Annotated in this window: 50 protein-coding genes (1 of these 50 running past the window's edge); 29 read left to right on the forward strand and 21 right to left on the reverse strand. The window is 51.8% G+C overall.

The features are described from left to right. The first annotated feature begins 363 nt into the window (after positions 1–363). The 6 genes from CEK71_RS06545 to CEK71_RS24125 all read left to right on the forward strand — a co-directional run bounded on the left by CEK71_RS06545 (position 364) and on the right by CEK71_RS24125 (position 10,817). The gene (locus tag CEK71_RS06545) at positions 364–2,217 is read left to right on the forward strand and encodes an autotransporter assembly complex protein TamA (protein WP_088618633.1); all 1,854 of its coding nucleotides are present in this window, start codon (positions 364–366) and stop codon (positions 2,215–2,217) included. Continuing rightward, positions 2,217–6,191: a translocation/assembly module TamB domain-containing protein gene (locus CEK71_RS06550; RefSeq protein WP_088618634.1), complete on the forward strand. Its 3,975-nt coding sequence runs from the start codon at positions 2,217–2,219 to the stop codon at positions 6,189–6,191. The genes CEK71_RS06545 and CEK71_RS06550 overlap by 1 nt, the downstream gene beginning before the upstream one ends. Before the next feature lie 161 nt (positions 6,192–6,352). Continuing rightward, positions 6,353–6,985, forward strand: coding sequence for a class I SAM-dependent methyltransferase (locus tag CEK71_RS06555; protein ID WP_088618635.1), 633 nt, complete (start codon positions 6,353–6,355; stop codon positions 6,983–6,985). Positions 6,986–7,203: 218 nt separating this feature from the next. Then, positions 7,204–10,254, forward strand: coding sequence for an NACHT domain-containing protein (locus CEK71_RS06560; protein ID WP_088618636.1), 3,051 nt, complete (start codon positions 7,204–7,206; stop codon positions 10,252–10,254). A 123-nt stretch (positions 10,255–10,377) separates the two neighbouring features. Next, complete coding sequence (locus CEK71_RS24120; protein ID WP_408630486.1) at positions 10,378–10,548, forward strand: SUMF1/EgtB/PvdO family nonheme iron enzyme; 171 nt, start codon at positions 10,378–10,380, stop codon at positions 10,546–10,548. A 101-nt stretch (positions 10,549–10,649) separates the two neighbouring features. Beyond that, complete coding sequence (locus CEK71_RS24125; protein WP_198328490.1) at positions 10,650–10,817, forward strand: hypothetical protein; 168 nt, start codon at positions 10,650–10,652, stop codon at positions 10,815–10,817. A gap of 73 nt (positions 10,818–10,890) precedes the next feature. Here CEK71_RS24125 and CEK71_RS06565 read toward each other — a convergent pair whose 3' ends face one another. Together CEK71_RS06565 and CEK71_RS06570 are read right to left on the reverse strand one after the other, a co-directional pair. Continuing rightward, the gene (locus tag CEK71_RS06565) at positions 10,891–11,268 is read right to left on the reverse strand and encodes a formylglycine-generating enzyme family protein (RefSeq protein ID WP_088618637.1); all 378 of its coding nucleotides are present in this window, start codon (positions 11,266–11,268) and stop codon (positions 10,891–10,893) included. A 19-nt stretch (positions 11,269–11,287) separates the two neighbouring features. Continuing rightward, positions 11,288–14,242: a Tn3 family transposase gene (locus tag CEK71_RS06570; RefSeq protein WP_088618562.1), complete on the reverse strand. Its 2,955-nt coding sequence runs from the start codon at positions 14,240–14,242 to the stop codon at positions 11,288–11,290. 339 nt (positions 14,243–14,581) lie between these two features. On the opposite strand from CEK71_RS06570, the gene CEK71_RS06575 reads away from it, so the two are divergent. Beyond that, on the forward strand, positions 14,582–15,661 hold the full coding sequence (locus CEK71_RS06575; protein ID WP_088618638.1) for an alginate export family protein: 1,080 nt from the start codon (positions 14,582–14,584) through the stop codon (positions 15,659–15,661). Positions 15,662–15,729: 68 nt separating this feature from the next. On the opposite strand, the gene mtaB is transcribed toward CEK71_RS06575, so the two are convergent. After that, the gene (gene mtaB, locus CEK71_RS06580) at positions 15,730–17,019 is read right to left on the reverse strand and encodes a tRNA (N(6)-L-threonylcarbamoyladenosine(37)-C(2))-methylthiotransferase MtaB (RefSeq protein WP_088618639.1); all 1,290 of its coding nucleotides are present in this window, start codon (positions 17,017–17,019) and stop codon (positions 15,730–15,732) included. Between the two features lie 111 nt (positions 17,020–17,130). After that, a complete protein-coding gene (locus CEK71_RS06585) occupies positions 17,131–17,622 on the reverse strand; it encodes a hypothetical protein (RefSeq protein WP_088618640.1) in 492 nt (163 codons plus the stop codon). A 266-nt stretch (positions 17,623–17,888) separates the two neighbouring features. Here CEK71_RS06585 and CEK71_RS06590 point away from each other — a divergent pair, with 266 nt between their 5' ends. Beyond that, positions 17,889–18,362: a DciA family protein gene (locus tag CEK71_RS06590; protein ID WP_088618641.1), complete on the forward strand. Its 474-nt coding sequence runs from the start codon at positions 17,889–17,891 to the stop codon at positions 18,360–18,362. A gap of 54 nt (positions 18,363–18,416) precedes the next feature. Here the strand turns inward: CEK71_RS06590 and CEK71_RS06595 are convergent, their stop codons facing one another. Together CEK71_RS06595 and CEK71_RS06600 are read right to left on the reverse strand one after the other, a co-directional pair. Next, complete coding sequence (locus CEK71_RS06595; RefSeq protein ID WP_088618642.1) at positions 18,417–19,727, reverse strand: S41 family peptidase; 1,311 nt, start codon at positions 19,725–19,727, stop codon at positions 18,417–18,419. Positions 19,728–19,787: 60 nt separating this feature from the next. Next, positions 19,788–20,999, reverse strand: a complete 1,212-nt coding sequence (locus CEK71_RS06600) for a murein hydrolase activator EnvC family protein (protein ID WP_088618643.1) — start codon at positions 20,997–20,999, stop codon at positions 19,788–19,790. A gap of 421 nt (positions 21,000–21,420) precedes the next feature. Here CEK71_RS06600 and CEK71_RS06605 point away from each other — a divergent pair, with 421 nt between their 5' ends. The 7 genes from CEK71_RS06605 (at position 21,421) to CEK71_RS06635 (ending at position 27,119) form a co-directional block, all read left to right on the forward strand. Next, entirely contained in the window at positions 21,421–21,741 is a 321-nt protein-coding gene (locus CEK71_RS06605; protein WP_088618644.1) for an ArsR/SmtB family transcription factor, read from the forward strand. 30 nt (positions 21,742–21,771) lie between these two features. After that, positions 21,772–22,224 (forward strand): rhodanese-like domain-containing protein, encoded by a 453-nt coding sequence (locus tag CEK71_RS06610; protein WP_088618645.1) that lies wholly within the window; start codon positions 21,772–21,774, stop codon positions 22,222–22,224. A 42-nt stretch (positions 22,225–22,266) separates the two neighbouring features. Continuing rightward, positions 22,267–22,734, forward strand: coding sequence for a protein-export chaperone SecB (gene secB / locus CEK71_RS06615; protein ID WP_088618646.1), 468 nt, complete (start codon positions 22,267–22,269; stop codon positions 22,732–22,734). 5 nt (positions 22,735–22,739) lie between these two features. Beyond that, positions 22,740–23,753, forward strand: a complete 1,014-nt coding sequence (locus CEK71_RS06620; RefSeq protein WP_088618647.1) for an NAD(P)H-dependent glycerol-3-phosphate dehydrogenase — start codon at positions 22,740–22,742, stop codon at positions 23,751–23,753. A 61-nt stretch (positions 23,754–23,814) separates the two neighbouring features. Continuing rightward, positions 23,815–24,141, forward strand: a complete 327-nt coding sequence (locus CEK71_RS06625; RefSeq protein WP_232463778.1) for a YkgJ family cysteine cluster protein — start codon at positions 23,815–23,817, stop codon at positions 24,139–24,141. A 96-nt stretch (positions 24,142–24,237) separates the two neighbouring features. After that, positions 24,238–25,308, forward strand: a complete 1,071-nt coding sequence (locus CEK71_RS06630) for an AAA family ATPase (protein ID WP_088618649.1) — start codon at positions 24,238–24,240, stop codon at positions 25,306–25,308. Further along, positions 25,305–27,119 (forward strand): vWA domain-containing protein, encoded by a 1,815-nt coding sequence (locus CEK71_RS06635; RefSeq protein WP_088618650.1) that lies wholly within the window; start codon positions 25,305–25,307, stop codon positions 27,117–27,119. Before CEK71_RS06630 ends, CEK71_RS06635 begins: the two co-directional genes overlap by 4 nt. A gap of 11 nt (positions 27,120–27,130) precedes the next feature. On the opposite strand, the gene CEK71_RS06640 is transcribed toward CEK71_RS06635, so the two are convergent. Genes CEK71_RS06640 through CEK71_RS06660 form a run of 5 tightly spaced genes read right to left on the reverse strand, consistent with a single transcriptional unit; the run spans position 27,131 to position 34,028 of the window. After that, positions 27,131–30,394, reverse strand: coding sequence for a hybrid sensor histidine kinase/response regulator (locus CEK71_RS06640; protein ID WP_088618651.1), 3,264 nt, complete (start codon positions 30,392–30,394; stop codon positions 27,131–27,133). 54 nt (positions 30,395–30,448) lie between these two features. Continuing rightward, positions 30,449–32,242: a methyl-accepting chemotaxis protein gene (locus CEK71_RS06645; protein WP_088618652.1), complete on the reverse strand. Its 1,794-nt coding sequence runs from the start codon at positions 32,240–32,242 to the stop codon at positions 30,449–30,451. Positions 32,243–32,278: 36 nt separating this feature from the next. Beyond that, positions 32,279–32,800, reverse strand: a complete 522-nt coding sequence (locus CEK71_RS06650; protein ID WP_088618653.1) for a chemotaxis protein CheW — start codon at positions 32,798–32,800, stop codon at positions 32,279–32,281. Positions 32,801–32,808: 8 nt separating this feature from the next. Continuing rightward, complete coding sequence (locus tag CEK71_RS06655) at positions 32,809–33,183, reverse strand: response regulator (RefSeq protein WP_088618654.1); 375 nt, start codon at positions 33,181–33,183, stop codon at positions 32,809–32,811. Between the two features lie 41 nt (positions 33,184–33,224). Further along, the gene (locus CEK71_RS06660) at positions 33,225–34,028 is read right to left on the reverse strand and encodes a response regulator (protein WP_088618655.1); all 804 of its coding nucleotides are present in this window, start codon (positions 34,026–34,028) and stop codon (positions 33,225–33,227) included. Positions 34,029–35,099: 1,071 nt separating this feature from the next. Here CEK71_RS06660 and CEK71_RS06665 point away from each other — a divergent pair. Together CEK71_RS06665 and CEK71_RS06670 are read left to right on the forward strand one after the other, a co-directional pair. After that, positions 35,100–36,806 (forward strand): proline--tRNA ligase, encoded by a 1,707-nt coding sequence (locus CEK71_RS06665; protein WP_088618656.1) that lies wholly within the window; start codon positions 35,100–35,102, stop codon positions 36,804–36,806. Positions 36,807–37,131: 325 nt separating this feature from the next. Further along, the gene (locus tag CEK71_RS06670) at positions 37,132–39,042 is read left to right on the forward strand and encodes a L,D-transpeptidase family protein (RefSeq protein WP_088618657.1); all 1,911 of its coding nucleotides are present in this window, start codon (positions 37,132–37,134) and stop codon (positions 39,040–39,042) included. Between the two features lie 3 nt (positions 39,043–39,045). Here CEK71_RS06670 and CEK71_RS06675 read toward each other — a convergent pair whose 3' ends face one another. Further along, positions 39,046–39,630, reverse strand: a complete 585-nt coding sequence (locus CEK71_RS06675) for a YcbK family protein (protein ID WP_088618658.1) — start codon at positions 39,628–39,630, stop codon at positions 39,046–39,048. A 478-nt stretch (positions 39,631–40,108) separates the two neighbouring features. Between CEK71_RS06675 and CEK71_RS06685 the strand changes: the two genes are divergently transcribed. The 8 genes from CEK71_RS06685 (at position 40,109) to CEK71_RS06720 (ending at position 47,336) form a co-directional block, all read left to right on the forward strand. Further along, positions 40,109–40,738, forward strand: a complete 630-nt coding sequence (locus CEK71_RS06685) for a DVUA0089 family protein (protein ID WP_088618660.1) — start codon at positions 40,109–40,111, stop codon at positions 40,736–40,738. An 81-nt stretch (positions 40,739–40,819) separates the two neighbouring features. Further along, the gene (locus CEK71_RS23895) at positions 40,820–42,319 is read left to right on the forward strand and encodes a DNRLRE domain-containing protein (protein WP_088618661.1); all 1,500 of its coding nucleotides are present in this window, start codon (positions 40,820–40,822) and stop codon (positions 42,317–42,319) included. Between the two features lie 103 nt (positions 42,320–42,422). Continuing rightward, positions 42,423–42,956 carry a phage tail protein gene (locus CEK71_RS06695; RefSeq protein ID WP_088621527.1) on the forward strand — a complete coding sequence of 178 codons (534 nt, stop codon included), beginning with the start codon at positions 42,423–42,425 and terminating at the stop codon, positions 42,954–42,956. A gap of 221 nt (positions 42,957–43,177) precedes the next feature. Continuing rightward, the gene (locus CEK71_RS06700) at positions 43,178–43,717 is read left to right on the forward strand and encodes a phage tail protein (RefSeq protein WP_088618662.1); all 540 of its coding nucleotides are present in this window, start codon (positions 43,178–43,180) and stop codon (positions 43,715–43,717) included. Positions 43,718–43,912: 195 nt separating this feature from the next. Then, a complete protein-coding gene (locus tag CEK71_RS06705) occupies positions 43,913–44,395 on the forward strand; it encodes a GNAT family N-acetyltransferase (protein ID WP_088618663.1) in 483 nt (160 codons plus the stop codon). Between the two features lie 8 nt (positions 44,396–44,403). After that, positions 44,404–45,207 (forward strand): aspartyl/asparaginyl beta-hydroxylase domain-containing protein, encoded by an 804-nt coding sequence (locus CEK71_RS06710; RefSeq protein WP_088618664.1) that lies wholly within the window; start codon positions 44,404–44,406, stop codon positions 45,205–45,207. Continuing rightward, positions 45,204–46,187, forward strand: coding sequence for a hypothetical protein (locus CEK71_RS06715; protein WP_088618665.1), 984 nt, complete (start codon positions 45,204–45,206; stop codon positions 46,185–46,187). The genes CEK71_RS06710 and CEK71_RS06715 overlap by 4 nt, the downstream gene beginning before the upstream one ends. Positions 46,188–46,196: 9 nt before the next feature. Further along, positions 46,197–47,336, forward strand: a complete 1,140-nt coding sequence (locus CEK71_RS06720) for a glycosyltransferase (RefSeq protein WP_088618666.1) — start codon at positions 46,197–46,199, stop codon at positions 47,334–47,336. A gap of 34 nt (positions 47,337–47,370) precedes the next feature. Here the strand turns inward: CEK71_RS06720 and CEK71_RS06725 are convergent, their stop codons facing one another. From CEK71_RS06725 to ffh, 7 genes are all read right to left on the reverse strand, one after another. Continuing rightward, positions 47,371–47,577, reverse strand: coding sequence for a DUF6494 family protein (locus CEK71_RS06725; RefSeq protein WP_088618667.1), 207 nt, complete (start codon positions 47,575–47,577; stop codon positions 47,371–47,373). Positions 47,578–47,710: 133 nt separating this feature from the next. Then, a complete protein-coding gene (locus CEK71_RS06730) occupies positions 47,711–48,160 on the reverse strand; it encodes a beta/gamma crystallin domain-containing protein (protein ID WP_088618668.1) in 450 nt (149 codons plus the stop codon). Positions 48,161–48,516: 356 nt separating this feature from the next. Then, a complete protein-coding gene (rplS, locus tag CEK71_RS06735) occupies positions 48,517–48,858 on the reverse strand; it encodes a 50S ribosomal protein L19 (RefSeq protein WP_088618669.1) in 342 nt (113 codons plus the stop codon). 2 nt (positions 48,859–48,860) lie between these two features. Next, a complete protein-coding gene (trmD, locus tag CEK71_RS06740; RefSeq protein WP_088618670.1) occupies positions 48,861–49,622 on the reverse strand; it encodes a tRNA (guanosine(37)-N1)-methyltransferase TrmD in 762 nt (253 codons plus the stop codon). After that, positions 49,622–50,128: a ribosome maturation factor RimM gene (rimM, locus tag CEK71_RS06745; protein ID WP_088618671.1), complete on the reverse strand. Its 507-nt coding sequence runs from the start codon at positions 50,126–50,128 to the stop codon at positions 49,622–49,624. The genes trmD and rimM overlap by 1 nt, the downstream gene beginning before the upstream one ends. Positions 50,129–50,133: 5 nt before the next feature. Continuing rightward, complete coding sequence (rpsP, locus tag CEK71_RS06750) at positions 50,134–50,385, reverse strand: 30S ribosomal protein S16 (protein WP_088618672.1); 252 nt, start codon at positions 50,383–50,385, stop codon at positions 50,134–50,136. 120 nt (positions 50,386–50,505) lie between these two features. Then, positions 50,506–51,861: a signal recognition particle protein gene (ffh, locus tag CEK71_RS06755; RefSeq protein ID WP_088621528.1), complete on the reverse strand. Its 1,356-nt coding sequence runs from the start codon at positions 51,859–51,861 to the stop codon at positions 50,506–50,508. A gap of 172 nt (positions 51,862–52,033) precedes the next feature. Between ffh and CEK71_RS06760 the strand changes: the two genes are divergently transcribed. From CEK71_RS06760 to CEK71_RS06775, 4 genes are all read left to right on the forward strand, one after another. Then, the gene (locus CEK71_RS06760; RefSeq protein WP_088621529.1) at positions 52,034–52,828 is read left to right on the forward strand and encodes a cytochrome C assembly family protein; all 795 of its coding nucleotides are present in this window, start codon (positions 52,034–52,036) and stop codon (positions 52,826–52,828) included. Positions 52,829–52,951: 123 nt separating this feature from the next. After that, on the forward strand, positions 52,952–53,893 hold the full coding sequence (locus CEK71_RS06765) for a hypothetical protein (protein WP_088618673.1): 942 nt from the start codon (positions 52,952–52,954) through the stop codon (positions 53,891–53,893). A 129-nt stretch (positions 53,894–54,022) separates the two neighbouring features. Beyond that, on the forward strand, positions 54,023–55,141 hold the full coding sequence (locus tag CEK71_RS06770; protein WP_088618674.1) for a molybdenum ABC transporter ATP-binding protein: 1,119 nt from the start codon (positions 54,023–54,025) through the stop codon (positions 55,139–55,141). A 283-nt stretch (positions 55,142–55,424) separates the two neighbouring features. Further along, positions 55,425–56,303, forward strand: coding sequence for a DUF7663 domain-containing protein (locus tag CEK71_RS06775; protein ID WP_088618675.1), 879 nt, complete (start codon positions 55,425–55,427; stop codon positions 56,301–56,303). A 227-nt stretch (positions 56,304–56,530) separates the two neighbouring features. On the opposite strand, the gene alr is transcribed toward CEK71_RS06775, so the two are convergent. Further along, complete coding sequence (alr, locus tag CEK71_RS06780; protein WP_088618676.1) at positions 56,531–57,619, reverse strand: alanine racemase; 1,089 nt, start codon at positions 57,617–57,619, stop codon at positions 56,531–56,533. After that, positions 57,616–57,671, reverse strand: the final stretch of a protein-coding gene (gene dnaB / locus CEK71_RS06785) for a replicative DNA helicase (protein ID WP_088618677.1). The gene runs 1,735 nt beyond the window's last position; the window shows 56 of its 1,791 coding nt (coding positions 1,736–1,791); its start codon lies off the right edge, out of view — the gene reads right to left on this strand; its stop codon occupies positions 57,616–57,618. The genes alr and dnaB overlap by 4 nt, the downstream gene beginning before the upstream one ends.

The following is a 57,671-nucleotide window of genomic DNA, read 5'->3' on the forward strand; positions in this document are numbered from 1 at the left end:
GTGATCGGATAATGCTAAGGTTTTTTGATAATCCGCAAAATGGACGTGCTATTCGTTTGGCAAAAAAACGCCCCAAGCACCCGGCATACCCTGCTGCCTGTCAAGATAATGGGCTATTTACAGCGACTGGTAAAAACTTAGACAATCTAATAATTTACCTTTTATTTCAAATAATTATAATTTAATATGACCAATTTTCAACAAAGTTATCCACAGAAAATGTGGATAACTTTTCCACCCCCGCACATTCTTTGTTTCTTCTGTGGACGTATACGGCTACACTTTGGGGTAACCTTGCTAAAATAATAGGTAAACCTAGCCTAACCACCTCCCATAAACACTAAAATACCCCACAATGCCGTTATGAAACTCGTATTTGCTTTGCGGATAAACGGTTGGATTTTATGCCTGACACTGCTGGCAATAACGGCGGCTTATGCCGCCGACCCCCAGCCTTATGCCGTGACTATTGCCAAAACTGGCGATACCGAGTTAGACGGGATGCTTGCGCAAGTCTGCACCTTAATCAGCCTCAAGGAAGTCGCTCCGGTTGGCTCGTTTGCCATGGTGGCACGGGCACGGGCGGATGTGGGACGGTTTACGGCGGCCTTGCAAAGTTTGGGCTATTACCAAGGCAAAGTGCAGGTGCGCATTGCCGACCGCCCCTTAGATGACCGGGGCATTTACGACACCATTGACTACTCCCCCGCCAACCCGCCTGTACCCGTACAAATAACGGTAGAGCCAGGGGCATTGTTCCATGTCCATAATGCGGTTATTGAAGGCTCCGCCCCTAGTGAGGCTAAGCAATGGTTAGGCTTAAAGGCCAATGCCCCTGCCCGCGCGGCGGATCTCCAGCAAGCGGCGGAAAAATTAATGCTGGCCTTGCAAGATCATGGCTATGCCTTGGCAAAAGTCGAAGAGCCGATAGGGCAATTATTGCCTGACAGCCACGAGTTGGATGTAAGTTATCGCGTGGTGGCGGGTGAGCCAGTGACCTTAGGCAAGGTCAGTGTGCAGGGTTTGGCTAAGGTAAACCCGGCTTTTGTCGACCGCCGCTTAAAAATCGCCTCAGGGCAGCCGTTTAAATTGTCCGATATTGAAAAAGACCGCCAGAGCTTACAGGCAACCGGGGTTTTTTCGACGGTACGGGTGCGTTTAGGTGAGGGGCAGAACCCACAGAAACTCGATCTCCAACAGCATCTGCCGGTCACCTTTGTGGTCGGGGAAAGGTTACGCCATACTATCCATTTAGGGGCAGCATATTCCACCGATTTAGGGGGCAGCCTTAACAATTATTGGCAACATCACAACTTATTCGGTTATGGCGAACAGCTTAACCTGACCGCCGGAGTCACCCAGTTGGGCGGCAACAGTACCACCGGCGTCGGCTATAATGTCGCCGCCAATTTCATTAAGCCGGATTTTTTACAAATCGGCCAATCCTTACTGGTCAATGTGGCGAATATCCGGCAAAATTTAATCACTTATAATGAAGATGTGTTTCTTGCCGAAGTTCAGCTCAGCCGGAAATTAAGCCCTGTTTGGACAGGAACTGTTGGCATAAGCCCAGAGCAAGCGAGTATCACCCAACAGGGTGAGACCCGTGATTACACCCTAGCCAGCTTGCCGCTAAGCCTCAAATATGACAGCACCAACAATCTGCTAGACCCCACGCACGGCAATCTGGCGACAGCGGCGCTGACACCGATTGAATCCCTACAGGGGTCAGAACTGCATACTTTTGTGATTATGCAATTGTCGGCGGCCAGCTATCTGGATTTTCACACCGAAGGCCGGAGTGTCTTGGCCGTGCGTGGCTTGCTGGGTAATATTGCAGGGGCAGGGCGCTTTGACCTGCCGCCGGATAAACGCTTTTATGCCGGAGGCAGCGCGACGGTGCGCGGCTACCGTTACCAATCCATAGGACCGCAATTTAGCGACGGTAACCCCCAAGGCGGTAAGGGGATCGCCACCGCCACGGTAGAGTTCCGCCAACGTCTGTTTGAACATTATGGCGTAGTGGCATTTACCGATGCCGGACAAGTTAGCCCTGATACCTTGCTAGCCTCGGGCGATTGGCGAATGGGGGCGGGGTTGGGCCTACGCTATTACACCAGCTTCGGGCCTTTGCGTTTGGATGTGGCGTTACCGCTCAACCCACAATCCAATAGCGGTTCTTTTGAGCTTTATTTAGGTCTTGGGCAGGCGTTCTGATGCGTAAATATGTGTTTTGGCTCTTAGGTTTAATTTTCGGCTTGCCTTTGGCGGCCATCGTCTTGGTACTGGTTGCCGCCAATACCTCAACAGGGCGGACATTTATCACCGATTCGGCCCATACCCTGACCCAACAACGCTTAACCCTGTCTGAACTGACGGGGCATTTTCCCGAACAAGTACGGGTCGGGCGGGTTATTTGGCAAGATAGCCAAGGTGTACTGACCATTGAGCAATTACAAATCGCTTGGCAACCTTGGCAATTATTCACAGGGCTGGCCGACATCCGGCAAGTCGAGGTGGCGCATTTTAGCTTTGTCGCCAACCCAAATGCCCCACCTCAGCCCCCAAGCCCACCATTTGATTTTGCTTCGCTCAACTTACCGCTAACCGTTAAGCTTGGGCAGCTACATATTGGACAAATTGACCTGACGGCCATGAGCGGGCAAACCCTCGGTTTGACGCTGGATGGCCAAGCGCAGCTTCGTTCCTTGCAACAAGGTGATTTACACTTGTCGGTCAAAGACACCCAACACCAAGGTAGCTATACCGTAACCAGCCATATTGACGCTAACCGCCTATCTGTGCAGGCTAGCGTACAAGAACCCGCGCAAGGGCTGTTATCACAATTGCTCAACTGGCAAGATGCCAAGCCCTTAGTGTTGGAAGCCAGCGTTGACGGCCCCTTAGACCAATTGACTACCCGGCTTGACCTTGACTGGGATTTGCTGAAAGCCAAAATGGCAGGCACATTCAACGCTAAAAACCAGCAAATCGACTGGCAAATCAACGCCCAATCCCCCGCCATGCAAGCCCATGCCGACTTGGCTTGGCAGCAATTGGCCATCAATGGCAAACTGCAAGGCGCACTGACCCAACCGACGCTGGATGGCCATATCGACATCCAAACCTTACGCGTTGCCAAAACGGTTATCAGACAACTGCACCTATTGGCACAAGGTGACAGCGGCCAACTGCACCTGAGCGGATCCTTAGCGGGACTAACCTTAGCCGAAGGCCAGCAAGACGTATTACAAGCCCAGCCCATCAACCTACAGGCGGCGCTGCGCATGGATCAAGCGGCGCATCCCCTGACGCTGGCGCTCCAGCATCCGCTGTTTAGCGTCACAGGCACTGCCGCCACCAATCCCCAGCCCAATGCCACCATGCAGGTTAACTTACCGCATTTGCAAGCTTTGGCGGCATTGGCTGGGGTAGATATGGCAGGTACGGCCAGCGCCACCCTACAGGCACGGCAACAGGGTGACAAAGCAGAAATCAACGTAGACGGGCAAGTGGCTATGACGGGTGGCCCGGCAGCGTTAGTCAATCTGCTCGGTAAACAAGCCGATTTTGGCATTACCTTGCTCGCCAGCGCCACCGAACAAAGCTTATCGCGCTGCCAAGTGCAGGGCAAAGCCATTACCTTACAAGCCAGCGGCAGCTTAAAAGAGCAATTGAGCCAATTAGATTGGCAACTGGACATTAATGATTTGGGAGCAGTTATCGCCAAAGCGCAAGGTAAGCTAAACGCAAAAGGCCAGCTTAGCGGCCCACTAACGGACATGAGCACCGTTGCCGAGGTAAACGGCGAATTCGGCATGGGGGCTTGGCCGCGCAAACCGATAACCGCACAACTCAAAGCCGACCATCTGCCGCAGCAGGCCAGCGGCCAATTCACTGCCCACACGGTGTGGCTAGGTGCGCCGCTGGATTTGGCGGCAGAAGTCAAAGCCTTACCGAACCAAACCCGGCAGATCAGCATCAACCGTGCCGATTGGAAAAGCCTCCATAGCCAAGGCCTGTTTGTGTTGCCTCCCGCCAGCTCATGGCCAACCGGAACACTGGACATCAGCATCAAACGCTTAGATGATTTGCGCGGCATTGTGGACGTGCCGATAACTGGCGCAGTAACGGCGAACCTAAAAACCAGTCCCGCCAATAGCGCCGAGATCAACGTTATCTTACGCAGCCTCGGTGTCGCAGCAACTACCCGCATCGACCAAGGCAAGCTGGCGCTAACCGTACAAAACGCATTGGCTAAGCCGCGCTTGCAGGGGCAATTGGCCCTACAGGGCTTAACTGCCGGAACTCTGGCGGGTACTGCGCAAATGGATGTGGACGGCACTCTGGAACACCTGGCCATACAAGCCAGCAGCCATTTCGATAAGCCGCTGGATACTCCCGTGGACATCAACAGTACCGGCTTTTATTCGGCCAGCACCCAAGCCTTGGAACTGGCGACCTTAACGGCGCAGTGGCAAAAACAAGAGTTACGCTTATTAGCCCCAGCCAGTATTAGCTTGGGCAAAACCCTTAGCGTCGCGCATTTACAGGCAGGTTGGGGCGAAGCCCGGTTGCTGGCCGACGGGCAGCTTAGCCCGGCTTTAGCACTTAACGCGCAAGTGCGGCAACTGAATCTTGATAGCGTCAAATTGCTCATTCCCAGCCTGCCGATAAGCGGTAAAGTTTCGGCGGAAGCGCAATTACAAGGCAATCTATCCCAACCGACCGGAACACTGACCCTGAATGCCGAACAACTACGCCTTGTTGGCGGTAACGCCAACGCGCTTCCCCCTGCCCACCTGAACACCACGGTTACTCTTGATGGCTTGCTCGCCCACCTACAGGCCCAGCTTAAAGCCGGAGACAATGCCAATCTGCAAATCACCGGCACTGCCCCGCTTAAACCGGATGGACTTTTGGACTTAAAAGTGAAAGGCTTACTGGAGCTAAAGCTATTCGATGCCTTACTCAGCACCAACGGGCGACGGAGCCGTGGCCAAATTAGCCTTGATGGCGGTTTGGCAGGGACATTAGCGCAACCACTGGTGACAGGCACCGCAACCTTAAACAAAGTGGAAGCGCGTGATTACGCCATCGGCGCGAACATCACCGCCATTAACGGCATCATCAGGGCAAAAGACCAGCAATTACTGATAGAAAAACTGGTAGGTACTGCCGGAGAAGGTACGGTTACCATCACTGGCAGTATTGACATATTGAAGGCGGGAATTCCGGTCAACCTAAAAATCACCGCTAACAAAGCCAAACCCTTGGCAAGTGACCGCTTGGCGGTTGACTTAAACGCTGACCTGACCTTGCGCGGCTCGGCGACGGAACATTTGCTGCTCTTAGGGGCGATTCAAATCAACCGCGCCGATATCCGCATTCCCGAACACTTACCCGCCAATCTCGCCGTGCTTAAGCTAAAAACCCCCGGCCAACGCGAAGTGCCCGAAGCCAGCACAGCACCAATGGATCTCAATTTAGTGATTACCGCCATTGACGAAATTTTTGTCCGAGGACGGGGGGTTGAGGCCGAACTGGCAGGTACAGTACAAGTACACGGTACTGCCAACGCACCCGAACCCGCCGGAGGCTTTAGCTTACGGCGCGGCCAATATAATTTAGCCGGCAAGACTCTGACGTTCTCACAAGGCCGGGTCAGTTTTGACGGCGGCAAACTGACCGACCCCTCTCTCAATTTTATTGTCACTAACACTAAAAATAGCTTTACCACCACCCTGACTATCGGCGGTACAGCCAGTAATCCGAAAATAACCTTAAGCAGCGTCCCCGAACTGCCGCAAGATGAAATTCTGGCCCGTCTGCTGTTTGGCCAAAGCGCCAGTAGTTTGAGCGTGCTGGAAATGGTACAAATTGGCTCTGCGGTAGCCTCCTTATCAGGTGCCACCTCAAGCATGGGCGACCCCTTGGATAAGATCCGCAGTAGCCTAGGCCTAGATAGGCTCTCGGTCGGCGGCCAAAACACTTCCCTGGAAGCCGGACGCTACGTTGTCCCCGGCGTTTACCTCGGCACCCGGCAAGGGTTAACGGGTACGCCACAAGCCACCATCCAAATTGACCTGACCAAGCACATCAAACTGGAAGCCGCCGTAGGGGCGACCAGCAGCACCAGCAAAAACGCCAACCCTAACAGCTTAGGGATTATTTATGAGTTTGATTATTAAAGCCGTTCGGCTTTGGCCGTACGGCCCAAATAATCGGAGTGCAATGGTCTTTAGCCATTGCACGATGGCCTAACTGGGTGTGCCAACATGTAGCCCCTATCGCTTGCCCAACACCGGACGCTTATAAGTCATTCTATCCCCACCAACCCTACCGCTAAGCCATGACCGCCATTGTTACCGACCACCCCCTGAAAACCCTCACCGGGCAGACCATCAACCATTACGAAACCAATGCCCAAGCCTTTTGGGAAGGCACCAAAGACCATGATGTCTCACAAAACCTCGCCGCGTTTTTAGGGGCTTGTAAAACGGGCAGCAGCTTGGATATTCTCGACCTGGGTTGCGGGCCGGGGCGGGATGTGCGCTATTTCCAATCTATCGGCCACCGCCCCGTCGGCTTAGACGGCAGCGCCGCTTTTTGCCAAATGGCCGCACAACTGACCGGTTGCCCGATATGGCAACAAGATTTTCTCGACCTGGACTTGCCCGCCCAAGCCTTCGACGGCATCTACGCCAACGCCTCGTTATTCCACGTCCCACGGCAACGCCTACCGGATGTACTCGCCACCCTGCACCAAGCCCTAAGGCCGGACGGGGTATTGTTTACCTCCAACCCGCGCGGCCACGGCGAACAAGTACACGGACAACGCTACGGGCATTATATGGAACTGGCGGACAGCGCGGCATTTCTCAACGCAGCACGTTTTGGCATCGTAGAACACTACTACCGTCCCCAAGGCCTACCCTGCAACCAACAGCCGTGGCTAGTGATTGTCAGTAGGCGTTTGGGGTGAAGGGCTACCCGTGCAATGGCTAAAGACTATTTCACTCCGCTCAAAGCGGCCTATCAGGCCATCGTGCAAAGGTCTTTAGCCTTTGCACGATGGCTTTACCCCCCCGTGCGGGCAAGATGCCCGCGCTCCATCATAGCAACTGCGCCTGTTTTGCAACAATGGATTACTTTTGTCATAATAACGGCTGACAATACCCCGACAACCGCCAAGGATGACCTATGTCCGCCCAACCCATGCCGCTTGACTACAAGATTTATCATATCTTCCTCGCCTCCCCAGGGGATATGAATGACGAACGCCAAATGGTAAGGGACTTCTTCCAAGACTATAACCGCACCACTGCCAACCGCCAAGGGCTTGAGTTTAAGGTGATAGGCTGGGAATACTACAGCCATGCAGGTGTCGGCAGGGCGCAAGCGTTGATTACCGAACAAACCCTAGCCCAGTATCAAAGCTCCTTAGTCTTACTGGTTGGCCTATTAGGCCAACGCTTCGGCACACCCACAGGCGATTACGAATCCGGTACAGAAGAAGAGTTTCAAACCGCCATGCAGTTTCGGGCAGAGCAGGGCGGTTGGCCGGAAATAAAATGGTTTTTTCGCCAAGAGTGGAGCAAACAAGGGTCACCGAATAACCCCCAGCAATTGATGGTAGCCAGCAATCAATGGCAAAAAGTCCTCGATTTTAAAAGCCAACTACAAACCCAAGAGCCGTTATTCTTAACCGTAGACTTTGCCAGCACAGACGATTTTAAAGACATTTTCAGTCATGACCTGCAACTCTGGCTACACGACCCCGCCCGCCCGTGGCACAAACAAAAAAACCTCCCCACCCCAGTTCCAGACCCCACACTCACCACCCAAAACACCCCTTACTTGGCGGTTTGGCTTAAGCTGGTGCGGGATGAATGCGCCCAATTGCCCTTGCCTATTCTGGACGGGCGTATGGGCATGGCCTCGGCCTCGCCGATTGAATTGCCGGATATTTTTGTGCCGTTAAAAGCCATTCCCCCCAGCAAAACATGGCAAGAAACTACGGCGGAGACTATCGCTTTAGCCAGAACAATGATGCAGGATAGGCAACAAGACCCCCAGCCTATTTTGGACTTGTTGCAAGACCAACGCTTGGCGGTGGTGATTGGCGACCCAGGGTCGGGTAAGTCCGCGTTAATTAACCAACTCACTTGCCTATTGCTCACCGACAACCTCACACACTTCCTGCCCGATTCTTTACAAGGCCGCATCCCCCTGCGCATTATCCTGCGCCGGGTACAAATCCCCGCCCAACTTGACGCAACTGCCCAAGGCCAAGCCGCTTGGCTTTGGGAAAGCGTCAAAGAAGACATCCGCGCAGCGTTAAGCAACAGCCAACAAGCAGAAGCGGTATTAGCCACGTTACAGCACCAACTGATGCAGCCTCCAGGCGGCTTAATCCTCTTGGACGGTTTGGATGAAGTCCCCGCCGCCGACCAACGCCAGGGGCATTTATTACAGGCTATCCGCGCCTTAGTGTCGTCATTGCCGGAACATAGCCGTTTTATCATCACCGCCCGCCCTTATGCCTATACCGACCCCTGCTGGCGGCTGAAAGGGTTTAGCGAATTTTTCCTGACCCCCTTTGATAAAGAACAAAGGGCGCAGTTTATTAAGGGTTGGTATAACACCGCGCGTAGCCGTTTTGCGTTACGCGAAACCGAACTTCAGCAACGGGTAGAGGATTTGCTGGATAAGGTCGAACACCAGCCGCATTTACAAGAGCTGGCCGAGCGGCCTTTATTGTTGACCCTGATTGCCATTTTACACGCCAGCGGTGGCCGCTTACCCGAAGACAGGGTCAAACTCTACGAAAAAAGCGTCGATTTATTGCTCTACCGTTGGCGGCAAGAGACGTTTCGGGATAGCGACGGGCAACAATTACGCTTGGATGAAAAAGTCCTGCTGGCTTGCCTGCAAACCCTTGCCTATAACGCCCATAAGGCACAACAACAGCAACAGGCCGATAATCGGCACACGGCAGATATTAGCACGGCGGCGATCTATACGGCTTTTGACCCTATCCTCGATAAACTGGGCCGCCATGACCTGATGGCCTTTTTACAACAGCATACCGGTATTTTAATCGCCCGCGAACAACGGCAGTTTGCCTTTCCGCACCGCTCTTTTCAGGAATACTTGGCGATGGGCTGGCTGACCTCGCAAACCGAAGACCTGCTTAGCCCCGCCGTCTGTGCCGATCCTTTATGGTGGCGGGAAGTGTTTATGCAGGCGGTGATTATGCAACAAAACCAACCCGGTTTTGCCGTCAGTTATATTAAAGAAGTGTTGGAATGCGGAAAAAACCAAGTAGGGGTCGCCCGCCAACGCCTGTACGTCTTGGCGGGTTTGGCGTTAATGGAACTTAACATCAGCAAAACCGATACCTTAACCGAAACCGTGCGGCAAGAGCTGGTCAAGCTGTTGGCGGATGCCCAAGCCTTAAATATCAGCGAACGTGCGGAAGCGGGGCGGGTGTTATCGGGCTTAGGCGACCCGCGTCCGGGGGTAGGCCTTAACACCCAAGGTTGGCCGGATATAGATTGGGTGAAGGTGCCTGGAGGGGTGGTGGTTTTGGAAGATAAGGCAGGTACTGTTCACGTCACACCGTTCTGTCTGGCCCGTTATCCGGTCACCAACGCCCAGTTCCAAGCGTTTCTTGACGATGCGGACGGCTACACCAACCCGCATTGGTGGATAGGACTGGATGCCACACCCGAAACGCCTGAGCCACCACACTGGACAGAAGCCAACCACCCTCGCAACAATGTGTCTTTGTTTGAGGTCATGGCCTTTTGCGCCTGGCTGTCGGCGCGGTTAGGCTACGCCATCACCTTGCCGACCGAAGCCCAGTGGCAACAGGCGGCCTGTAGCACCCAAGCAGGCTTTGCGTACCCTTGGGGCAAAGAGTACCTGACAGGCTTTGCTAATATTAACGAGACTTGGGATAATGTCGGCCCGCATAATTTGGGGCGGACGAGTGCCGTAGGCATATACCCGCAAGGCCATTCTCGGCAAGGCATCAGCGATTTAAGCGGTAATGTTTGGGAATGGTGCCTGAACAGTTATAAAGACCCCGGCAACACGGCATTATCAGGGACGTTTTCCCGCGTGTTGCGCGGCGGCTCTTGGTACGGCAGTCAAGACGACGCGCGTGCCTCGGACCGCAACTACGGCTCGCCCGACTGCCGCGACATTACTGTCGGCTTTCGGGTGTGCCGTGCGTCCCCCATCTGAACGCTGTCCTCTGAACCCTCCGCCGCGTTAGCGGCGGGCGATTTTTTTCTTGATACCCCTCCTATCTCAGCGCATAATAAACTAGCTGGTTTACCAGTGGGGTTACCCGTAACGTTTTCCCGCGTGTTGCGCGGCGGCTCTTGGAACAACAATCAAGACAACGCGCGTGCCTCGTACCGCAACAACAACACGCCCGACAACCGCAACAATACTGTCGGCTTTCGGGTGTGCCGTGCGTCCCACATCAGTCCCCCAGTTCTTCATCTATCGGACGCTTACAAAAACTCCGGCTGATCATCCATGAATCCAGCACCCAAGTGTTACCTGTCACTTGCGGTGTGCCTTGGTTGGGCTTCGTGATTTACCCAAACCACCGGAAGCTAAAAGCCCGAAAGGTGCAAACAGCTACCCGACGGTTAAACGGACGTATGGATGCTTGGCGGCGTGGCGACATAAGCTTTACCGAATTGGATGCCAGCGTTAAAGCTTGGGTTAATCATGCCCGTTATGCGGATACTTTGGGCTTACGCACACAGCTTTTCGATAAATTGTCACAACGTTAATGCCCAGTTTAATTTGCCACTCGACAAAAAAATCGCCCGCCGCTAACGCGGCGGAGGGTTCAGTGGACAGCGTTCAGATGGGGGACGCACAGCACACCCGAAAGCCGACAGGCCCGTAGCGGAGGCCGGGCCCGCGGCTGAGGCGGTACGAGGCACGCGCGTGGCCTTGAAAGCGGTACCAAGAGCCGCCGCGCAACACGCGGGAAAACGTCCCCGATAATGCCGTGTTGCCGGGGTCTTGATAACTGTTCAGGCACCATTCCCAAACATTGCCGCTCAAATCGCTGATGCCCTGCCGGGAGTTGCCTTGCGGGTATATGCCCACGGCACTCGTCCGTTGTAAATAATGCGGGCCGACATCGCCCATAATTTCATCAATATTTGCAAAACCTGTCAGGTACTCTTTGCCCCAAGGGCGGGTACAGCCGACATACATGTAAAAATAGGACATAGCGGCCAAACCCAGTTGATTATATCGGCAATGTCGGGTCTATAGGCTCCGGAATGGCATTTGAATCGATAACGTAATCGCCAAAACGCTTGATATGGCTTGTGACGTAAGGACTTAAAGTTGCCACATCCTCCCGGTTTATCGGAAAACCCTCTTCTTTGAGCATCCGTAATATCCGCGTCTGATCGACCACGTTTTGGAAGATGACGGCATTGGCCACCAGATCATTATACTTGATGACTTTTTCCTGCTCTTCGGGATCGTTGTCGGCGATGACGCCATCACCACCGAAAAACAGCCACTTGGAAAATCCGTTGTACGCTTCCACCTTATTTGTGGTCGCCGTAATCTGTTCGCGTAATTCCATGTCGGAGATGTAATCCAAAAGGAAGAGGGTACGGGCCACCCTGCCTAATTCCCTGAAAGCCTGATATAGCCGGTTTTTACGGCTATAGTTGCTCAACTTGCGTAATAAGATCGAGGATGAAACCTTTCCGGCCTTGATCGACAGGACTACCCGCAGCAAATCTTTCCAATGTGTTTCGATCAACTCCCAGTCGATGGCATCCTTGAACAGTATATCGATATGTTTGTAGGTAATGTCTTTGCCGGGCCGGAAAAACACCAGATCATGCCAATTGCGGATGCGCGGCATTAGTTTTATGCCCAACAAATAAGACAAGGCAAACACGGGCGTCGACTGGCCTTGGGTGTCGGCATGAACGGTATCAGGCTGTATGTCTGATGTGTTTTGCAGCAAGCCTTCAATGATGTAGATCGCTTCCCATACCCCGCAAGGTATAAAATGGCTGAACAGCGCCACATAGGTGTCGGCAATATGGTGATAGGCAATGCCGCCATAACCGCCGTAGCGGATATGGTATTCCGCCAGTAGGTTTTGGACGTATATCTCTAATTTCGTGCCGTCTGCGGCAACTGATTTTCCGGTGCCCCACAGTTTTGGCAATTCAAACGTATGGTAATGGTTGATAATGTCCTTAATCGCTGCATTTAATTTATGGGTATTGGCATGTCGGCGGTTGATGAAAGACAGCATGTGCGGCGTGACCGTGCCGCGTAGATGACGCGAGGCTTGTGCCGGCCCCAGATTGCAGCCATAGGTGAATGCGGTGAGGATATACCGCTCCCCAGGGTTTTCGATCTTGGGGTCAGAACCTGATAGCGGCCCAAAATGACGGTTCCATCCTGTCCAATGGGCGACATTGCAAAGCACGTCGATTACGTTACGTTCATCCATCCGTTGCAGTAAAGCCGCTTCGAGCGCACGGGCCGAGGCTTTCGATTCGTGGGGTTCGCTCCGTTTCAGAATCGGCAGGCCGCTTTCAGTGAGCCCCAGCGCTTTATTGTTCGGAAACCCTGCGTCGACTTCTGCGGCTTTCTGGGCCAACACTTCACGCAAGTTGGTTACAAATGCCTGCGCGTTATTTGCAAAGCCTAATTGCAGGCAGTAATCCCCCACCAAGGGTTCGCATTCCTCCCAACCCAAAAGTTGTTCACGATAATCGGCGTAAGATTCCGAACCCCGGATAGCCACATCCCCCGATTTTATTTCCGCAGCCAATGCGGAAAAGACGCACACTTCGAAGTGTTGGCGGTTAATTCGTTCGCCATTCTCGGTTTTCACTTGTACAGTGCGTTTCCAGCGCCCGTTAGTGAAAGAAAAGTCCACCGTGTCATCAATCAAGACGCATTTTCGGTGCTCGTGTTTCATCAAGACATCCAATGCCTGCATCAGGGACGTGTCTTCAGTTGTCGAAGTCATGGCCAACAACCGCAACATACGGAATAATGCGGGCCGATGGCTACGGTAAAAACGCCACAACAGCGGGAAATAGTTATCACCGCTAAAAGCGGTGATGGCCGCGCAATCGTCATGCAAGGCGGCGGCTCCGCCGTGTTCCGTCAGCAAAGTGCGTATGGTGCGCCCGGCCTCCTCATCTTCAGGCTGCGTTTCCAGCACGTTAATGACATCGGACAGCGTTGCAACCAGATGCTCGGTTTTCTGACGGAATTTGATGCGTAACCGTTCCAGTTCATCTTTACCTCGCCGATGGATTTGGCTGATACGCTTGATGAACATGTTGGCAAGATCGTCACGGGTCTGGATGCGGGCACGGTGGATCATGCTGAGGATGAGCACATACCGCTTTGGCGGCGAAAACTGCTTTATCTCAGCAGCGTCCAAGGCCTTAGCTTCTGCGGCAAAATGCTTGATCTTGGCATAAGGGATACCCTGCAAGTGCTGGTCGCTTCCTACCGTATCGGAAAGCTTGACAATATGATCCAGCAAATCCTGTAAATGCCCCAGAGACGGGCATTTAGGCAATTGCTTGATGGTAAAGAACAGGGACTTTTTTTGGGGGTTAGTTCCGACTTCCAGCAATGCATCGAGGCCTTCACGCTCAGACGGCGATAAGCGTTTCAATACCGTTTCGAATATGCGGCTATTGGCCAGGGTACGAATTCGCCGTGAATGCCGGTCAAGCGTACTGAAGGCAGGCAGCTCGATACGCTGCCGCACCAGCTCTTCAATGGCAACGTTGATCAGGTCGGCCGGGTTATCCATCACTTCGGCAGCGGTAGCCATGGCTTCGCTGGCCACCCGCAATCCGTCATCATTCCAGGCCGCTACACCTAAATGTTGCCGGATAGCCTGATGATGCCGATACAGTGTTTTTAAGTCGGAATAAACCGGTGATACTTCGCTACTGATACCGCTGGCAGCACGGATATGCTGCACGATGTCCGAAGGTATAACCGCCACGTCCGGAAAATAACCAAGCCGCTGAAAGGCCTTAAGCAGCAATAGGATACAAAAACGTGTCGGTTCTTTGCGTGACAGGGTATTGGCAAAATGCAGCTCATCCTCTTTTGGGGTGTAGAGCGCATCCAACTCATTGGCTAGCGGATTTCGCTTGAAGCGTGGGTAAGCGGTGCGTTCGATGGATGCCATACTGGAAAGGTCAGCTGAGTATAGGACTTTATTGTCTTCTTACAGTGGTTATCGTCGGTGAAACTCGGCGGTAGCCAGTAAAGATAATCGATTTCATTTTTCAGAGAGTGCAGAAAGTACACTTTTTACACTCACTGCTTACCCGGTCTTCCCAATTGCCGTTCCCTTGATTTTTGGTGCGAAAACCTTTGCCAAAATCATAATGCGCTGGCCTGCCATGCTTCAATATGCCCAATCCACTTCTTTGATGATGCCATCGTTATTCCCCATACAAAAGGGCAAGGATGACAGTTCGTATCAGGTTTGCCTAGGTGGATTGGCTAGACGTTTACAGTATTTCTGCATCGCTTTTTAGTCCATGCCGATTTACACGTCTCCGAACAGGTTAGGGCGTTTATCCAGCTAAGCAGTTATTTGTCGGATACTGTCGGCCTTAATAAAGGATCACTGGATAACAACAGCGCGGATTTGCAACAAGGTTTTGTTGACCTGCATTTTCAAACGGTGACTGCCCGTGTCGGCAGACAGGAGTTTGCTTTGGGTTCGTCACGCCTCATCAGCGTACGCGAAGGCCAGAATGTCCGCCGGGCGTTTGATGGCGTACATGTCCGCTTAAAAAATACTTATCTGGACGTGGAAGCGTTTGGTTTTGAAGAGGTTGAAGTAAAGCCGGCAAGTTTCGATGATCAGGGCAATACACAAGAAAAACTGTGGGGGCTGAACAGCAAATGGGCTTTTAAACCGACTAAAGCAGAATTTTACTATATAGGCTTACAACGCCAAGCAGCCAAATATCAAGCTATGATGGCCGATGAAACAAGGCATTCGTTCGGCACCCGGATGTTCGGTAAGCAGTCAGGCTGGGATTGGAATCACGAAGGCATTTATCAAACAGGCCGCTACGGATCGTTGACAATCAATGCCTGGACTCTCGCCTCACTCACAGGTTATACTTTTAACAGCCTAAAATGGCGGCCGCGCCTAGGTTTAAGCGCTAACATCGCTAGCGGCGATGATAATGCCAAAGATAAGCAGCTAAATACCTTTAACCCTTTATATCCCAATCTATCCTATTTTGAGGAAGCGGCTATGCTAGCTCCCCAGAATTTCTTTAACATAATGCCTAATCTCGCCATACAACCGTTAACAAACGTCCGCGTGTCCGTTGATTGGAATTTTTATTGGCGGCTGTCAAAAAATGATGCTGTGTATGTGCGCGGACTTAATCCCTTGCCACAAACTTTAGGCGTTAACGGGCAATTTGTTACCCACGCCTTTTCTGGAAATGTCGATTGGGAAATCAACAAATACGTTTCACTCGGTTTTAGTTACAGCCATTTTTTTGCCGGACAAGTGATTACCGAAGCGGGTGGGCATGATACTGATTACCTTAGAAGTCAGGTGAACGTAGCATTCTAAGCAAACGTGTTTTTAATGCCAAAAACCCGAAATATTTGCCAGCGTCAGCAGATGAATCCCCCCCTTTCTTAATCAACATAATCAGCCAGCACATACTGCGCGCTAAGCCCAGTCAAACGGGCATCACCCGTGGTATTTTCCAAAGAATCGCTATTGCTTATCACGCAGCCGACCCGCAAATAATTCGGCGTATAGCCAAAAACCCGTTGCCGTTCGGCATCAACAGGTTCGCTGTATGCTTCCCATAACACCGGAAATACTTCACCTAAATTAGCCCGCCAAAAAGCTTGTTTCAGACTCTCAGCCAAACTATGCAATTGTTGGCTACGCTGTTTTTTGACCTCATTAGCGACCTGATATGGCAAAGTGGCGGCTTTGGTGCCTTCGCGTTTAGAATAGGTAAAGATGTGGATATGGCCAAAGCCCAATTGCCGGATAAAGTCGATGCTGTCTTGCCATTCCTGTTCGGTCTCGCCGGGGAAACCGACGATAATATCGGTGGTGACATTAAAATGCGGCATTTGGGCGCGTAATTGCCCGACGATCTCGGCAAACTCTGCGGTTTTGCAGCGCCGGGCCATACGCCTTAAGACGCTGTCGGAACCGCTTTGCAGCGGCAAATGTAAATGCGGCATCAGGCGCGGATTTTGGAATAGCCCGAAGAACTCCTCATCAAATTCCCAAGGCTCTAACGACCCCAGACGCAAGCGGGGAATAGCAGTTTCGGCCAGTATGGCTTTAAGCAAGGCCACCAGATTAAGCCCTAAATCACTGCCATAGCCGCCTAAATGCACCCCGGTCAGGATCACCTCGGTAATGCCTTGGGCATGGAGGGCATTAATTTCCGCCACCACGTCGCTAATGGTACGGCTGGATTCTTCGCCTCTGGCGACGGTGACGATACAAAAAGTGCAACGGTAACGGCAACCGTCCTGCACTTTAACGAAGGCGCGTTGGCGGCCACGGGTGAACAGGGAAATTTCGCCGGGTTCGGTCGACATGGCGGGCATAGTTTCCATCGCCAATTCCGTCAAAGCCTTCGTGACCAATTGGTCTTTATCTTTGTTACTGACCACCAGATCAACGCCCAGCAAGGCGGCGGCCTCATCAGGATTTAGGGTCGCATAACAGCCGCTGACCACCAGCTTGGCTTGCGGATTGTCGCGGTGGATGCGCCGTATCAGATTGCGTGATTTCCGCGCCGCATCCTGGGTGACGGCACAGGAATTAATCACTACCAAATTGGCGGCTTCGGCTTGGCGGGTGATTTGATGGCCGGATTTTTGGAAGGCCTGCGCCCATGTTTCCAGTTCCGCCTCATTCAGGCGGCAGCCCAGCGTTTTAAGATGTACTAGCATGTGGGGGATATAAAAACGGGTAAAAACGGTGAAGGGATAATGTCCCTAGACAGGACATTATCCCTTCAGGTGTGCTTGCCAAAGCCGTAACATGACAGCCTCTACGCTAAGCTATTCGACGGTAAGGCCTTTTCTCTTATAATCCAAGGCTTGTTCGACGCTGAAGCCTTTTGCCAGCCATTTCTTGGCTTGGCTGGGGTTAAAGCCCTCCCGGCTCCACAGCATAACTTGGTCGGGATCATCAATACCCGCCTGTATCCAAGGTTTAGCGTCTGCCGGATCAAAGCCATTGGTTGCATAGCTGATCGCCATTTCTGGGGACACCCCCATCGCCAACCATTTACTGGCTTCGGTCGGGGTAACCCCACCGCGATGCCATAACGACGCCTGTTTAGGGTCATCAATGCCTGCCTGTATCCAAGGCTTCGCATCGGCTGGCTCAAAGCCGTTGGTTGTATAACCCATCGCCACCGCCGGGCTAACCCCTAAGGATTGCCATAAGCCAATATTTTGGCTGGGCACCATCGCCCACGGGTCGGGCGTAGTCGCGCAACCCACCACAGCCAAATAAGCGACGATAGGGAGAATAAGTTTATAATTCATGGACTAACCTTTTTCAATAAAGAGAACGTAAAAAATAGTGTTTGGGCAGGCCTTGCCAGTCAACAGCTTGGTTTAGCCCAGCTTGCCACAGTGCCAGATGCCGCCTAAACCCTATAAAAAACTGAATTAATTGACAATTTTATTATAAGCGTCAACAATGGCAACAAAATAAGAGACTTTAGACAAGGGAATAGGCCCTCTCAGCACGGCAAATAGCAGCATCAGCTTATTTTATAGATACCTAACGCTTTAGGATGGAGTAATTTATGGCTAAAACCGCATTCCACATTCCGCTTGCCTATCAAAACCGTATGTTTGGCTATTATCTCGGCCAAATCGAACAGCAACGGCGGCTATTGCAACACGTCCGGCAAAGTTTACCCGAAAATCTGGCAAAACATGTTTGCCATTGTCTGGCCAGCAATAACACTCTGCTGGTATATACCGATTCGGCAATTTGGGCATCGCAGTTACGTTTTTACAACCAGACCTTGTTAGCGGCAATGGTCAGTGCCGCCGCCCCCCCTAGCCCAGCCGTACAGAAAGTAAATATTAAAGTGATGACCGAAACCACTGGGGCAACTAGCCAACAAGGCGGCAAAAAGCCACACGTCAACATCCCTTCTGCCGACACCATAGACCTGATGCAAAAACAAAGCGCCAGCATCAGTGACCCTACTTTACAACAAGCCTTACAACGCCTCAACGCCACCTTAAAAAAGCGTGCTGAACGCAGTTAAGGTGGGCTTATAGCCTTTCAGGCTTCAATAACCTGAAAGGCTTCTTAAGGCGAATTACTTAGTCTTCATAATACTGATGCCTTTGAGCAGGTTCAGTGCTTCGGATAAGGCGTAATCTTTCACTTCCAAATCGTCTTTGGCCTTATCATCAGTTGCCGCCGCACCCGCCGCCTTGCCTTTGTTATTTTGCAAATGCCCTGACAAATCCGCTTCTTTAACGGGGGTAAAATCCGACTTGTCGAGCGTTTCCAGCTTAACCCGCGCCAAGGCAATATCAGGCTCGATACCCTCGGCTTGGATGGAGCGTCCAGACGGCGTGAAATAGCGTGCCGTGGTCAGCTTAATCGCCGCACCATTGGTGGTCGGCAAGATAGTTTGCACCGAACCTTTACCAAACGATTTCTCGCCCATAATAATGGCGCGTTTTTGGTCTTGCAAAGCACCTGCGACAATTTCCGAAGCTGAGGCGGAACCGGAGTTAATCAACACCACAATAGGCGCACCGTCAATCAAATCGTCAGGGGCGGCACTAAAGCGCATTTCGGAATTTTCGATACGGCCTTCGGTATAAACGATCAGGCCGCTAGTCAAAAATGCGTCACTGACTTTTACCGCCGCATCCAACACACCACCTGGGTTATTGCGCAAATCCAGCACCAGACCTTTCAGGTTGCCACCGTTTTCTTTCTTTAACGCCGCCAACGATTCGGTCAGGTTATCGCCTGTGCCTGATTGGAAGCTGCTGATGCGCACATAACCATAGCCTTTTTCCAACAAACGGTTTTTGACGCTTTTCACTTTGATGATGTCACGCGCTATCGAAAACTTCAGCGGCGTTTCTGCACCTTCGCGTACCACCGTCAGTAAAATCTTACTGCCGGGCTCGCCGCGCATGGTTTTGACCGCATCCGCCAAAGACATGCCCTTAACGGGTTTGTCATCCAGTTTGACGATCAAATCGCCCGCTTTTAAGCCGGCTTTTTGGGCAGGCGTATCATCAATTGGCGAAACGACTTTGATAAAGCCATTTTCCATCGTGACTTCAATGCCCAAGCCGCCGAACTGTCCGGTCGTGCCTTCTTTCAGCTCTTGGTATTCATCGGCCACCAAATAAGCGGAATGCGGATCAAGGCCGCTTAACATGCCCCGAATGGCATCTTCGAGCAATTTCTTATCGGATACGGGTTCGACATAATCGCGTTTGATACGCCCGAAAATCTCCGTAAACGTCCGTAAATCCTCAAACGGTAAGGTGTCGGATACCGGCTGGTTATCCTTATCGGCTAAGACACTGCCACAGTTACCGACGGCCACACCCAATATCACACCCAACGACAAGATCAATATATTTTTCTTTTTTAGCATGTGTCTTAAAACTCCAAATCCTCTAATTGTCTATTCTCATGAATGAGCGATTATTTGCTGCTAATAGCTTTGACACCATACCAATGGATCAATCGGCATAGCATTTTTGCGTATGCCAAAATACAAACCAGGCTGGCTACGTCCACCACTTTGTCCGACACTGGCGATCACATCACCCGGTTTTACCGTATCGTTAACCTGCTTGTAAAGGCTCTGATTGAAGGCGTACAAGGTCATATAGCCACCGCCGTGGTCGATAATCACCAAGTAACCATAACTGCGCAACCAATCGGCAAACGTGACCTTGCCCGCCGCAACGGCACGGACATCCACACCTTCTTTCGCCTCGATCAACACCCCGCCTTCCACACCGACATGACCGGCGTTACGCACCACCCGACCTTGCACAGGCCAAGACAATTTACCTTTAAAATCGGTAAAGTCACCTAGCGGTTCGGTAAAGTCGGCGCTTGGGGAGGTGCTTTCCCCCGCATCGGCTGCAACAGGGGGGGCATTCTCGGCAAGGGCTGCCTTAATGCCCAATTCTTGAGGTAACGAGGCAATCAAGCCGCGCAACTTTTGCTCGCTTTCGGCCTGATAACGGAGCTGCTCTTCATAAGACGTCGCGGCAATATCCGCCAATAACGTTTTGCGCTGTTGCCTGACCGTATTCAGCGCGGCTTGCTGCGCTTGCTTTTGCCGTAAATCCAACTCCAATTGCTGGGTTTCAGTTTGTTTTTGCTGGTCTAATTGCTCCAAATCAGCGATGGATTTTTCTAATTGGGCAATTTTTGCCATCCGCGCCTTATTGATGTAGCTGTAATATATCATCATTCGGCTGGACAAGGCGGGATCTTGCTGATTGATCAACAATTTTAATTCTTCCTGCTCACCCATTTCATAAGCGGCTTTGACCTGCCCTGCCAAATCTTTGCGCTCTTTGGCGATAGCCCGTTGGCAGACGGCTATCTCCAGCTCGATTTTCTCTATATTTTGGCGTTTTTGCTCAATCTGCTTATAAAGGGAATGCAGCGCCGCCGCAATCTCCCCATAACGCTTTTCGACATCCGCCAACAATTGTTCCAGATTATCTTGGGGTAACGGCACAGTAGCGGTATTACTCCCCGCCGCCACGTCAGCGTCCGGCAGCATTTCGGCTTCAAGCGCTTGCCCCGATTCCGCTTCGCTAGCTTGCAGGCCATCACCTTCGAGCGCCGCTGCCTGCCGCACACAAACGCAAAGCAGCAGACCTAAGAGCCGTTTGTTTGCCATTCTCCGCTTATGCTGCCTTAAGTAAAGATTGGTCAGCCACTGCCGCCATAATCCGTGGCAAAGCACGGGCAACCGCCTCTACTGCCGCCAGAATCCGTAACGCTAAAGGCTGCGGTCGGTTCAACATAGTTTATTTATCTCCTGACGCTAAAAATCGGTAATTGTGAAAAAATCTCACCCCAGACAAAAACTCTGACATTATCCGTTACCCATAATGTAAAAAAGTAAGGTATCATTTTGTGTATTGACGGATATTGTAATTGATTCAGACGCTGTCGCCAGACAATCACAGGCAACATGATCAAGTAATTGCTATATTAATACACCTTGCGGGCCTTTGGATAATATTAATCCCGTATGAGGCTTGCCAATGACTTCTTTTCTAAACGGAAATCATCTTCCCCGACCTTGAACTAACAGTATGGACACAAATACAGACCCCATTTTATACGATGAAAACGACATCATCAAAGCGGCGCGTTGCCTAAAAGCCATGTCCCACCCTTTACGGCTGAAAATCTTGTGCATTTTGGGGAAAGACTCCATCAGCGTTCAAGATATTGTCGAGCAAGTAGGCACTAGCCAAAGCAACATTTCCCAACATTTGTCGATACTTAGAGAAAAAAACATCTTGGGCTCAAAAAAAGAGGCCAACCGCGTCTATTATTATATCGACGATCCGCGCATGAGCCAGCTTATCGACATGATGCGGGATGTATTTTGCTCCGCTAAGCCCCATTGACCACCTTAACACCTGACCAAGCCAAACCCCATGGACTATAACCGTTACCTAGAATTCGCCCTCAACCACTATATTTTATCGCTAGCCTTAGCGGTAGTGACTTATTTGTTGATCCAAGAGCTGTTCGATACCGCCTTTAAAAAATTCGCCGCCCTGTCACCCTTGCTGGCCGTCGCCAAAATGAACAATGAGCAAGTCGTCATTATTGACGTGCGCGAACCTTTAGAATTTACCGAAAGCCACATCGAAGATGCCAAAAACACGCCCCTAAGCAAATTCGTCGACTACCTGCCCGGCTTAGAAACCTACAAAAAAACCCCGTTGCTGGTCGCCTGCCAAACGGGCACCCGTTCCGCCACCGCCGCAAAAATGCTTACTAAAGCCGGTTTTGAACAAGTGTTTGTCATCACCGGCGGTATGGCAGCGTGGGAAAACGACTACAAATTGCCGGTGAAAATCAGCAAAAATAAGAAGAAAGCTTAATCATCCCCTCCTTTTATCACTCAACCACAACCAACTTGAATTATGGCCGAAGACACTAACAACGTAGAAAAACAATTTTCTATCCAAAAAATTTACACAAAAGACCTGTCTTTTGAAACCCCTAATACCCCTGCCGTCTTCACCGCCAAATGGGAACCCGCTGTTGATTTCAACTTGGCGACCAATGTCAATAACTTAGAACCTAACCTGTTTGAAGTGTCCTTAAAAGTCACCATCACCGTCAAATGCGGCGATGTCACTGCGTATCTGGTCGAAGTCAACCAAGCGGGCATTTTCGCCTTAGGCGGCTTCAACGACCAAGAAATGGGCCCTATGATGGGCAGCTTCTGCCCCAATATCCTGTTCCCTTATGCCAGAGAAGCCATTTCTGATCTGGTCACCCGTGGCGGCTTCCCGCAACTGTTACTGGCTCCCGTCAACTTCGATGCCTTATATGCACAACATGTGCAACAAATGCAACAAGCCCCCGGCACAGGCACATTGAACTAAGCTTAATGGATAACCGCATCGCCATTCTGGGGGCCGGGTCGTGGGGGACCGCCCTCGCTATCCTCGCCGCCAGAAATGGCTGCCAAACCCTACTATGGGGGCATAATGCCGCGCATGTCGCGGCATTAGCCCAAACGCGGCAAAACCACCGCTACCTGCCCAACATCGATTTTCCGGCTCTGCTGACCGTGACAGCCCATCTGCCCGAAGTCGGCAGTTTTGGCAATGTCCTGATGGTCTGCGTGCCTAGCCATGCCTTTAAAGCCACGCTCCTCGCGCTCAAGCCCCATCTGCCTGCCGATGTCAAAATCGCCTGGGCAACCAAAGGCTTTAATGCCGACAACGGCGCCTTATTACACGAAACCGTCGCGGCCATCTTTTCCCCCGACACCCCAGCGGCCATCATTTCCGGCCCATCATTTGCCGCCGAAGTTGCCGCCGACTTGCCCACCGCCATCACCATCGCCTCCTTGCAAACCGATTTTGCCAACCAACTGGCGGAGATTTTCCACAGCGGGCGTTTCCGCACTTACACCAGTTCCGATCTGATCGGCGTGGAAGTCGGTGGCGCAGTCAAAAATGTCTTAGCGATTGCCGCCGGGATTGCCGACGGCCTAGGCTTCGGCGCCAATACCCGCTCAGCCTTAATCACCCGTGGCCTGACCGAAATTATGCGCTTAGGTATCCAACTGGGCGGTAAACCGGAAACCCTGATGGGTTTGGCAGGCTTAGGCGATTTGGTGCTGACCTGCACCGACGACCAATCCCGAAACCGCCGCTTTGGCTTGGCCTTAGGGCGCGGCAAAAATCGCGCGCAAGCCATTGAAGAAATCGGCCAAGAAATCGAAGGCGTTTCCGCCGCCAAACAAACCTATTTGTTGGCGCAAAAATACGGCATCGACATGCCCATCACCGAACAGACCTACAAAGTGCTATACGAAGGCCTTGCGCCACAGGCCGCTGTCGAAAACCTGCTGTCGCGGGAAGTCAAAGCCGAATCGCCGGATTCGCCCACCTGAGCACGGCTAAGGCGGTTTTCTCTTTGGAGCGCGGGCATCTTGCCCGCTCCTTGCGGGCAAGATGCCCGCGCTCCAAGACCAGTGTCCTTTAGTTTGTCTGAATTATTTCCTGCCCATTCCTAAGCGAGGCCATTCCATGCAATGCCGGATCGGCTGCGGCGCGTGCTGCATAGCCCCCTCCATTTCCTCCGCCCTGCCCTTACACCCCAACGGCAAACCCGCCGGGGTACGGTGCCTGCATCTGGATGCAGGCAACCGATGCGCTATTTTCCTGCACCCCAGTCGCCCGGCTGTCTGTAGCGGTTTTCAACCTACTGAGGATGCCTGCGGCAGTACCGATGCGGAGGCTTTGGCGATATTGGCGGAGTGGGAGCGGTTGACGGGCTAGGATGACGCTAAATCTTTACAATAAATTTTATTTTTTAAACTTTTTAGCAATCTAACGACTCATTATTCCACGTCAAACCTCCCCTTACCATTGCTAATGCACTCAGCCATCCAGCTTACGCCCTCCCAAGCCTTTGATTTTCTGCTCAATGTCGCCGTAACCCGTCCTGTGTTTCTTTGGGGTGCACCCGGTATCGGCAAAAGCGCGTTAATACGCAAGTTTGCCGATACCGTAGGCATGGAATGCGTCTCTTTATTAGGCAGCCAATTGGCACCGGAGGATCTGCTGGGTGTCCCGCAAATCGACGGCAATTGTTCGCGCTTTTTCCCGCCCGCCAACATCGTGCGCCAAGAAGCGTTTGTCCTATTCTTAGATGAGCTCAACGCCTCCAGTCATGAAATCCAAAAAGCCTTCTACTCCTTGATTTTGGACAGGCGAGTGGGGGAATATCATTTACCTGCCGATACCATTGTTATTGGCGCGGGTAACCGCGCCAAAGATGCCGCAATTGTCAAACCCATGCCATCCGCCCTTATCAACCGCCTTGCCCATATCCATTTGCGGGCCGACCATCGGCAATGGTTGGATTGGGCGGTGGCCGAAGGCGGCATCCACGCGTGGGTGCTGGACTACATCCGCTTGCGCCCCGATCATTTATGGAACGAACCCCCCAAACATGAAGAGCCGTTTTCGACACCGCGCAGCTGGCATATACTCTCGGATGCCTTACATTCCTTTGGCGATAACCTAGATGATATCATGTTGGAAGCCTTAGCTTTTGGCCTACTTAGCCCGGCCCATGCGGGTCATTTTAAGGGCTTTGTCAAACAAATCCGCCAAAAGCACACCCTCCATAGCATTCTCAAAGGCGATGCCCAGTGGCCTGCCGAACCGGCTGACCGCGATGTCTTATATTTTTTGGCACAATCATTTCGGGGCTTGCTACGCAAAGAACTCCCTGATGACGAGGCCTCGGTGCGTAGCGAACATAAGCAATTGGCTGTACGCGCCAAAGACAGGTTACGCGAACTGGCCCGCATCAGCGTGGAAATAGCCCAATCGGTGTTGGCTCAAGACGAGGAAGGCACCCGCCTGCCTGCCTGGTTTTTGGTGGAAGTCGCCCGTGATTTGCCGCGTTTGGCGACGCGGGACAAATTTAAGCCATGAGCAAAAAACCAGACCCCGCCGATAACGCGAAAGCCGCACGGGAAACCGCTATCGGCACTATCCGCAATTGCCCGGTGCTGATACCGTTGGTGCGGCATCTTTGCATCGGCATCGATATGCGCCACCAATTTGTGGCAGAAACAGGCTGGCTGGCCCTCTCGCCAAACGGCCATATTTACCTACACCCCAAACGCCGTGCCGCACCGGAAGAATGGGCGCGGCTTATCGCCATCGCCGCCGTATGCCTCGGTTTTAGCGTGGTACGGCGGCGCGACCCGCAAGCCATTTGGGAATTGGCCGCACTCTTGGTAGCGAACCGCTTTTGCGATGACCTAAAAATTGGCCGCCTCCCCGAAGCCTTCAATGTGCCTTTACCGACCATCCCCGCAGGCGGCGAAGAAACCTTATTTCGGATCTTATGTGTAGAAAAAACTCATCCGCAAACCCTCAGCTTTCGGGATAATTATTGCGGTGCAGGCCGTATGGTATTTTGCGGGCTTGACGAGAAGCCCGACTACAGATCGCCTAGCCAATTCACTTGGCAAAGCCTGCTGGCCGAAGGTATTGCCCAAGGAGCCGGACAGGCTTTGGAACTCGCCTCAGGTAACGCTAACACCACTACTAATCGGCCTAACCCTAACAGCCCCGCACAAAAAGCCAAGCGCCGCCTGATTGACCACCATCCCTTATTAGGCGCATTAGCGGCAGGCTTTGATGTGGAAGAAAGCATTGCCGAATGCCGCCGTTACGATATTCAAGTCGCGGCGATTGATGTCGGTGCCCGCAAAATCTGGATGAATGCGGCGGTACGCTTAAGCCCTAACGAAGCCTTGTTCGTGTTCGCCCATGAACTCCTTCATGCCGGCCTGAACCATGCGTCACGCCGACGCGGACGTGACGCTTTCCTATGGAATGCCGCTTGCGATTTTGTCATTAACGGCTGGCTCAAGGCGATGAATTTGGGTACGCCGCCGACTATAGGGATGTTATATGATCCAGAATTCAGCAATTGCTCGGCAGAAGAGATTTATGACCGTCTGGCACAAGACATCCGCCGGGCGCGTAAGCTTGCCACCCTACGCGGACTAGGGCAATGTGATTTTTTTGGCGAAACCCAACAGCCAGCGTTTACCGATGCGGAAAGTTATTGCCGCCGAGCCTTGGCACAAGGCTTAGAGCGTTGCCAGAACAGTGGGCGCGGCTTGCTACCCGCTGGATTGGTCGAAGCCATCCGTTCCCTCAACCAACCACCTATCCCTTGGGACGTACAGTTAGCCGACTGGTTCGACCGCCATTTCCCCTCGCCCGAATACCGCCGCAGTTATGCCAGACCATCACGCCGCCAAGCAGCCACGCCCACCATCCCGCGCCCGTCCACTTGCCCGCCCCCTGAAGAACAACGTAAAAGCCGGGTGTTCGGAGTCGTGCTGGACACGTCAGGCTCTATGGAACCGCAACTATTAGGCAAGGCTTTAGGTGCTATCGCCAGTTACGCCATTGCCCGCGAAGTCTTTGCCGTGCGCCTGATTTGTTGTGATGCCGCTGCTTACGACAGCGGCTGGATAGAACCGGAACGCCTATTGGACAGGTTTATGGTCAAAGGGCGCGGCGGCACGGCTTTACAACCGGGTGTGGACGCATTGCGCGACTTGGCCAGCAAAGGCGATTTCCCCCGCCTCGGCCCGGTGCTGATCATTACCGACGGCGGCTGTGAAAACCATTTGGACATCTCTTTTTCACATGCCTACCTGCTACCCGAAGGCAAACGCTTACCTTTCACTGCACGGGGAGACGTTTTTTCGGTTAAATAAGCCGCCAGTAACTAAAGCAAACCCTCAAGCGCCTGCAATAACTGGGTTTCCGTCCACGGCTTAGTCAGATACGCATCAACCCCGGCGTTTTTGGCTTCTTGGCGGTGTTTGTCGGTGGAGCGGGAGGTGATCATCAGCACGGGCAGCGGCGCGGTTTCCGCCTGTTGTTTCAATGCCCGTGTTAAGGCCACGCCGTCCATGCGCGGCATTTCCATATCAGTGATGACCAAATCAGGGGCGTGTTGGCCAATCTGCGCCAAGGCATCCAAGCCATCAATGGCGGTCGCCACGTCATAGCCGCTGTCTTTTAACAGCAGCGCCAAGGATTTACGCGCACTTAACGAATCGTCCACCACTAACACCCTTGGCAGCTTAACCGCCACGGTATGCGCCACATAATCCATAACGCGCTGGTTATAGGCACTTTTATGCTTAAGGGCTTCAGGCAAGTCTATAACAGGCGAAATTTGTCCGTCCGCCAACACAGTCACGCCCGGCATGGCCGGATTATGCGGCACATAACTGCCCAAATCCTTAAATACCAGTTCGCGGCTGTCCAGCAATTCCGTCACCATCACCACGACTTTTTCGCCCTGCCCCAAATTGACGCGCAATAAATGAAAATCCGGCAGCTGCCCATAATCGGCACTGGGCAGGCCAATCAGGTTTTCCATGCTGTAAGCCGGGTAGCGTTGGTCTTGATAACTGAACCAGAATCCGTTACCGTCCGCCTGTAATTGCCCGTCGGATGATAACAGGACTTTTTCAATACCGTATTGGATCAGCGATAAGGTATAAGGGCCACAATACGCCAATTGCGCTTTCAATAACAAGGCGCTGGCAGGAATAGACAGGGTAAAACGGCAGCCTTGGCCTGGAGTTGAGGCAATCTCCAGCTTACCTTTCAGGCGGATCACTTCCTGATACACCACATCCATACCGATGCCCCGCCCGGATAATTGGCTGACCTCGCTACGCGTAGAAAACCCCGGAATTAAAATCAGGCGGTCTATATCCTGCTCGCTTAAGGACGCAGCGCTGTCAATCAGGCCTTTGGCCTCGGCGATTTGCCGGATGGCGGCACGGTTAATGCCGCGCCCGTCATCTTCGCACACCACGGCAATCCTATCGGTTTCTTCAACAAAACTGAGTTGGATCAGGCCATGTTCCGGCTTGCCGACCGCTAACCTTTGGGCAGGGGGTTCCAGACCGTGATCGACGGCATTACGGAGAATGTGCATTAACGGGTCGGCCAGTTGGTTAAGGATCTGGCTGTCTATCAGCGTCTGCCCGCCCGTCACCACCAGCTCGGCTTGCTTACCCGCCACGCGGCAGGCTTGCCGGAGGGTACGTTGCAGGCGCGGCACCATAGACTCGACCGCCAGTAAGCGGGTAGCAAGAACATTATCCAAACTGTCTTTATGCAAATGCGCCAAATTGAGCAAGGTATCGGACATTTTCCGTGCATAGCCTTCCACTGTCCGCTCGATTTCACGGCTGTCGGCAGCCGCCTCATAGAGCCTGGAAATACTGCTGTGCATTTCATTAAGACGGTTCATTTCCAAGGGGTCAAAACCGTCATGAGCGGCACTGACCGCCTGGTTATTCAGGGTGGTGGTGAGTAGCTGCTCCAAGTCGGCCAGTACCCGCTGTAAGGTACGGTAACGTTCGCCGCCTGTTTTCAGCAGGGCTTTAATTTGTTTAAGCTGTTCGTCCAATTGGGTATCGGAAATTTTCACCTCGCCCGCCACACGGAATAATTGGTCAAGTAAGGCTTTAGGGACGCGGACAAAAGTATCTTCACGGCCAGCCGCTTCCTGCTCGTCAGGCAACGGCTCCGCAGCGGGGCTAGGGTTAGCCGCAACCGGCGTTGCCGCCTCTCCGGTCTGTAACCGATAATGTCCATCGGCTAATTGTTGGAGAACACTGAGGGCTTGCGGAGGGGGCGCACGCCGCGCTAACAGCGCTTCGCCCAGCACCGCCAACATGTCCGCCGCCTCCATCAGCGCCTCAACCAAACCGGCATCGGGGGATTGCGCTTGGGTATGCAAAAATTCCAATATGTCTTCCAAGCGGTGGGTTAAGTTGGCAATCCCCTTCACCCCCAACATGTTCGCCAAGCCTTTTAGAGTATGCGCGACCCGTTGCGCGGTGCGCAACGCCTCACGGTCTTGGCGGTTAAGAAAAGCCTGTAAATGCTTGGCAAAATCTTCGGTCAGTTGCGGTAAATCATTAAAGGCCATATCCAACAATTGCGGATCGACATCATCAGGAATAATTAAACTGATGTCATCAGCAGATACCACCTCAGCGACCAATACGGCAGCGGTTTGCAATTGTAATTGGGCGAACAATTGCCGTAAGAAATGGCTATCGTCGCTACTTAAGCAATACGGCCATTCCGGGTTGGCGAACAATTCGTCCAACGCTTGCTGGACAGATAGGTTTTGGGTATCTTGGCAATAGTGGGTGATAGCGGCCAAGGCGTTGTTTATCAGCATTGGCGTGTCATCGCCCAACAAGTCAGGATCATCCTGATAGCCGTGCAGGTTTTTCATCAGCCCGGTCAAGACAAAATGCCCAGCCCATAAGCGGATACCCGCCGTAGCACGGACAATCGGCCCCAAAGCTTCCAGCACTAAACTTAGCCGTTCCGGCAGCGTGGCGGAGCTTTGCCAGCATTCCTGCAATAAGACGCATTGCCCGCCGATCATGGCGATCAGTTGCGGGTCAACGCTGATCGGCCCCTCCGCCAGTAAAGCATAGTCCAGGTAGGCAAAACCGCCGTCTTCAGCACTATTGGCAACAGCGGGCACTTCTTCGCTTAGCGCTGAGTCTTCTTCGTCTTGGGCATTATCGTCTACACCCAACAAACGCAGCCTATCCGCTTCCAGCAGTTCCTGAAAATAGACCCTATCTTCATCGCTAAGCGGGCTAGGCCATTGCGGGGCTTGCAGGAAATCCAGTACCGCCAGCATGGCTTCGGGTGTGGGTATCTGGAAAAAATCGTCCAAGTGGCTAATGCCCGCCAACAAAAAAACGGTTTCGGCTTCGCCCAAACTTTCTTTGTCGGCCAACAATTGCTCTTGCAACTCGATATAAAAACCGAATAAATCCACCAGTCCTAAGCAATTTTCTTCGGCGGCGGCTATCATCAGGTTTTGCCATTGCACCGCCAGCCGTTCCAGCAAGCCGTCTTTATCAGGCCGCGCCTCCAGATAAGCCTGCTCATCAGCCAATGCCACAATAATCTGTTCAACAAATTCGACACACATGGGTGTTCCTAAGGACTGTTTAGGGGATGGGTGCGGCAGGCAAAAGCCGACCCCTTATGACAATTTAAACACACCAATCGCCGCTTGCAGCTCTTCCGCCGCCCAGACCAAGTCAGCCGACAGCTTGGTTTGCTCGGACATTTTCTCGTAGGTGGAATGGGCACTGGCATCAATGCTGACGGCGCGGAAGCGCAACTGCTCGGCCACGGCGGTTTGGGCGACCGAGTAGCGGGCGATACGCTGTATCGAGTCCACCAGCAATTCGGTGCTCAGACGGGTCTGTTGCATCCGCTCGCCCGCCTGCCCCGCCAATTGCGTGCCTTCGACCACATTGGTGATAACGGCATTCATGGCACTGACGGTATCGGCGGTTTCCTGTTGGATATTATTCACCAACTCCTCGATTTCCGCCGCCGCTTCGCTGGAGTTTTCCGCCAAACGCTGCACTTCTTCCACCACCACCATCAGGCCTTTACCCGCCACGCCCGCCGAAGCGGCATGCATACTGGCGTTCATCGCCAATAAATGGGTCCGCGAAGAAAAGCTGTCCAACAGCTTGACGATACCGCCAATCTCCTGCGAACGTTCGCCCAAGCGTTTGATTTTTTTCTCGGCATCGTTAATGGTCGTGCGGATTTTGTTAATACTGGCAATGGTCTGCGAGACCGATTCCTCGGCATTTTCGGTGGTGTTGATGGCTTTGAGGGAGGTTTCATTGGTCACTTGCGCCAATTCCGAAATCAATTGCATGGTCTCTATCGCCTGCTCCAATTCCGCTAAAGTCTCTTCAATCTCTTGTTGCTCTTCACTAGCCGATTGGGTAACAGAGCTGGATTGCTCTTTCACTTGGTTGGACGTGTCCACAACTTTTTCGGCAACAACCCGGACGTTTTCCAAAACGGCTTTAATGGATTCGGTCAATTGGTTAATCGAGTCGGCAATGGCTCCGGTAACATCTTCTTCAACGGGCAAAATCACCGTCAAATCCCGTTGGCTGAGCATGAACACGTTTTGGATCATGCGGATGATAGAAGTATTGATAGCATCATTTTCGCGCTGTTTCTGGATGAGGGCCTGTATTCTTTCATCCAACAAATTATCCAGGGTAGTCGCCAACTCGCCCAATTCATCAGAACTGCTAAGGCGGCTTCTGACCTCGGTGTCCCCCGCCGAAATTTTACGGACGGTATTTTGGATCACCGCCACCGGCCTTAACACCCCAAATTGCAGAATGAAAAAAGTCGCCACCAAAGCGATCACCATGACCGTTACGGAACCTAAAAATAACCGTAACTTAATGCTTTTTTCCGCGTCAAAAATCAATTTGTCCTTAGCCTGATAATCTTGCTTAATTGCAAAAAACCGCCCCATGAGCGGCTCCATTGCTTTGATCAGGGTTTCGATATGCTCACTGACGGCCTGTTTTTTATCGGCCTGGGAAGCTTTCAGATCAACCAGCTTATGAAATTCGTCCTGATAATCCAATAACCGCTGCTGGATGGCATCGACCAATTTTCTGTCGTCATCGGTGCGCAAAAAATACTCGACGGCAATAATGGCATCGTCCGCCAAAGACATGCTTTCATCAAAATTGTCCACCATGGCCGCTTGTTGTTGGAACTGGTAGTCTTTTTGATACCCCCGCGCTTCCAACACGTCAATCGTCACCGAATCGACTAAGCTCGATAAGGTGCTAAGCTGCTGGTTTCTCTCCAACGTACCTTCTTCAAGCTGGATGGTCTGATAATAGTTAAGCCCTAAGGATAACAAGCCCATAGCCAAAAAACCCGTCACGATAAGGAATTTTATCGGCAGTTTTAGGTTTCTAAAGGGTTTCAATAACTGCATAGTGTTTCCTCGCAAGTCAAATTAGCGCAGACACGGCTAACTCAGGAGTGATGATTGGTAGTCTTGGAATAGCGCTTTTACCGATAACAGCCAAGCATCGTAGCGGCAATCCAACCACGTTTTGCCGCTACCCGTATACGCCGCATAAACAAATGGCCGTATCTGCTCAGGGATATTGGCGACACTATCCAAATCGGCTTCCTGTAAAGCGTTAAGCAATTGCGGGTAGCTATCGATCAGCAGGCCGCACATGTTCGGTGGGCTATCGATCACCAACAGCCAATGCGGGTGTTTGGCGGTGGTTTGCGGTGCTGGCGGCAAGAGCAATTCGGGAACGGAAAATACCGCAATGACATCACCACGATGGTTAGCCATGCCTTTACACCACGGCGGCGCTAAGGGTAGCGGCGAAATTCTGGGAACGTCAAGCAATTGCACCGGGATTCCAGACGGTATTAACAAATGCAGTTGCCCGACACTAAAGCCATGGCGGATAACGCTATTATCTGTAGCGTCTTGTTGTCTAGCGGCTGGCGGGGCGGTCGGCGTACCGTTCATAACAATACCTAAATGAAATGGGCGACCTGTTCGAGTATCTGGTCATCGGTGTAAGGTTTGGCGACCAGCGCCACGGCCCCTTGCAAGGTAGCCCATACTTTATCGGCAGGCTGGTGTTTTATGGACACGATAACAATCGGAATGCCTTTGGTGTCGGCGGCGGTGGTAAGCTGCCGACACGCCGAATAGCCGTCCAATTCGGGCATCAGAATATCCATAAAAATCAGGTCAGGGTGTTCGATGCGGGCTTTCTCTACCCCTTCCCGGCCATTTTGTGCCAATGACACGGTCGCGTTCACGTTCGCTTTAGCCAGTACGGCGCACAGCCGTTGCCGGTCAATAAGGGCATCATCCACTACCAAGATTTTTTTTGTCGAAGCCATTGCCGCCACCTTTAAGCATATTTGCTGTTGGAGTTTTTGTTTTAGTCGCGGACACTAAAATTGTCCACCCATTTGGTAATGCGCTGCATCACTTTTTGAAAGTCTTCATGGACAATAGGTTTGGTCAAATAAGTTGAACAGCCGGCAATAACGCCTTTGACTTCATCCATCGGCGAGGTTTTTGCCGTCAACATAATAATCGGGGTTTTTTTCATGGCCGGGCGTTTACGCATCTGGGTGCAAGCCTCAAACCCATCAATGCCGGGCATCATAATATCTAGGAAAATAAAGTCGTAACGCTGTTCCTCGGTCATGGTTAAGGCTTCTTCGCCGCTGCCCGCAAAGTCGATATGCACAGTGGCCGGCAATTTCTCCAGTTCCAACGCCAAAGCCTTTTGCATCGGTAAGCTATCGTCCACCACCAACACGCGGTATTGCAAGGCGGTGTCGCCCTCAATAGGAGCGGCTATGGCAGCGGGTTCGGCCGTGACTGTTATGGCTGTGTGTTGGGGTTGGGCGGGTGTGGACGGCGGCTCTATGCCCCCTACCCCCGATAGGCCATCTAAAACCCGTAACACCCGTGATGCCACTAACGGAAAAGGCAAGTGAAAATACCCGGCCTGTTCGGGCGGCTGTTTGGCAACCACGCCGATTTGCACGGGTAATCCAGACAAACCCGTCAACTGCGCTTGATACGCACCGACCTCACCAAAGACCAACAGCACATCCGGCACACCCGAAGCATCAAAAGCCTGTAATGTGTAAGCCGCGTTTTTCGCCAGGGGCAAAATTTTTCCAAGCTTGGCCTCTTCTGTTGAAGGAAATCCTAAGGTGCTTATTTTCATTGCCTATTATCCTTTAAAATGTAGCTAAATTGATTCTGTATTGGCGCATGGCGTAGGCTGGCGGAGATTAATAGCCCTGGCAAAAAACCAGTGCCAGACCCAAACTTGTCCGCCGATTGCTATGGCTTTTCCGCCTTTAAGTTCATTGTACTGCGTTAAATACGAAAAACCTGCATAAAATCGCAAGCCTTACGGTGTTTGCTGGTGAGTGAATTTATAGCTTACCCTGAGCCATATATAACAGAGCGAGTGGGAACAAAAATATTTTGCCACCCTATTTGCAACAATACCTAGACATAATTAAATGGCGGTTAGGCAAGCACTTGAGGAAATACCCGAAACACATTATATAATAATGATTTTTATATAAAAATTAATAATCGAAAAGAACAAAAGCACACCTAAACTACAACATCAAAAGCAAAAAGACAGGCGGCTTTTGCAAATTTTCAACATTACACAATACACAATACACAATACACAATGCCGATATGGACATAAGCGGATACGTTTTTACGCCATGACAGAAATTTTTCTGCCATTGTGCGTAAGAAATCTGTTGCTCTTCCGACTAAAACAATGGAAATAGCCGTTTTACGCAAATAGACCGACGGAGCTTGGCGGTACTTTTGCCTACCACCGCCTGTCCGCAAAATTTAATACCGCGTTGGGAACTTTACCGCAAAACGATGGTTTAACAGAGCATGGTTCGTCTGACGCTGAACGCTAATGTGCCTGCCGATTCATGTTTATTTTTCATCGAAGCCCCTCTAACCTTCTGCTTGCCTATCAAGATAGGATTTACTATCTTGATAGGCAAGCAGAAGGTTTTTTTTGCCTCTACGTCTATAGGCCATCATTATTGCGGCTTTATCGGCAGCCACGGCCAATCTCCGCTGCCGTATTGCTTCCTACGTTACGGATTTAAACGTAGACAACCCGACGTTAACGGCCTACAGCCTCCGGTTTGGGTTGGCTCTTCACACAACAGTGGCGATTTAAACCCGCAAACGCTTGGGAACCCGCGAAAAAGCTGTAAAATAGGTACTTTTATTTTAACCCTGCCTTATTATGCGTACAACTCAGTTCCCCCTCAATACCGTCAAAGAAACGCCTGCCGATGCCGAAATTATCAGCCATCAGCTCATGATCCGCGCCGGCCTCATCCGTAAACTGGCCGCCGGGCTGTATAGCTGGCTGCCGTTAGGTTTGCGGGTGTTGCGCAAAGTCGAAAAAATCACCCGTGACGAAATGGAAAAAGCCGGGGCACTGGAAGTGTTGATGCCGACCTTGCAACCTGCCGAACTCTGGCAAGAAACCGGACGCTGGGAACAATACGGCCCCGAATTGGCACGCCTGAAAGACCGCCATGACCGCGACTTTTGCTTAGGGCCCACGCACGAAGAGATCATCACTGATTTGGCGCGTAACGAACTGAAAAGCTATAAGCAACTGCCGATTACCTTTTATCAGATACAAACGAAGATCCGCGACGAGATACGTCCGCGTTTCGGGGTCATGCGCTCGCGCGAATTCATCATGAAAGATGCCTATTCTTTCCATCTTGACCAAGCGTCCTTGCAAGAATCTTATGAGGTGATGTACCGCGCCTACAGCAATATCTTTAACCATCTGGGCTTAAAGTTCCGCGCGGTGATCGCCGACTCCGGCTCTATTGGCGGTGCCATTTCGCATGAGTTCCATGTTTTGGCGGATTCCGGCGAAGATGCCATCGCCTTTTCCAGCGCCAGCGATTATGCGGCCAATGTCGAAAAAGCCGAAGCCTTGGCCCCTACGGGCGAACGCCCTGCCGCCAGCACACCGATGGTTCTGGTTGACACCCCTGCCCAACACAGCATTGAAGAAGTTTGCACCTTTTTGACCATTGCCCCAACCCAATGCCTGAAAACCCTTATTGTCAAAGGTGAAGAAGAGGGTTTGGTGGCACTGCTGTTACGGGGCGACCACGAACTGAACAAAATCAAGGCGGAAAAACTGGCCGGTGTCGCCGCGCCGCTGACTTTCGCCAGCGAAGCCGACATTATTGCCGCCTGTGCCTGTAAGCCCGGCTCTATTGGCCCTATCGGCCTGACCATGCCGATTATTGCCGACCGTAGCATCGCCTTAATGGCGGACTTTGTCTGTGGCGCTAACCAAGACGGCAAACATTATCAAGGTGTCAATTGGGGACGCGACCTGCCCTTACCCGAACTTGCCGACCTGCGCACTGTCGTCGAAGGTGACCCTAGCCCAGATGGCCAAGGCCATATCACTTTAGCGCGGGGCATTGAAGTCGGCCACATCTTCCAGCTCGGCACCAAATACAGCGGCGCAATGAAGGCGGGCATCATTAACGAAGCCGGCAAGCACCAAATCATGCTGATGGGCTGTTATGGCATCGGCATTTCCCGCGTGGTCGCGGCGGCTATCGAACAGAACCACGATGGCCGGGGCATTATCTGGCCGACTAACCTCGCCCCGTTCCAAGTCGCCCTGCTGCCTATGAACATGCACAAATCGGAACGCCTGAAAGCCTTGGCCGAACAGCTCTACCAAGACCTGCAAGCGGCGGGCATTGACGTGCTGTTTGATGACCGCAAAGTCCGCGCCGGCTTTATGTTCTCCGATATGGAACTGATCGGTATCCCGCACTGCATTATCGTCGGTGACAAAAGCCTGGATAACGGCACAGTAGAATATAAGGCCAGAACCTCGCGCGACAATGAAGAATTGCCGCTTACCGACGTACTGGCGTTTCTTCAGGCTAAATTAGCATAAGTTCTGCTGGCCCGGCCAAACAATAATATCACCCTAACTTGTCGGGAGTTACCCCGGCTAGGCTCGCCACCGCTTCGGATAGCTAAGCGCTTTCCAAAGCGGCCTTATATGCCGCCGCCTTACCGTAAACGCCGCATTGCCAAGCAAGAAAGAGGGATTTGCAGCAACGAATTACCTTTGTCGTCCATGTTGGCCGTTAACTTAGTGTAAAATAAACCAAGCCTAGCGACATAACAGCTTATCCTGGTTTCATATCATCCTAAGAAACAGCCTGTTAGTGGTAATATTGGCACAATCGGCAGTTAAGCTAACATCTGGATATTTTATGCACCTGAATATATTGGCAAGTTTTAAGCGTTTTGATGGATTTAATAATTCCGCTAGGGTAAGGCTACAGCCTGCGCGTGTATTGGCTTCCCGCCCCACCGCTCTCTCAGGTAGCTGGCTAAGCCGCCAAGCTCCCCGTTGGTTCATGTACGCCTGCCTGACGTTAATGGCTCCGCCGCTATTGGCCAACGACCCCATCTTAAATCCGACACCAGCAGTTCCGGCTCTTGCGCCTGTCAGCCAAGAAATCACCGCAATCATTACTGCCAAACAACATCCTTTGCTGTTACCCGGCGGCTTTGCCAGTCGCGCCGACGATTTGGATGCCCTCTATAAAATGGCTAACTACCAACCGCTCTGGCTGGGCACAGAGACATCGGAAAAGAATATCACGGCGTTACTGGAGCTATTAGCCAATGCGGCAGTAAATGGCTTACAAACCAGTCATTACAATCTCGACACCTTGCAGAAAAAAATGCCCGCCATGCTGCATTTGGATGCGGATGCCTACCGGGAACAGGCCAGTTACGACACCGCCTTGAGCCTGTCGCTGTTGCGTTTTTTACACGACTTGCATTATGGCCGTATCAGCCCCCAGGTCATTAACTTTAACCTCAAGCTCCGCGACAAAAAAACCATCGACCTGCCTGCCCTCATCAAGGCCAGCACCGAACAGCAAACCGTCGCCAGCCTGCCTAGCATGGTCGAGCCGCAACTGAAGCAATACCAACTGTTAAAAACCGCCTTAGAACATTACCACGCCTTGGCGCAACAGGCCAAACCTTTCGCCATGACGTTTAAAAAACCCATCCGCCCTGGCGAAAACTTACCCGAATTGGCGGATCTGCGGGATTTACTGCATACCTTAGGCGATTTGCCCAGCAGCCAAAGCAATGGCAAAGCGACCCGCTATAGTGATGACACCGTGACCGCCATGAAAAGCTTCCAGCGGCGGCATGGTTTATCAGGTGACGGGGTGATCGGCAAATCCACTGTAACGGAACTTAATGCGGGCTTGGAAAAACGGGTAACCCAAATTAGCTTGGCGATGGAGCGCCTGCGGTGGTTGCCGGAACTGGGCAGCGGCCCTTCCATTGTCGTCAATATCCCCGCGTTCCAACTCTGGGCACTTGATGACATTAACGATTTACAAACCACCACCACGCAAATGCGGGTAGTGGTCGGCAAAGCCATGAAAGCCCAAACACCGGTACTGATGGCGAGCATGAGCTTTATTGAATTTTCCCCTTATTGGAACGTGCCTTACAATATCGTCAAAAATGAGATATTGCCCAAATTGGCCAATGGCCCAGGCTATCTAAACTCACAAAATATGGAACTGGTCGGCAAAAGCGGAGCGGTCGGTTTTTCGGGTGCGGCACTGGCGCAATTAAAACAAGGGACGCTAAGAGTCCGGCAAAAACCGGGAACGAGAAATGCGTTAGGACGGGTTAAATTCCTTTTCCCTAACAAAGATGATGTGTACTTACATGACACCCCCGCTGATGCTTTATTTAGCCGTTCACGGCGGGATTTTAGCCACGGCTGTGTCCGCGTCGACGATCCCCAAGCTTTAGCGGAATTTGTCTTGAAAAACCAAAAAGGCTGGGACAAGGCTAAGATACAACAGGCCATGAAATCGGTAAAAATGCAGCGGGTCGTTTTGGCCAAACCCATTCCGGTACTGTTTTTTTACACCACGGCCTTTTTCGATGAGCATAACCAATTAGTGTTTTATCCCGATATCTACGACCATGACACGGTCTTACTGGAGGCGTTAAAAAATCCTGGCGAACTGTCCGATCAAATGCTCTTTGTCCAAGCCAACGATCCAATTAAGGTAAAAGACGACGCGGTTCTGCCCGACATCGGCACCGATGCTTTAAAAACGGTCGATATTAACAAATAGCCTTCACCACAACCTAATATCCCCCGTGTCCAGATGGACAAAATCGGCATGGGGATAATAGCCGACCCCACCCCGCTGCATCGCCACCGCCGCTTGCCTAATGACGGCGGTCGGCACACCCTCAATACGGATATCAATCGCCCTACCCTCCATATGCAAGCTGTGCTTGGCGACCCCATGGCTTTGGCGGCGCAGTTGCGCATTCGTAAACGGCGAACGGTACCCGGACACCACTTCGATGGGCTGGCTGATACCTAGCCACTGGCTCAAATCATACAACTGGTCAAGCAACGCCGGATCAATCGGGTGCAACTCATCAGTATGGCTATCGCGTAGCAAATAATCCACTTCGCTTAAAGCATTATCAAGATAACGGCCTTGGTCAAAATAAGTGACTTGGATGGCATCGCCCGTGTGCGGACGCAGTAAGGCGAGTGTTCGGGGCGGTGGGGCATAGTGGCGGAGGGCGGCTTTGGCAATCGAAGGGGTAGTGGCCGCTAATAGGGAACCACAGACTAACTGCTTTAAAAAACGGCGTTTGGTCAGCACGGGCGGTTGCGCCGTGTCGGTGTCATGAGGTCGGTTCATTGGCAAGCTCCAAAATTTTTGCCTATTTTGCCTACAATTGCCTTAACAAAATCTTAAATCCGCTTTTTTTACCCGCAAAACTTGCGGCTTCTGATCGCCGCACCCACTTTTTTTTAAATCCCCCTGCCACAACCAAGCGGCCACAGCCGCAAAAATGCTTGAATTATGGTCTGTGCCTGCTCCAGCATCCCCTTAATTATACCGGTCAGATAAAATTACTTATATCCCTGTATTTTCAATCATTACCAGGAAAACAACAATACCGCGAACAAACATATAATTTTTGAAAATGTGAAAAACTACCTTATTTAATTTTCATCACAAAAATTCCTGCTTTTTATAATCAAACAAAATCACATATTTTTTTAAAAAATGTGAGAAATTACCTCGGAATTCTAAAGAAGTCTTGTTAAAATCCGTCCGTTTTTTGATGGAGTTCACACTTTTCAAGTATTAATCTAGCAATCGGGTAATAAGTATGATAGCAAAACACCGCTTTACCACATTGAAACTCGCCTTCTTGCTGCTGGCTAGCCAGTCCGTAATGGCGGCAGATTTCAGCTTTACAGGCAACTTCACTCAAGACAGCGATGTCCAGCTGTTTAGTTTTTCCCTAGCCTCAGACTCTTCATCTTTTATTATCGACACCTTGTCTTTGAACGGCGGAACAAATGCCGCAGGTGCAACTATTGGTGCGGGGGGCTTTGACCCTTATCTTGCCATTTTTAAAGAGTCCGATGGCCAATGGTTCTATTCCACCGAAATCAAAAATGCCGGTGATGAAGCCATTATTTCTAGCAGCCTGTTATTTGCCGGCAACTACCTATTAGCATTGACCCAAACCGACAATTTCCGGGCAGGCGACTATTTGACGGACGGCTTTGCATTCGATTTGGGCCTAACCAGCTTTTCTCCTACCCCGTTCACCACTAACGGCGGCGGCGGTAGTGGCCAATGGGCGGTTGACATCAAAAATGTCAGCGCGGCTGATACCTACCCATCATCGCCAGTACCTGCCCCAGCGGCCTTACCCCTGACGCTGATTGGCCTACTGGGCTGGCAAGCCAGCAAAGTAGCAAAAAAAATCCGTACCACAACCGCTGCTTAAGCCGTAACCGTTTGTCTAGGAGTTGCCAGCCGTTCAGGTTAGGGTAACTCCATCATCGATAAAATATTTTTTGGAGTTGCCATGCGCTTATCTTTCACACCCCTACACGCCGCTATCGCCTTAGCGTGCCTTAACCCAATCACTGCCCATGCCGTGGTTGCCCCGCTTATCGCTGATGTTAATTCAGCAGCGACCAATACGGGCGGTGCAGTAGCCATTAATATTGTTTCTAGCAGCAAAGCCCTGTTCAATTTTGATTTATCGGCATTGCCTAGCGGCGTCACCTCCAGTGATGTTGCCAAAGCCACCCTGGTCTTTTATGTAAAAACCATTCCCAGCAGCGGCAAAATCCAAGCGAGCCCCATCACCCAAGCATGGAGCGAAGGGACTGTCACTACCGCCCCCACCCAAGGTGCGGCAGCGGCCAGCAGCGCGACCATTAGCCGTGCCAATAGCTATTTTGCTGTTGACGTCACCAACTTGGTTCTGGATTGGGTTGACAATCCTGCCAATAACAACGGCTTAGTTTTGGAACCTGATGCTTCAACAACCAACACATCCATCACTATAGACAGTAAAGAAGCCCTGCAAACCAGCCATCCGGCTTATCTTGAAATTTCATTAAAAGGGCCGGCGGGAGCGGTTGGTGCTACGGGTGCGACCGGAGCGACAGGGGCAACCGGCCCGCAAGGCCCCACAGGATCGACTGGCGCTACAGGGGCAACCGGCCCGCAAGGCCCTACAGGATCGACTGGCGCTACAGGGGCAACCGGCCCGCAAGGCCCCACAGGATCGACTGGCGCTACAGGGGCAATCGGCCCACAAGGCCCTACAGGATCGACTGGCTCGACCGGAGCAACCGGCCCACAAGGCCCTACAGGATCGACTGGCTCTACAGGAGCAACCGGCCCACAAGGTCCTACAGGATCGACTGGCTCGACCGGAGCGACTGGTTCAACCGGCCCGCAAGGCCCTACAGGATCGACTGGCTCAACCGGCCCGCAAGGCCCGACGGGAGCCACGGGTTCAACCGGCCCACAAGGCCCAACGGGAGCCACTGGCTCGACCGGCCCGCAAGGCCCGACGGGATCAACTGGCGCTACAGGGGCAACCGGAGCGACTGGCTCAACCGGCCCTCAAGGCCCTACCGGTTCAACAGGCGCTACGGGAGCGACAGGCTCTACCGGAGCGACAGGCGCCACTGGCCCAGGCGTACCTACAGGCGGCACCGCCAATCAGGTGCTATCTAAGATTGACGGCACTAACTACAACACCCAATGGGTAACCCCTGCTTCGGGTTCCAGCATCCCTGTTTATGACAACAGCGGCACAGCCATTTCAAATGTGCACATCGTTACTGGCAAAATCACAGGAATAGGCGCCAGCAGCTCAGGCTCGGTCACTTTTAGCAGCAACGCCGTTTTTGTTGGTAATGCCCCAATTTGTGTGGTAACACCTTTGACTTCTGCTGGCACCGTCAGTAGCCCACCAAGAATATCAACCACCACAACAAGCCTTAGCGTATCCAACACCAATACAGTTAATGCTCTAGATGTCTCTTATCATTGTATAAGCAATTAAAAGCTATAAAACATTAAACCTTACCCTCCGTTTAGCCATAACCGCCATACGGTTAAGCGGATTTTATTGAATGGCGAATACTATTATTATTGAGGAGTTCATTATGTCAGAACCTTTTGTCGGCGAAATCCGTATGGTCGGCTTTAATTATGCCCCACGCGGCTGGGCTTTGTGCGATGGCCATACACTTCCCGTTGCCCAATACCAAGCTCTGTTTGCCTTACTCGGCGTAACCTACGGCGGCGACGGACGCACTACCTTTGGCTTACCTGATTTACGCGGGCGGGTGCCAGTAAACCAAGGCGCCGGCCCTGGCTTAAGCACCTATACGATGGGCCAAAAAGCAGGTAGTGAAACAGTTACCTTAACCAGCGCCCAAATACCTAACCATACCCATGGCTTGAACGTTTCCAGTGGTCACGGCAATCTTGCGACCCCTGTCAACAACTTTTTAGCTGTACCTATCGATAATAATGGTGCCGCCGATATGCAGGATTTTGCCGGTTTGGCTAACGCAGCCATGAATGCGGCGGCGATTGGTGCGACGGGCGGCAACCAAGCCCATACCAACATACAGCCGTATTTGTGCGTAAACTTTATTATTGCCTTAAACGGTATCTTCCCAAGCAGAAACTAAGGGCGGGCCTTGCCAACACTCGGCTTATAAAAATGGGCATGACATAGCGAATATCCGCCAGACCTTTCAGGCTTTTTTACGCAATAAGGCATTGAAAGGTCTGGTCGGCGCTGACGGAATGATTTTCCGAGCCTATTTTACCGTCTTAACCTGATTCGCCATACAGTTAAGCGGCCATTTACTTTAAACGGCGGATACTAATTATTATTGAGGAGTTCATTATGTCAGCACCTTTTATCGGTGAAATCCGTATGGCAGGTTTTAGCTATGCCCCGCAACCCGGCTGGGCTTTATGTGATGGCAGAGTGCTAGCCATTTCCCAAAACCCAGCACTGTTTGCCCTAATCGGTATAACTTACGGCGGTGACGGCCAAAACACCTTTGCCTTGCCCGACTTACGCAGCCGAGTTCCGGTAAATGAAGGTAGTGCCCCTGGGTTAAGCTCGTATCTGTTAGGCCAACGGAGCGGCATAGAATCGGTAACCTTATCTTATGCTTCTTTGCCCAGCCACAGCCACGCTTTAAACGTGTCTAGCGCAGACGGGACTTTACCGACACCCGTCGGTGAGTTTTTGGCTAAACCTATTGATAAGCTCGGCAACGCGGATATGCAGGATTTTGCCAGTGCACCTAATTCCATCATGAACCCAACAGCGGTTAGCGGAATACCTAACAGCGGTCAGGCGCACCCCAACTTACAGCCTTATTTGTGCGTAAACTTTATCATTGCCTTAGAGGGCATTTTCCCAAGCAGAAACTAAGGGCTGTTTTTGCCATAGCCTCGGCCACTAAAAACGATTAAGGCATTAGCTCCGCCAAACCTTGCAGATTTATGCCTCTTAAAGCACAAATCTGCAAGGCCTTAAGCAGTAAGTTGCCTGTCCGGCACTCGTTACCCTAGCCGAGGCTACGCCTTTCTGTTACCATTTTTTCTTTTAGCCAACACCCCTACCACCATGCAGGCGATTACCCTACGCCCCGAAACGGCGGCTGACGAGCTGTTACTGCGGCAAATTTACGCAGCTAGCCGTAACGAAGAACTGGCCTCCGTACCTTGGACAGACGCACAGAAAAGCGCCTTCCTAGCCATGCAATTCGATTTGCAACGCAGCCATTATCGGCAACATTATCCGAATGCCGATTTCCTTATCGTCAGCCAAGCGGACAAGCCTATCGGACGTTATTATCTGCATCGTGGCGAAACCGACTTGCTGTTGATAGACATTGCCTTATTGCCCCCTTACCGTAGGCAAGGCATCGGTAGCTTGCTGTTGTACAACCTATTGGCAGAAGCCGAAGAGTTTAACAAACCCGTGCAACTGCATGTGGAGCAGTTCAATCCCGCGCAACACCTTTACCTAAAACTGGGCTTTTCTGTCATCGAAGATAAAGGCGTACACCGCCTGATGCAATGGCGGCCACAAGCCAGTAATCCTTAAAAAAAACCATGCCAGCACAAACACCTATTTCTGCCTGCCGTTTACCGCTCGCGTTCAATGCCGCCCAACTCCAAGCCGATGTGGCAACGTTAGCTCCTACCGACTGGCAAGCCCATTTCAATAACAGCATTTATCAAGGCGATTGGAGCGCCGCCGCCTTACGCGCCGTTCCGGGCAGCCATAACGCGATTTATTCCGATCCTAACGCCGAAACTTGGGCGGATACCGAACTGTTGGCGCGTTGCCCACATCTGCAAGCCGCCCTTAGCCAGTTTGCCTGCCCGTTGTTGTCGGTGCGGCTTTTACGGCTCGCGCCTAGCGCCGTTATCAACGAACACCGCGATCATGGCTTAGGCTTGGATGTCGGTGAAGTCCGCATCCATCTGGTTATCGCCACCAACCCTGATGTCGAATGCCGTATTGACGGCAACGTTTACCATTGGGCGGCGGGGGAATGCTGGTATGCCGATTTTAGCCTGCCGCATTTTTTTGCCAACCGGGGCGATACTGAGCGCGTCCATCTGGTACTCGACTGCAAAGTCAATGACTGGCTTTTGGCGCTCTTAGCCGCTGCCGAACAGGCCACGCCCAATGCGCCTTCCCTGCCACCACTGACAGTTGCTTGGTTGCACCAACAAATGCAAGATAACCCTGAACTGCACAGGCAGTTATTTGCCATTAACACCAGCGATGCCTTTATCGCCGCCTTGGCCAATGTGGCCGCACGTTCCGGGCATAGCTTGGACGAACCGGAATTAAGGCAGATAATGCGCCAAAACCACCGTGCTTGGATTGAAAGGAACTTGCCATGACCACAACCGATGCTTTAACGGACTGGATACCCTTATATCTGCAACGCGGCCATGTCCATTGGTGTTATATGGGGCAAGAGCGTTTTGTCGAACCGTTTTGCCAAGACACCTTACAAAAACTCGCGGTCAAACCCTTTAACCAATTGTTCCGCCAACGCACCGAGTTATCGGTATTAACCGAACGCGCCCTTAGCCATCCGGGCTTGCCCTTACAAGGTATCATTTTCCATAGCAGCCGTTGCGGCTCAACCTTGGCCGCGCAAGCCCTCGCCGCCTTATCCGATAGCGTCGTGCTATCGGAACCGCCTGCTATTGATACTTTTTTGCAATGGCTAACCGCCTCCCCGGATTTTGACAAACAGGCAGGCGAAGCCTTACTGCATGACCTCACTGCCGCACTGGGGCAACCGCGCCGCGCCCAAGACCAACGTTTATTCCTAAAAACCGATTGCTGGCATATCTGCCATATCGGGCGGATTCTGAGTGCTTTTCCCGGTACGCCATGGCTATTCCTCTACCGCGACCCACTGGAAGTGCTGGTTTCGCAAGCGCGTATGCCTTCATCGTATCTGATCCCCGGCTCAATGATAGCGCACGGCCTTTATCCGCCCGAACAGCTCTTTAACCAACCCTTAGAGCACGGCGCGTGGGTGCTTTCCCATATCCTGAACGCGGCTATCCAAGCCCTGCAAACTTATCCGGGCGGCTTGCTGGTCAATTACAGCGAATTGCCGACGGCCTTGACAACCCGCCTTGCCCCACATTTTAAGCTGCACCTGAACGGCTCTGACCTTACCGCTTGGCAACAGACCACAGCCCGCCACTCTAAAAATCCCCAGCAGACTTTTACCGCCGATGCCGCCGATAAACAGCGCGACGCCGATGAGGCGATACGCGCCATCGCCGCGCGCTGGTTAGACACGCCTTATGCCGTATTGGAGCAAATGCGCTTGGAACGGCTGACAGGCCTGATAAACTAAAGGACAGGTATGGCTAGCATAGGCTTAGTGATGATCGTTAAAAACGAGGCCAAGGTCATCCGCCGCTGCCTAAGCAGCGTGTTACCCTTGCTAGATTATGTGTTAATTGCGGATACCGGCTCCACTGACGGTACGCAAGACCTCATCCGCGCCTTTTTGCGTGAGCAGCAATTGCCCGGCCAAGTGCTTGACGAACCGTGGCAAAATTTTGCCGCGAACCGCAATTCGGTACTGGCCAAACTGCGTGGGCGCACCGAGATAGATTATGCGCTGATGATTGATGCCGATGAAGTATTGGTGTTTGCCCCCGACTTTGACTGCACGGCCTTCAAAAACAGCCTGTCCGCGCCTGTCTATGACATCCCCACGCACTTTAACGGCCTGATCTACAACCGCCCACAACTGTTCAGCAACCGCCTGCCGCTGGTTTATAAAGCCGTGTTGCACGAATATCTGGACTGTGCCGATCTTAGCCGCGCCCTAGTGGGCGGCTTTTTTAACCAGCCCACTACAGACGGGGTAAGAAGCCAAAACCCCGATAAATTCCGGGCCGATGCAGCCCTGTTAGAGCAAGCGTTACAAACCGAAACCGACCCGTTTTTAATCTCGCGCTATACTTTTTATCTGGCGCAAAGCTACTGGGATATTGGCGAGTTGGAACGGGCAGTAGAGACTTATTTACGCCGGGCGCAACAAGGCTTTTGGCAACAAGAAGTGACTGTCAGCCTCTACAATGCCGCGCACCTGAAAGAAGTGCTAGGCCATCCGCCTGAAGAATTATTGACACTGTATCTTCGTGCCTTTGAGGCCTGCCCAAACCGCGCCGAAGCCTTACATGGCGTAATGCGGCTTTGCCACACCTTGGGTAAATATCAGCAAGGCTATGTGTTCGGCAAACACGCCCTGACCCTGAGCAACCCGCCCGATGCCTTGTTTGCCAAACAGTGGTTGTATGACTACGGCTTATTGGATGAATTCGCTATCACCGCGTATTGGGCGGGGCATTACCAAGAGTCGTTGGCCGCTTGCCAGCAACTGCTGGCCGATAAGCGTATCCCCGCCGAACACTGGCCGCGTATCCGCGCAAACGCCGGCTTTGCCATCGCCAAACTTAACCAACCGGAATTAAGGGGGCTATTGCCAAGTTAAAAGCCAGCAATACGGCTCTTCCAGCCATTAGCCGTTACTCAAGCGCTATCGTGCCCTCAATACAATGGCTAATGCCGACAGCCGGAACTTCCAGCGTCATACTGACCGCAACCGTTTCTGTACCGCTTAATTGCCCTGCTTCAACAGCCTTTAAAATAGCATGTTCGATTTCCCGTTGCGAGGTGATGCCGACCGTTTTCAAAAACTTTCTGATTTCGATGTTAAAGATATCTTCGTTCATCTGCATTCTCCTGTAGCTGATCATTACGCCAAATAGCCGTACAAATTTTTTAACCTACTCGCATAGTGAGGGGCTGTATTTTTAACCCAACCCCACATAGTATGACTTGGCATATATGTCCTGCCCTAAAGGTTCATTCAAGACAATCAATCTTCAATGAACGGGTTTTATCATGGAAATTAAAATCGCTAAGGTCGTGTATTGTCGCTTTGGCACCAAAAATCAGCTCGGAATCTTCTTTGATGTCCTGTTCCGTAACCCCTAAAGAACGCATTAAATCTGGATATTTTGCCATTTCCTTTAACGTGAGTTTAAAGTTGAGATTTTCAAAAACCGTCACTTTCGCCTTAGGCCCGACTTTAATGCTGTCAATGCGCAAATCCCAATTTTCGCCATTGACGTTATGTAAATTGTCCAGTTGCACCGGCCCGTTCAGCCGGACATGCTCGCCCGTATAGTTAGTGCCATGAAAAAACTCGGCCCAACAGGCTTCGTCCCCGGCATAAGCCGTAGCTACCGTGCCTAATAATAATGCCGTAACGCAACACATTTTAATGCCGCTGAATAATCGGATGCTGTTCATTGTTATCCCCTCCTCCATCTTTTATTGATCGAATGGCATTGCCGCCCTGACCGCTGTTGGGAATCCAATGCCCGTTCAGCCTGTTCACTGTAACGTCGGAAATAACGCATATAGACAGGCTGAGGTACTTAATGCCCTCACCGTTAGGTATGCAAGCGCTATCAAAGCAAGCGTTAAGCCGATAGCGCGTGTAAAAAATGGGCGGTCGCCCGCAAAATGCAACCGAACCGAGCCATCATCCCCCAACAAGGGCAGGAACCTATTCTTAGAGAGCCTATAAAAGCAAGGCAGTTCAACAAACATAAAAAAAGGCAGCCTAAGCTGCCTTTTTCACTGCACGGATTAAAAATAACCGCTTACAGTTTTTCTTTAATACGCGCCGCTTTACCGGTAAGATCACGCAGATAGTACAGTTTGGCGCGGCGGACATCGCCACGGCGCTTAACAATAATTTCACTGATCATAGGGCTGTGGGTTTGGAAAACCCGCTCAACGCCTGTACCGTGGGAAATTTTTCTGACGGTAAACGCCGAGTTTAAGCCACGGTTACGCTTAGCGATAACAATGCCTTCAAACGCCTGAATCCGCTCACGCTCGCCTTCTTTTACTTTTACTTGTACCACAACAGTGTCGCCTGAGCTAAATTCAGGGATTTGTTTTAACTGCCGCGCTTCCAATTCATCAATAATATTGCTCATCACTACACCTTTTTATTCAATTCTACTATAAATTCTTTCAGCAGCTTGTCCTGTTCTGCATCCAAATTATTATTTTTTAATAAATCTGGCCGTCTTTGCCAGGTTCTCCCCAGTGCTTGCTTCATCCGCCAACGCGCTATTTCCGCATGGTTTCCGCCCATTAACACGTCGGGTACTGCACGGTCATTAATCTGTTCAGGCCGCGTGTAATGCGGACAATCCAAAAGGCCAGCGGCATGGGAGTCCTGCACTGCCGAATCGGCATCACCGAGCACACCCGGTAACAAACGGGTGATGGCATCAATCACTATCAGCGCGGCAAGTTCACCGCCGCTGATGACGTAATCGCCTATCGACCATTCTTCATCACAATCCAGATCAACAAAACGTTCGTCTATGCCTTCATAACGCCCCGCCACCAACACCAATTGCGCCAGTTGGCTGGCATCCTTGAGCAATGCCTGGGTTATCGGTTTTCCTTGCGGACTTAAACAAACCACCTTGCGCCCGCCCGCCGGAGTGGCGGCTTGCTGCGCTGCCGATACGGCATCATGCAAGGGCTGGTACTTCATCACCATGCCAGGGCCACCGCCATAAGGGCGGTCATCGACCGTTTTATGCCGGTCATGGGTATAATCCCTAGGGTTCCAGACCGACAGACTGACGATGCCGCGCTCAATGGCACGGCCTGTTACGCCATAAGCGGCGGCAGCCGTGACCATTTCAGGAAACAAGGTGACGACATCAAAACGGGTCAGAACCATTAAAAGTCAGGATCCCAGTCGACAACCATCAATTGCGCCGCCAAATCAATACGGATAATGGTCTGCCCTTGCAAAAACGGGATGGCCCTAGGACGCTCGCCGCTCACCACGACGACATCGTTGGCCCCTGTTTCCAACAGGCTGTCAACAACGCCTAACGATACGCCGTCGGTCGTTTCAACGTTTAAACCGAGCAAGTCCGACCAATAATATTCATCAGCAGCCGTTTTTGGCAATTGCTCAGGGGTGATAAAAATCGTCCAGCCCATTAATGCAGCCGCCTGATCCCTATCGTCTATCCCCACCAGCTTGGCCACCACCGCCCCGCCTTGTAACGTCCCTTCAATCACCTTAACGGTTTTCGTCTCATTGCCTTTGCTCAGCAGCCAAGGCGAATAGCTTAGGATATTGTCGCGCGGGTCGGTAAACGAAAAAACTTTTACCCAGCCTTTGATACCGAAAACGCCGGACACTTCGCCAACGTTAACCAGCCCTTTATCTGCCAAGCGGATTAGGCGGCTGCCTTAGCAGCGTCTTTAATCAATTTGGCGACGCGGTCAGAAGGCTGTGCGCCTGTGGCCTGCCAGTAAGCGACGCGGTCACCGTCTAAACGTAATCTTTCTTCATTGCCACGCGCTAATGGGTTAAAAAAACCGACGCGTTCGATATAACGGCCATCACGACCGCTTCTGCTATCGGTGACAACGACGTGGTAAAAAGGGCGGTTTTTTGCACCACCTCTTGAAAGACGAATGGTTACCATCTAATTTCCTCAAAAAAACATTTAATAATTGTTAATCCGCCTATTTTACGCGAATTTACTGATAAGTGAAGAAAAATTAATGCCGACTTCAGGCAATCGGCAGATTTTCTTCCCTAGGAACTATCTTCTCAGATTCTTAGCGTTGCTTTTCAGGCCGCGCATCATATTCGCCATGTTACCGTTTTTCATTTTCTTCATGACCTTTTGCATCATCTGATACTGCTTTAAAATCCGGTTAACATCTTGTAATTCCTGACCACAGCCGACCGCGATACGCTTTTTGCGGTTGCCCTTAATCAAATCAGGGAAACGGCGCTCCTGCATGGTCATGGAGTTAATCACCGCAATTTGCCGCGCCAACATCTTGTCGTTCATCTTTTCTTTGACTTCTTGCGGCACTTTATTCATGCCGGGCATTTTTTCCATCATCGAACCGATACCGCCCATGCTTTGCATTTGCTGGAGCTGCTCGCGCAGGTCTTCCATATCAAAGCCTTTGCCTTTTTGCATTTTGCGGGCAAATTTTTCGGCCTTTTCCTTATCGACCTTTTTCTCAATCTCTTCAATCAGGCCAAGAATGTCACCCATGCCCAAAATGCGCGAGGCGATACGGTCAGGATAAAACGGCTCCAGTTCCGAGGTCTTTTCACCGACACCGATAAACTTAATCGGCTTGCCGGTGATATGGCGGATAGACAACGCCGCCCCGCCCCGGGCATCGCCGTCGGCCTTGGTCAAAATCACCCCCGTCAGCGGCAGGGCATCGTTAAATGCCTTTGCGGTTATCGCGGCATCCTGTCCGGTCATGCTATCGACCACAAACAGGGTTTCAATCGGCTTAATGGCGGCGTGCAAGGCCTTAATTTCGACCATCATCTCATCATCGACATGCAGACGGCCTGCGGTATCGATGATAATTACATCCAAGAATTTGCGCTTTGCCGCGTCGATGGCGTTTTTGGCGATCTCGACCGGATCTTGCGAAATGTCGCTAGGGAAGAAATCCAACGACAAATCCGCCGCCAAGGTTTCCAACTGTTTGATCGCCGCCGGGCGGTACACGTCAACACTGACTACGCCGACTTTTTTCTTATGGTTTTCTTTCAGCCAACGGCCCAGCTTGGCGACCGTGGTGGTTTTACCCGCCCCTTGCAAGCCCGCCAACAAAATTACCGCAGGCGGCACAGCCTTAAGGTTAAGGCTTTCGTTCGCCTCACCCATGACCTTAATCAATTCGGCCTGCACCAGCTTAATCATCGACTGGCCGGGAGTCAGGCTGGACTGGACATCCTGCCCTAATGCGCCAAGCTTGACTTGTTCGATAAAATCGGTGACAACAGGCAGCGCGACATCTGCCTCCAGCAACGCCATACGCACTTCGCGCAAGGTATCCTTGATGTTGTCTTCGGTCAGGCGGGCCTGACCCTTGAGTTTTTTCAGTGTGTCGCTTAAGCGGTCGGTTAAAGTATCAAACATATCGGCGTTGTTATTATTCTTAAAAGACAAAGAAGCTATCCGTAGGCATAAATGCACTAGGACTATTTAACCTGTTATATTAACATAGCCAATGAGACCTTTGCACTTAGCAGTCATTGCCAAACCCATCCTGCTTACCCTCTACCGTCATCGCCGCGCTAAAAATAAGCCAATGATTTCCATCGCCCTCGCTACTTTTGCAATCTTTGCCTATCTGGCAAGCACCGCGTTAATCTTCCGGCAGATGCGCGAAAACCAGCGCCGATACGCCCCGATTTATCTGGCATGGGTCGCCGTGTGCGCACATATCGCCTTTGTCGCCAGCGAATTTACCCGCTACCATAGCTTTAGCTTTAATTTTTTTAGCACCGCCTCGCTGGTCGCCATGATTGTCGCCTTGGTGCTGCTGCTCGCCGCCCTTAATAAACCGGTCGAAAAACTCGGAGCCGTGCTGTTCCCCATCGCCGCCACCATGCTGGGGCTGGACATTAATTTTGCCGACCCCAGCCAGCACCTTTCCCACTACAGCTGGGGTATGACTAGCCACATCCTGGCCTCCATCATTGCCTTTAGCCTGTTGAATATCGCCGCCTTACAAGCCCTACTGCTCTATATCCAAGACCAGCAACTGAAAAGCCATCCGCCCAAACGCTTCATCCAAGCTCTGCCCTCATTGCAGGCGATGGAATCGCTGCTGTTCCAAATGATCGCCACCGGGGTCTTTTTCCTGACCCTCTCACTCATCAGTGGTTTTGCTTTTGTCGAAGACCTGTTTGCCCAGCATCTGGTACATAAAACCGTGCTGTCGATAGTGGCGTGGCTGATTTTCACCAGCCTGTTACTCGGCAGAAAATGCTATGGCTGGCGCGGCAAAACCGCCATTCAGTGTACCGTCAGCGGCTTTGTCCTGCTGCTGTTGGCATACTTTGGCAGTAAATTGGTATTGGAGTTGATTTTGCACCGCTAAGCCAATCCGCTATGCGCATTTCACCCAAAGCCTTGGTGCAAATGTCACAGCCGCCCTTGCCGGGCTTTGCTATCCTACTTGCAAGCACACCCCTAACGGCAACGGACACAGAGGAACACCAAAATGCAAACAACAAAACTGGGCTTTTTAGCGCTTTTCATCGGCGGCATGGCCACCCAAAGCTTAGCTTGCGATACGGGGCTGGGGCTTAACGCCGACCTGCATGGCAACCGCTTTTTTCCTGCCGACAACGCCTGGAACCAGCCGATAGACACCAAACCTATCGACCCCAACTCAACGGCTTTGATTAACCAAATGGGCAGCGGAGTAGCGTTACACCCTGATTTTGGCGCCAATGCCTATTGGGCGGACGGCAAACCCTTCGGCATCCCCTACGTCGTCGTGTCCGGCACCACCCCGAAAGTCCCTGTCAGCTTCACTTACAGCAGCGAAAGCGACCCCGGCCCTTATCCCATTCCGGCCAACGCCCCTATAGAATCTGGCAGTGACCGCCATGTTTTAGTGGTCGATCAGGATCATTGGAAACTGTATGAAACCTGGAATTCTTACCCGCAAGCCAACGGCAGTTGGGATGTCGGCTCCGGTGCCATTTTTGACCTAAGCTCCAACGCCTTACGTCCCGCCGGCTGGACATCCGCCGATGCCGCAGGCTTGCCGATCCTGCCCGGTCTGGTGCGCTATGATGAAGTCTACCTGCACAAAGCCATTAACCACGCCATCCGCTTTACCGTCGCGCAAACCCGCAAAGCCTACATCGCCCCGGCACGGCATTTTGCCAGCAGTAACACCAGCACCAACCTATTGCCCATGGGCGCACGGCTACGCCTAAAAGCCAGTTACGACATCAGCCAATTCTCGCCGCCCGCCCAAGTTATCCTAAAAGCCTTAAAGAAATACGGCATGATGGTCGCCGATAACGGCAGCAATATGTACATCTCCGGCACCGCCGATGACCGCTGGGACGACAACATCCTCAACACCTTAAAGCAAGTGCATAACACCGATTTTGAAGTGGTAAAAATGGGGGCGATGACCACGAAATAGCAGTGCCAAAATCATCCATCTAAGCCGCATTGCCAGGCAACATTTCATAGTCCGCCACACCCTCCCAATTTGGCGTGTTATCTGCTTAAATCATTATATACCATATAACATAACGAAAAGGGGCTTACGATGCGGCTAGAAATGAAGGTCACGCTACGGCGCGGCAATTTCGACTTAACCACCGACTTATCCGTACAAGACGAAAACATGGGCTTACTGGGCCGCTCCGGGGCAGGTAAAAGCACCGTCTTGGGCTTATTGGCGGGGACTTTACTGCCTGAATCGGGGCGGATTGCTTTAGACGGCAAGCTGCTGTTCGATAGCGGCAAAGGCATTATGGTGCCGCGCGAACAGCGGCCTATCGGGGCGGTGCTGCAATACGACCAATTGCCTGCCGAAGAGACCGTGCAGGACGGGCTGTTTGCGGTGTATGAGCGGACACCCAAACAACGGCGCAACTTAAAGCCCGCCAGCTTGATTGAATTTTTGGACATCGGCGCGTTGCTGAAACAGCCGATGCGGCATTTATCGACAGGCGAGCGGCAGCGGGTATTATTGGCAAAAGCCTTGCTAAAATCGCCTAAGCTATTGTTATTAGATGACCCTTTAGCGACGATGGGGCATTTTTCCCACGCGGTGACACCCCTGCTGAAACGCCTGCAAACTGAATTGGCTTTGCCGCTGTTTTACGCCAGCCACACCTTAGGCAACATCAGCGAATTCAGTGCTAAGGCGGCGGTACTCGCCGAAGGCCGCATCATCCGCGTCGGCTTAATTAATGAGCTGCTGCAAGATGCCGATTTACTACAAAAAATCGGCCTAAGCCAAATTGACAACCGAATTCCTGCCCTCGTCACCCAGCACGACCTTGCCGACGGCTGCACCTTGGCACAAAGCTACGGCATCGGACTGGTGCTGCCGTTACGCCCCGAACTGCCGTTAGGGTCATGGGTGACCATCAGCATCCCCGCCAACGAGATCGCGCTATCGCGGCATTATATCCCCGGCATTTCCATCCAAAACCAAATCAACGGCGAAATTTGCGCGTTAATCCGGCGTGATAACGGGGTATTGGTGCAAATAGACTGCGGCACGGTCTGGTTGGCGGGGATTACCTTAAAAGCCTGCCGCGACATGGACTTAAAAGAAGGCGACAGGGTCTATTGTCTGGCAAAAACCCAATCTTTCTCATACCGCTCCAATGCCGAACCCAGCACCTTTAACCAGCTTTTCGATAAGAGCCAATAGTCGCCTAATGGTGCTAGCTTTGCCTGTACCGGACAAGTTTGGCCTAAGTTTTTCGATGTCGCTATCCTGACAAGGCCTGTTAGCTTGTCATTTTTATGACAAGCTAACAGGCCTGAGGATGCACACTAAGGGCGTTTATCCCGATAAAATAAATTCCCTGATTGTACCGGATTATGGGGCGGTCAAAAATTCGTTTATATAAAATACAATCAGTCAAATACAATCTTTTGAACCCCTTGCATAATCCGGTACAATCAGAGCATCATTTATGAGGGTGCTTACAATGAAACTTAAGGAATTATTGCAAGGAAAAACGCTTCAAGCACAGCAAGCGTTGGATGGATTTTTCTCAGGAATAACCGAAGAAAAGATACTCTGGTATCCCAGTGCCGGTCAAGATTATCGGGACTTGATGGAAATCAGCCCGGACAGGCTGCCATTGCATGAAATATTGGAGCCGCCCAATATCATTTGCCACACGGATTATGCCCCTTGGGCTGGATTGAAGGGTGATCCCCTTGAACCTATATGGGTCAGAAATGATGACCGCACGACTGTCCGCATTATGGAAAAGCATCGGTTGGTTTTGGTGCCGGATGCCAATATCGATTACAGGATAAGGCCTGGATATGTTGCCTTTCCTGATCTAGGCATTCACGAACCGACCGTCTATTTGCTAAAAATCAAGATCAGCTCCACTACGCTGGGTGAAATCGAAGCCACGGTTTTTTATTTTTTTTTCGAAAATTACAATTTTTTGGAAGAACTTGTTTTAAAACATCAGTTGGCTATCACCCATTTTGTCAAAGTTAGGGATGGCACTGGTTTTGGCGGCGGTAAAAAATCCATCTCTGTTTTTTATAGCTTGCTTGCCAATGTCGGCGTAAGGTATTTGCTGATTGATTACCAATTAAAATATTGCTATGCCACCCATCAACGATTGACCCGACAGTTTGGTATTGAACATAAAAATTATCAATTGGCTTCCATCGGGATACCGCTAAAGTGGAGCGATTTGAACGTTCGCGCTTTCAGGGTTGAGCCATTGCTCGGCAATCTGACCAACGAAATATTCAACAAAAACTTGGCGCTTATCTCGGAAGAGAGGGGCTATCCATGGGAAGCCAAAGATTTCTTTCCAGATGACTGCACAGGTTTATAAACCGCTTTATGATTATAAAACTCTGATTGTACCGGATTATGAAGCGTATTATGTTTAAAACAACTTATCAAATTGATTTATTTGGAATAAATGAAATTTTAGTTTCGCCATAATACGGTACGCAATCAACATTAACTTTTTTCATCGCTTTTAACTTCACCAGAATTTCTCAAAAACGACTTTAATTAAAATTCAACCTAATTTTTAATTCCAACATGCCCCCAACCTCAGCCCTCCGCTTCCACCAACCGCACCCGCTGGGTCACCCCACACACTAACGTATAAGGTATGGTATCCGCACACAAAGCAATCTCCTCAACCGCCAAGCCTTCGCCCCATAAGGTCACGGCATCGCCGGGTTTGGCATCGGGTTGGCTGGCGAGGTCAACGGTAATCATATCCATAGACACCCGCCCAATCAGCGGCACGCGCTGGCCGTTGACCAATACGGGCGTACCCGGCTTGGCATAACGCGGATAACCGTCACCGTAACCTATCGCCACCACACCCAGAGTGGTATCTTCGGGGCATTGCCAGCGGCAACCATAGCCGACGGTGTCACCTTTCGCCAAGGGCTTAACGGCAATCAGCCGTGAATGCAGGCTCATGACTGGCTGTAAGGCCAATTGTGCGCCCGTGCTGTCAGGAAACGGCGAAATACCGTACAGCACCACCCCAGGCCGCACCCAATCGCTTAACGCGGCTGTCCACGCCAAAATCCCGGCGGAATTGGCAATGCTACCCTCACCCGGCGCATTGCCGATGGTCTGCCGAAACAAGGCTATTTGCTTCAAAGTCATGGCATCTTGCCGATCATCCGCATTCGCCAGATGGGTCATCAGGTTAATGGGCTGCTGGACTAAAGCGCAATGGCTTAGGCGCTGGTAAACGCCGTTAAATTCGGCGGCACTAAAGCCTAAGCGGTTCATGCCCGTGTCCAGTTTCAGCCAGACGGCAAGCTGGGCTGAGCCGTCATGCTGCTCCAGCAAAGCCAATTGGCTGGCCGTATGCACCACCGCATCCAATTGATAGGCCAATAAATCGTCCAGCTCTTCGGTGCAAGTAAAGCCCTCCAAAACGGCAATCCGGGTGTGCAAGCCCGCCTTACGCAAGCGGATGCCTTCTTGCACCCGCGCCACGGCAAACGCATCGGCTTGCGCCTGAGCCAGCGTTTCCGCCACCCGCAACATGCCATGCCCGTAGCCGTTGGCTTTAATGACCGCCATAATCTTGGCAGCAGGGGCGTATTCGCGGACTTTACGTAAATTGTGCGCCAGGGCAGTTAAGTTCAATACCGCATAAGCTGCTGGGGTCATTCGTAATCCTCGGCACTGTAACTTTGCCCAGAAAAGTTTTCAAAACGGGTGT

It is taken from the genome of Methylovulum psychrotolerans, from assembly GCF_002209385.1.
In the GTDB taxonomy this organism is placed as follows: domain Bacteria; phylum Pseudomonadota; class Gammaproteobacteria; order Methylococcales; family Methylomonadaceae; genus Methylovulum; species Methylovulum psychrotolerans.

Coding starts and splice junctions, on each gene's coding strand:
- CEK71_RS06760 (WP_088621529.1), top strand. CDS start 52,034: ATGATTTCCATCGCCCTCGCTACTTTTGCAATCTTTGCCTATCTGGCA.
- CEK71_RS06635 (WP_088618650.1), top strand. CDS start 25,305: ATGAGCAAAAAACCAGACCCCGCCGATAACGCGAAAGCCGCACGGGAA.
- CEK71_RS06605 (WP_088618644.1), top strand. CDS start 21,421: ATGGACACAAATACAGACCCCATTTTATACGATGAAAACGACATCATC.
- CEK71_RS06765 (WP_088618673.1), top strand. CDS start 52,952: ATGCAAACAACAAAACTGGGCTTTTTAGCGCTTTTCATCGGCGGCATG.
- CEK71_RS06695 (WP_088621527.1), top strand. CDS start 42,423: ATGTCAGAACCTTTTGTCGGCGAAATCCGTATGGTCGGCTTTAATTAT.
- CEK71_RS06770 (WP_088618674.1), top strand. CDS start 54,023: ATGCGGCTAGAAATGAAGGTCACGCTACGGCGCGGCAATTTCGACTTA.
- trmD (WP_088618670.1), bottom strand. CDS start 49,622: ATGGTTCTGACCCGTTTTGATGTCGTCACCTTGTTTCCTGAAATGGTC.
- CEK71_RS06700 (WP_088618662.1), top strand. CDS start 43,178: ATGTCAGCACCTTTTATCGGTGAAATCCGTATGGCAGGTTTTAGCTAT.
- CEK71_RS06685 (WP_088618660.1), top strand. CDS start 40,109: ATGATAGCAAAACACCGCTTTACCACATTGAAACTCGCCTTCTTGCTG.
- secB (WP_088618646.1), top strand. CDS start 22,267: ATGGCCGAAGACACTAACAACGTAGAAAAACAATTTTCTATCCAAAAA.
- CEK71_RS06675 (WP_088618658.1), bottom strand. CDS start 39,630: ATGAACCGACCTCATGACACCGACACGGCGCAACCGCCCGTGCTGACC.
- CEK71_RS06630 (WP_088618649.1), top strand. CDS start 24,238: ATGCACTCAGCCATCCAGCTTACGCCCTCCCAAGCCTTTGATTTTCTG.
- CEK71_RS06590 (WP_088618641.1), top strand. CDS start 17,889: ATGGCTAAAACCGCATTCCACATTCCGCTTGCCTATCAAAACCGTATG.
- CEK71_RS06585 (WP_088618640.1), bottom strand. CDS start 17,622: ATGAATTATAAACTTATTCTCCCTATCGTCGCTTATTTGGCTGTGGTG.
- CEK71_RS06625 (WP_232463778.1), top strand. CDS start 23,815: ATGCCCGCGCTCCAAGACCAGTGTCCTTTAGTTTGTCTGAATTATTTC.
- CEK71_RS06715 (WP_088618665.1), top strand. CDS start 45,204: ATGACCACAACCGATGCTTTAACGGACTGGATACCCTTATATCTGCAA.
- CEK71_RS06610 (WP_088618645.1), top strand. CDS start 21,772: ATGGACTATAACCGTTACCTAGAATTCGCCCTCAACCACTATATTTTA.
- CEK71_RS06710 (WP_088618664.1), top strand. CDS start 44,404: ATGCCAGCACAAACACCTATTTCTGCCTGCCGTTTACCGCTCGCGTTC.
- CEK71_RS06655 (WP_088618654.1), bottom strand. CDS start 33,183: ATGGCTTCGACAAAAAAAATCTTGGTAGTGGATGATGCCCTTATTGAC.
- CEK71_RS06560 (WP_088618636.1), top strand. CDS start 7,204: ATGTCCGCCCAACCCATGCCGCTTGACTACAAGATTTATCATATCTTC.
- rpsP (WP_088618672.1), bottom strand. CDS start 50,385: ATGGTAACCATTCGTCTTTCAAGAGGTGGTGCAAAAAACCGCCCTTTT.
- ffh (WP_088621528.1), bottom strand. CDS start 51,861: ATGTTTGATACTTTAACCGACCGCTTAAGCGACACACTGAAAAAACTC.
- rplS (WP_088618669.1), bottom strand. CDS start 48,858: ATGAGCAATATTATTGATGAATTGGAAGCGCGGCAGTTAAAACAAATC.
- CEK71_RS06595 (WP_088618642.1), bottom strand. CDS start 19,727: ATGCTAAAAAAGAAAAATATATTGATCTTGTCGTTGGGTGTGATATTG.
- CEK71_RS06620 (WP_088618647.1), top strand. CDS start 22,740: ATGGATAACCGCATCGCCATTCTGGGGGCCGGGTCGTGGGGGACCGCC.
- CEK71_RS06775 (WP_088618675.1), top strand. CDS start 55,425: ATGAAACTTAAGGAATTATTGCAAGGAAAAACGCTTCAAGCACAGCAA.
- CEK71_RS06645 (WP_088618652.1), bottom strand. CDS start 32,242: ATGCAGTTATTGAAACCCTTTAGAAACCTAAAACTGCCGATAAAATTC.
- CEK71_RS06640 (WP_088618651.1), bottom strand. CDS start 30,394: ATGTGTGTCGAATTTGTTGAACAGATTATTGTGGCATTGGCTGATGAG.
- CEK71_RS06570 (WP_088618562.1), bottom strand. CDS start 14,242: ATGGCATCCATCGAACGCACCGCTTACCCACGCTTCAAGCGAAATCCG.
- alr (WP_088618676.1), bottom strand. CDS start 57,619: ATGACCCCAGCAGCTTATGCGGTATTGAACTTAACTGCCCTGGCGCAC.
- CEK71_RS06650 (WP_088618653.1), bottom strand. CDS start 32,800: ATGAACGGTACGCCGACCGCCCCGCCAGCCGCTAGACAACAAGACGCT.
- CEK71_RS06555 (WP_088618635.1), top strand. CDS start 6,353: ATGACCGCCATTGTTACCGACCACCCCCTGAAAACCCTCACCGGGCAG.
- CEK71_RS06600 (WP_088618643.1), bottom strand. CDS start 20,999: ATGGCAAACAAACGGCTCTTAGGTCTGCTGCTTTGCGTTTGTGTGCGG.
- CEK71_RS06545 (WP_088618633.1), top strand. CDS start 364: ATGAAACTCGTATTTGCTTTGCGGATAAACGGTTGGATTTTATGCCTG.
- CEK71_RS06670 (WP_088618657.1), top strand. CDS start 37,132: ATGCACCTGAATATATTGGCAAGTTTTAAGCGTTTTGATGGATTTAAT.
- CEK71_RS23895 (WP_088618661.1), top strand. CDS start 40,820: ATGCGCTTATCTTTCACACCCCTACACGCCGCTATCGCCTTAGCGTGC.
- mtaB (WP_088618639.1), bottom strand. CDS start 17,019: ATGCTAGTACATCTTAAAACGCTGGGCTGCCGCCTGAATGAGGCGGAA.
- CEK71_RS06565 (WP_088618637.1), bottom strand. CDS start 11,268: ATGTCCTATTTTTACATGTATGTCGGCTGTACCCGCCCTTGGGGCAAA.
- CEK71_RS06550 (WP_088618634.1), top strand. CDS start 2,217: ATGCGTAAATATGTGTTTTGGCTCTTAGGTTTAATTTTCGGCTTGCCT.
- CEK71_RS06705 (WP_088618663.1), top strand. CDS start 43,913: ATGCAGGCGATTACCCTACGCCCCGAAACGGCGGCTGACGAGCTGTTA.
- CEK71_RS06660 (WP_088618655.1), bottom strand. CDS start 34,028: ATGAAAATAAGCACCTTAGGATTTCCTTCAACAGAAGAGGCCAAGCTT.
- CEK71_RS06665 (WP_088618656.1), top strand. CDS start 35,100: ATGCGTACAACTCAGTTCCCCCTCAATACCGTCAAAGAAACGCCTGCC.
- CEK71_RS06730 (WP_088618668.1), bottom strand. CDS start 48,160: ATGAACAGCATCCGATTATTCAGCGGCATTAAAATGTGTTGCGTTACG.
- CEK71_RS06725 (WP_088618667.1), bottom strand. CDS start 47,577: ATGAACGAAGATATCTTTAACATCGAAATCAGAAAGTTTTTGAAAACG.
- CEK71_RS06720 (WP_088618666.1), top strand. CDS start 46,197: ATGGCTAGCATAGGCTTAGTGATGATCGTTAAAAACGAGGCCAAGGTC.